The organism is Streptomyces flaveolus (assembly GCF_014648815.1).
In the GTDB taxonomy this organism is placed as follows: Bacteria; Actinomycetota; Actinomycetes; order Streptomycetales; family Streptomycetaceae; genus Streptomyces; species Streptomyces flaveolus.
Genome location: NZ_BMRV01000015.1, coordinates 113,417 through 171,087 on the forward strand (window position 1 = coordinate 113,417; position 57,671 = coordinate 171,087).

The 57,671-nt window shown below is 70.4% G+C and carries 44 protein-coding genes and 1 tRNA gene (2 of these 45 running past the window's edge); 22 read left to right on the forward strand and 23 right to left on the reverse strand.

The genetic code is table 11. The annotated features are described in order from the left end of the window. Together IEZ05_RS29200 and IEZ05_RS29205 are read left to right on the forward strand one after the other, a co-directional pair. Positions 1-860 carry the final stretch of an outer membrane protein assembly factor BamB family protein gene (locus tag IEZ05_RS29200; RefSeq protein WP_189233257.1) on the forward strand. The gene continues 1,009 nt to the left of window position 1, outside the view, so only the last 860 of its 1,869 coding nucleotides appear in the window; its start codon lies beyond the left edge, outside the window; its stop codon occupies positions 858-860. Positions 861-1,053: 193 nt separating this feature from the next. Continuing rightward, positions 1,054-1,728, forward strand: a complete 675-nt coding sequence (locus IEZ05_RS29205; protein WP_189233258.1) for a helix-turn-helix transcriptional regulator — start codon at positions 1,054-1,056, stop codon at positions 1,726-1,728. 412 nt (positions 1,729-2,140) lie between these two features. On the opposite strand, the gene IEZ05_RS29210 is transcribed toward IEZ05_RS29205, so the two are convergent. Together IEZ05_RS29210 and IEZ05_RS29215 are read right to left on the reverse strand one after the other, a co-directional pair. Then, positions 2,141-2,449 carry a hypothetical protein gene (locus IEZ05_RS29210; protein ID WP_189233259.1) on the reverse strand — a complete coding sequence of 103 codons (309 nt, stop codon included), beginning with the start codon at positions 2,447-2,449 and terminating at the stop codon, positions 2,141-2,143. Positions 2,450-2,470: 21 nt separating this feature from the next. Beyond that, positions 2,471-4,150, reverse strand: coding sequence for a sodium:solute symporter family protein (locus IEZ05_RS29215; protein WP_189233260.1), 1,680 nt, complete (start codon positions 4,148-4,150; stop codon positions 2,471-2,473). 178 nt (positions 4,151-4,328) lie between these two features. On the opposite strand from IEZ05_RS29215, the gene galT reads away from it, so the two are divergent. Genes galT through galK form a run of 3 tightly spaced genes read left to right on the forward strand, consistent with a single transcriptional unit; the run spans position 4,329 to position 7,566 of the window. Beyond that, the gene (gene galT / locus IEZ05_RS29220) at positions 4,329-5,390 is read left to right on the forward strand and encodes a galactose-1-phosphate uridylyltransferase (protein ID WP_189233261.1); all 1,062 of its coding nucleotides are present in this window, start codon (positions 4,329-4,331) and stop codon (positions 5,388-5,390) included. After that, positions 5,387-6,349, forward strand: a complete 963-nt coding sequence (galE, locus tag IEZ05_RS29225) for a UDP-glucose 4-epimerase GalE (RefSeq protein WP_189233262.1) — start codon at positions 5,387-5,389, stop codon at positions 6,347-6,349. Before galT ends, galE begins: the two co-directional genes overlap by 4 nt. Before the next feature lie 44 nt (positions 6,350-6,393). Further along, positions 6,394-7,566 carry a galactokinase gene (galK, locus tag IEZ05_RS29230; protein WP_189233263.1) on the forward strand — a complete coding sequence of 391 codons (1,173 nt, stop codon included), beginning with the start codon at positions 6,394-6,396 and terminating at the stop codon, positions 7,564-7,566. Here the strand turns inward: galK and IEZ05_RS29235 are convergent. Next, on the reverse strand, positions 7,550-8,005 hold the full coding sequence (locus IEZ05_RS29235; protein WP_189233264.1) for a GNAT family N-acetyltransferase: 456 nt from the start codon (positions 8,003-8,005) through the stop codon (positions 7,550-7,552). The two genes, galK and IEZ05_RS29235, sit on opposite strands and share 17 nt — an antisense overlap. A 289-nt stretch (positions 8,006-8,294) precedes the next feature. Here IEZ05_RS29235 and IEZ05_RS29240 point away from each other — a divergent pair, with 289 nt between their 5' ends. Then, positions 8,295-9,062 carry a response regulator transcription factor gene (locus IEZ05_RS29240; RefSeq protein WP_189233265.1) on the forward strand — a complete coding sequence of 256 codons (768 nt, stop codon included), beginning with the start codon at positions 8,295-8,297 and terminating at the stop codon, positions 9,060-9,062. Here the strand turns inward: IEZ05_RS29240 and tamR are convergent. Then, positions 9,021-9,518 carry a MarR family transcriptional regulator TamR gene (gene tamR / locus IEZ05_RS29245; protein ID WP_188181585.1) on the reverse strand — a complete coding sequence of 166 codons (498 nt, stop codon included), beginning with the start codon at positions 9,516-9,518 and terminating at the stop codon, positions 9,021-9,023. The genes IEZ05_RS29240 and tamR overlap by 42 nt on opposite strands. 118 nt (positions 9,519-9,636) lie before the next feature. Here tamR and IEZ05_RS29250 point away from each other — a divergent pair, with 118 nt between their 5' ends. Then, a complete protein-coding gene (locus IEZ05_RS29250; RefSeq protein ID WP_189233266.1) occupies positions 9,637-10,461 on the forward strand; it encodes a trans-aconitate 2-methyltransferase in 825 nt (274 codons plus the stop codon). Position 10,462: 1 nt separating this feature from the next. Here IEZ05_RS29250 and IEZ05_RS29255 read toward each other — a convergent pair whose 3' ends face one another. From IEZ05_RS29255 to IEZ05_RS29270, 4 genes are read right to left on the reverse strand one after another with little or no spacing between them, the layout of a single operon-like run. Next, positions 10,463-10,714 (reverse strand): type II toxin-antitoxin system RelE family toxin, encoded by a 252-nt coding sequence (locus IEZ05_RS29255; protein ID WP_189233267.1) that lies wholly within the window; start codon positions 10,712-10,714, stop codon positions 10,463-10,465. Next, complete coding sequence (locus IEZ05_RS29260) at positions 10,711-10,965, reverse strand: type II toxin-antitoxin system Phd/YefM family antitoxin (RefSeq protein WP_189233268.1); 255 nt, start codon at positions 10,963-10,965, stop codon at positions 10,711-10,713. Before IEZ05_RS29260 ends, IEZ05_RS29255 begins: the two co-directional genes overlap by 4 nt. Before the next feature lie 59 nt (positions 10,966-11,024). Then, entirely contained in the window at positions 11,025-11,699 is a 675-nt protein-coding gene (locus IEZ05_RS29265) for a TetR/AcrR family transcriptional regulator (RefSeq protein ID WP_161163718.1), read from the reverse strand. After that, entirely contained in the window at positions 11,696-12,706 is a 1,011-nt protein-coding gene (locus tag IEZ05_RS29270; RefSeq protein WP_189233269.1) for an acyl-CoA desaturase, read from the reverse strand. The genes IEZ05_RS29265 and IEZ05_RS29270 overlap by 4 nt, the downstream gene beginning before the upstream one ends. A 303-nt stretch (positions 12,707-13,009) precedes the next feature. Between IEZ05_RS29270 and ppc the strand changes: the two genes are divergently transcribed. Beyond that, positions 13,010-15,751, forward strand: coding sequence for a phosphoenolpyruvate carboxylase (gene ppc, locus IEZ05_RS29275; RefSeq protein ID WP_189233270.1), 2,742 nt, complete (start codon positions 13,010-13,012; stop codon positions 15,749-15,751). 69 nt (positions 15,752-15,820) lie between these two features. On the opposite strand, the gene IEZ05_RS29280 is transcribed toward ppc, so the two are convergent. From IEZ05_RS29280 to IEZ05_RS29290, 3 genes are all read right to left on the reverse strand, one after another. Further along, positions 15,821-16,351, reverse strand: coding sequence for a hypothetical protein (locus IEZ05_RS29280; RefSeq protein ID WP_189233271.1), 531 nt, complete (start codon positions 16,349-16,351; stop codon positions 15,821-15,823). Between the two features lie 139 nt (positions 16,352-16,490). Then, on the reverse strand, positions 16,491-17,150 hold the full coding sequence (locus tag IEZ05_RS29285; RefSeq protein WP_229869911.1) for a DUF4276 family protein: 660 nt from the start codon (positions 17,148-17,150) through the stop codon (positions 16,491-16,493). A 2-nt stretch (positions 17,151-17,152) separates the two neighbouring features. Beyond that, on the reverse strand, positions 17,153-18,277 hold the full coding sequence (locus tag IEZ05_RS29290) for an AAA family ATPase (protein ID WP_189233273.1): 1,125 nt from the start codon (positions 18,275-18,277) through the stop codon (positions 17,153-17,155). A gap of 198 nt (positions 18,278-18,475) precedes the next feature. Between IEZ05_RS29290 and pglW the strand changes: the two genes are divergently transcribed. Then, on the forward strand, positions 18,476-23,098 hold the full coding sequence (gene pglW, locus IEZ05_RS29295) for a BREX system serine/threonine kinase PglW (protein WP_189233274.1): 4,623 nt from the start codon (positions 18,476-18,478) through the stop codon (positions 23,096-23,098). 26 nt (positions 23,099-23,124) lie between these two features. Here pglW and IEZ05_RS29300 read toward each other — a convergent pair whose 3' ends face one another. After that, positions 23,125-23,415, reverse strand: coding sequence for a hypothetical protein (locus IEZ05_RS29300; protein ID WP_229869918.1), 291 nt, complete (start codon positions 23,413-23,415; stop codon positions 23,125-23,127). After that, positions 23,412-23,759, reverse strand: coding sequence for a hypothetical protein (locus tag IEZ05_RS29305; protein WP_189233336.1), 348 nt, complete (start codon positions 23,757-23,759; stop codon positions 23,412-23,414). Before IEZ05_RS29305 ends, IEZ05_RS29300 begins: the two co-directional genes overlap by 4 nt. A 132-nt stretch (positions 23,760-23,891) precedes the next feature. On the opposite strand from IEZ05_RS29305, the gene IEZ05_RS29310 reads away from it, so the two are divergent. The 7 genes from IEZ05_RS29310 to IEZ05_RS29340 all read left to right on the forward strand — a co-directional run bounded on the left by IEZ05_RS29310 (position 23,892) and on the right by IEZ05_RS29340 (position 39,384). Continuing rightward, complete coding sequence (locus IEZ05_RS29310) at positions 23,892-24,734, forward strand: helix-turn-helix domain-containing protein (RefSeq protein ID WP_189233275.1); 843 nt, start codon at positions 23,892-23,894, stop codon at positions 24,732-24,734. Then, positions 24,731-24,946: a DUF397 domain-containing protein gene (locus IEZ05_RS29315; protein WP_189233276.1), complete on the forward strand. Its 216-nt coding sequence runs from the start codon at positions 24,731-24,733 to the stop codon at positions 24,944-24,946. Before IEZ05_RS29310 ends, IEZ05_RS29315 begins: the two co-directional genes overlap by 4 nt. 128 nt (positions 24,947-25,074) lie before the next feature. After that, the gene (gene pglX / locus IEZ05_RS29320) at positions 25,075-28,743 is read left to right on the forward strand and encodes a BREX-2 system adenine-specific DNA-methyltransferase PglX (protein ID WP_189233277.1); all 3,669 of its coding nucleotides are present in this window, start codon (positions 25,075-25,077) and stop codon (positions 28,741-28,743) included. Between the two features lie 304 nt (positions 28,744-29,047). Continuing rightward, positions 29,048-32,956, forward strand: coding sequence for a phage resistance protein (locus IEZ05_RS29325; RefSeq protein WP_189233278.1), 3,909 nt, complete (start codon positions 29,048-29,050; stop codon positions 32,954-32,956). Next, positions 32,953-35,922, forward strand: coding sequence for a BREX-2 system phosphatase PglZ (gene pglZ / locus IEZ05_RS29330; protein ID WP_189233279.1), 2,970 nt, complete (start codon positions 32,953-32,955; stop codon positions 35,920-35,922). Before IEZ05_RS29325 ends, pglZ begins: the two co-directional genes overlap by 4 nt. Further along, positions 35,919-37,238, forward strand: a complete 1,320-nt coding sequence (gene brxD, locus IEZ05_RS29335) for a BREX system ATP-binding protein BrxD (RefSeq protein WP_189233280.1) — start codon at positions 35,919-35,921, stop codon at positions 37,236-37,238. The genes pglZ and brxD overlap by 4 nt, the downstream gene beginning before the upstream one ends. A 7-nt stretch (positions 37,239-37,245) precedes the next feature. Continuing rightward, positions 37,246-39,384, forward strand: coding sequence for a DEAD/DEAH box helicase (locus IEZ05_RS29340; RefSeq protein WP_189233281.1), 2,139 nt, complete (start codon positions 37,246-37,248; stop codon positions 39,382-39,384). A 26-nt stretch (positions 39,385-39,410) separates the two neighbouring features. Here the strand turns inward: IEZ05_RS29340 and pth are convergent, their stop codons facing one another. From pth to IEZ05_RS29365, 5 genes are all read right to left on the reverse strand, one after another. Continuing rightward, the gene (gene pth / locus IEZ05_RS29345) at positions 39,411-40,013 is read right to left on the reverse strand and encodes an aminoacyl-tRNA hydrolase (RefSeq protein ID WP_189233282.1); all 603 of its coding nucleotides are present in this window, start codon (positions 40,011-40,013) and stop codon (positions 39,411-39,413) included. A gap of 91 nt (positions 40,014-40,104) precedes the next feature. After that, positions 40,105-40,695 (reverse strand): 50S ribosomal protein L25/general stress protein Ctc, encoded by a 591-nt coding sequence (locus IEZ05_RS29350; RefSeq protein WP_189233283.1) that lies wholly within the window; start codon positions 40,693-40,695, stop codon positions 40,105-40,107. Between the two features lie 201 nt (positions 40,696-40,896). Continuing rightward, positions 40,897-41,871 (reverse strand): ribose-phosphate diphosphokinase, encoded by a 975-nt coding sequence (locus IEZ05_RS29355; protein ID WP_077799968.1) that lies wholly within the window; start codon positions 41,869-41,871, stop codon positions 40,897-40,899. A gap of 133 nt (positions 41,872-42,004) precedes the next feature. Next, positions 42,005-43,453, reverse strand: coding sequence for a bifunctional UDP-N-acetylglucosamine diphosphorylase/glucosamine-1-phosphate N-acetyltransferase GlmU (gene glmU / locus IEZ05_RS29360; protein ID WP_189233284.1), 1,449 nt, complete (start codon positions 43,451-43,453; stop codon positions 42,005-42,007). A gap of 122 nt (positions 43,454-43,575) precedes the next feature. After that, positions 43,576-43,651: transfer RNA gene (locus tag IEZ05_RS29365), tRNA-Gln, on the reverse strand. Positions 43,652-43,824: 173 nt separating this feature from the next. Between IEZ05_RS29365 and IEZ05_RS29370 the strand changes: the two genes are divergently transcribed. Beyond that, positions 43,825-45,144, forward strand: coding sequence for a sensor histidine kinase (locus tag IEZ05_RS29370; RefSeq protein ID WP_189233285.1), 1,320 nt, complete (start codon positions 43,825-43,827; stop codon positions 45,142-45,144). A gap of 12 nt (positions 45,145-45,156) precedes the next feature. On the opposite strand, the gene IEZ05_RS29375 is transcribed toward IEZ05_RS29370, so the two are convergent. After that, on the reverse strand, positions 45,157-45,657 hold the full coding sequence (locus IEZ05_RS29375; protein ID WP_189233286.1) for an SUKH-3 domain-containing protein: 501 nt from the start codon (positions 45,655-45,657) through the stop codon (positions 45,157-45,159). Positions 45,658-45,704: 47 nt separating this feature from the next. Further along, on the reverse strand, positions 45,705-46,232 hold the full coding sequence (locus tag IEZ05_RS29380) for a YwqJ-related putative deaminase (RefSeq protein ID WP_189233333.1): 528 nt from the start codon (positions 46,230-46,232) through the stop codon (positions 45,705-45,707). Positions 46,233-46,492: 260 nt separating this feature from the next. Here IEZ05_RS29380 and IEZ05_RS29385 point away from each other — a divergent pair, with 260 nt between their 5' ends. From IEZ05_RS29385 to IEZ05_RS29395, 3 genes are all read left to right on the forward strand, one after another. Further along, on the forward strand, positions 46,493-47,494 hold the full coding sequence (locus IEZ05_RS29385; RefSeq protein ID WP_189233287.1) for an SMI1/KNR4 family protein: 1,002 nt from the start codon (positions 46,493-46,495) through the stop codon (positions 47,492-47,494). Positions 47,495-47,501: 7 nt separating this feature from the next. Further along, on the forward strand, positions 47,502-50,276 hold the full coding sequence (locus IEZ05_RS29390) for an SUKH-4 family immunity protein (RefSeq protein WP_189233288.1): 2,775 nt from the start codon (positions 47,502-47,504) through the stop codon (positions 50,274-50,276). Between the two features lie 209 nt (positions 50,277-50,485). Further along, complete coding sequence (locus IEZ05_RS29395; RefSeq protein WP_189233289.1) at positions 50,486-51,370, forward strand: cellulose-binding protein; 885 nt, start codon at positions 50,486-50,488, stop codon at positions 51,368-51,370. A 27-nt stretch (positions 51,371-51,397) separates the two neighbouring features. Here IEZ05_RS29395 and IEZ05_RS29400 read toward each other — a convergent pair whose 3' ends face one another. The 3 genes from IEZ05_RS29400 to IEZ05_RS29410 form a co-directional block, all read right to left on the reverse strand. Beyond that, positions 51,398-52,978: a sodium/solute symporter gene (locus IEZ05_RS29400; RefSeq protein WP_189233334.1), complete on the reverse strand. Its 1,581-nt coding sequence runs from the start codon at positions 52,976-52,978 to the stop codon at positions 51,398-51,400. Positions 52,979-53,004: 26 nt separating this feature from the next. Then, the gene (locus IEZ05_RS29405; protein ID WP_189233290.1) at positions 53,005-53,490 is read right to left on the reverse strand and encodes a DUF485 domain-containing protein; all 486 of its coding nucleotides are present in this window, start codon (positions 53,488-53,490) and stop codon (positions 53,005-53,007) included. 196 nt (positions 53,491-53,686) lie between these two features. Further along, positions 53,687-55,183, reverse strand: a complete 1,497-nt coding sequence (locus tag IEZ05_RS29410) for an MFS transporter (protein WP_189233291.1) — start codon at positions 55,181-55,183, stop codon at positions 53,687-53,689. Between the two features lie 481 nt (positions 55,184-55,664). Between IEZ05_RS29410 and IEZ05_RS29415 the strand changes: the two genes are divergently transcribed. After that, a complete protein-coding gene (locus tag IEZ05_RS29415; protein ID WP_189233292.1) occupies positions 55,665-56,453 on the forward strand; it encodes an ABC transporter ATP-binding protein in 789 nt (262 codons plus the stop codon). Then, positions 56,450-57,671, forward strand: partial view of an ABC transporter permease gene (locus IEZ05_RS29420; RefSeq protein WP_189233293.1) — the beginning only. Its footprint extends 1,343 nt past the window's final position; 1,222 of the gene's 2,565 nt are visible here — the first part of the coding sequence; it begins with the start codon at positions 56,450-56,452; the stop codon falls past the right edge of the window. Before IEZ05_RS29415 ends, IEZ05_RS29420 begins: the two co-directional genes overlap by 4 nt.

Sequence of the window (57,671 nt, forward strand, 5' to 3'; positions counted from 1 at the left end):
TCGCCGCCGGCAGCACCAGCGGCGGCGTCGCCTGGGACATCGCCACCGGCAACGTCCTGTGGTCCCCGAAGGCGACCGACTCCTGCTACGACGCCGGCTACGGCGGCGGGGAGAAGCTGGTCGCGGTCCGCAAGTGTGGCACGTACGAGGCGCGGCAGCTGAACATCCAGACCCTCGACCCGAAGTCCGGCAAGGTGCTCTCGGAGTACAAGATGGCCAAGGGCATCGAGTACGCGGGCATCGTCTCCACCAACCCCCTGGTCGTGGCCGCCGACGTCGGCGACTCCGCCGGTGACGGCAGCGGCATCTCGGACTTCTTCTCCATCGACAACAAGACCGGCAAGCTGCGCACCCGCATCTCGGCGCCGGGCGAGCAGTTCGCCGCCCGCTGCGACACCATCAGCAAGATCGAGCAGTGCTCCGGGCTCGCGGTCGGCAACGACCGGATCTACATCCCGACCGAGGAGCACGAGGGCGGTGGCGAGGGGTACTCCCAGACCAACGAGATCGTCGCCCTCGACCTGGCCACCGGCAAGCAGACCGGGCAGCGCGCCGACGCCGGCGAGGGCTACAGGATCACCCCGCTGCGCATGGACGGCGGCAACGTGATCGCCTACAAGAGCACGTACTCCAAGGGCGGCCAGATCGTGAGCATCGACGGCGGCACGTTCAAGGAGACGAAGCTGCTGGAGAACCCGGCGGACGAGGCCGTGCAGGACGTGGAGCTGAGCATGTCGCCGGAGTACTCCGAGATCCTCTACTCGCAGGGCCACCTGTACATGTCGCAGGTGTACGCCAGTGAACAGACCAGTGCGGACGAGAAGGAGTACCTGGCCATCGGGTTCGGCACCAGCGGCTGAGCCGGCCCATCCCCCTCGGGCGTGCGTTCACGGCCCCGTCCCTGTCCAGGGGCGGGGCCGTATTGCGAGGGATTTCGGCGTTCCGGGGCAGTTCTTACCGGTAGGGGCAGCGCGACGTCGAACTTGCGTGTAGCTTCCGGGGGCATGAGGCGGGGCCGGGGGGCCGCGGGCCGGGGGGACTGGGGGTTGCTCTATGGGAGTGCGGCTCATGGTGGTCGACGATCACCGATTGCTCGCCGAGGCGTTGGCCTCGGCGTTGAAGCTGCGGGGGCACCGGGTGCTCGCCGCGGCGGCGCCCGCCGCGGGGGCGGCGGAGCTGGTGATCAGCCGGGCGCCGGAGGTGTGCCTGCTGGGCACGGCGACACCGGCCGAGCCGGGGATCTTCGACCCGGTGGTGCGGGTCAAGCGGGAGCGGCCGCAGGTGGCGGTGCTGGTGCTGGGGCCGGTGCCGAGTCCGCGCGGGATCGCTGCGGCGTTCGCGGCGGGGGCGTCGGGGTACGTCCGGCACGACGAGCGCATCGAGGGGGTCGAGCGGGCGATCATGAAGGCGCGGGCGGGGGAGGCGGCGGTGGCGCCGGCGCTGCTCCAGGGGGCGTTCGGGGAGCTGCTGAATCCGGCGGCCCAGCCGGACGACGAGGGGCAGCGGTTGCTGTCGATGCTCACCCCGAGGGAGGTCGAGGTCCTGGTCCGGGTCGCCGACGGCGAGGACACCCGGGGGATCGCGGCCGGCATGGGCATAGCGCCCTCGACCGCGCGTACGCATGTCCAACGGGTCCTGATGAAACTGGGCGTGGGCTCCCGACTGGAGGCAGCCGCGCTGGCGGCCCGGACGGGATTGCTGGACCGAGCGGGCGCCTCCGGCGGGTGAGCGGTATGCCTGCGGCGGCCTGTGCGGGTTCGGTGGGGGTGCGGGGTGCCTGCGGCGGCCCGTGCGGGGGGTGCGGGTAGCGCGGTGCGTTGTCCGTGGGTCGGGGCCGCGCCGGGGGGTGTCCGTCCTCGGAACGGCGCGAAATCGGTCCCTTTCCAGCAGACGGGGCGTTGACGCGCCAACCGCTGCGGGCGGACACCCCCCGACACGTCCCCTTCTCGCCGTACGCGTCTGACCGGCCGCCTGGCTGCCCTAGCTGCGGGCAGTCGTGCCGCTGGGGCGGCACGGGTGGGCGCAGCGGCACCCCGGCAACGCCGGGCCACGCGACCCACCCGCGGGCCACCTCAGCGCCGGGCCACGCGTCAGGCCCGCCCCGCACCCGCGCCGAGTGACCCGCGTCAGAACCTGGCCGTCACTTCTTGTCGGCCTCGTCCACCGGCGGTGCCGGCGGGGCGATGGGCCGCAGCTTCAGCCAGGCCAGGAAGAACAGACCCAGCACCAGCATCCCCACCCCCGTCCACAGATTGATGTTCACCCCCTGCGCCTTGTCGATGTCGTCGTCGGACGCCACGAAGCCCGCGATCGTCACGATGACGCCGTAGACCACGAACAGCCCGCCGATGATCCGCCGGATGTCGAACAGCCGCGCGGCGGTCGCGGACTTGCTCTCCAGCTCGGAGACCTCGTCCTGGACGTTCTTGTCGGAGTAGGAATCGGACATGTTCTCTCAATCCTCCCGCGATCAGAACGAGAACGGGATGTAGCAGGCGGCGGCCAGCACGACCGCACCCCAGCCCAGCAGCGCCGGCTTGCGGTACCACGCGTCGTCGCCCGCGGCGGGCGCCTCGGACATGCCGGGGGAGCGGGTGCCGTAGACCAGGCCCTGGAGCTCGGCGACCGGCTTGGGCTTGGTGAACAGGGAGACGGCGACCATGACGACCGCTCCGGCGACGAAGCCCGCGATCGCCGAGACGAAGTTGGCGCCCTGGTCGGAGGGGATGTCGATGATGCCCTGCTTGTAGATGACGAAGTAGTTGACCATCGCGGCGGTGGTGCCCGCGATCAGCCCCCAGAAGCCGGACTTCATCGACGCCCGCTTCCAGAACATGCCGATGATGAAGACCACGAACATCGGCACGTTGAAGAAGGAGAACAGCGTCTGGAGGTAGCTCATGATGTTCGAGAACGACGAGGCCAGGAACGCCGTGCCGATGGAGGCCAGCACACCGATCACCGTGATCAGGCGGCCGAAGCGCACGTAGTACGCGTCGTCGCGGTCCTTCACGACGTACTTCGCCCAGATGTCGGTGGTGAAGACGGTGTTGAAGGAGGAGACGTTCGCCGCCATGCCCGCCATGAAGGCCGCCAGCAGGCCGGTCACGGCGATGCCGAGCACGCCGTTGGGCAGCAGCTGCTGCATCAGGTACGGGATCGCGTCGTTGTACTGGAGGTCCGAGCCCGGCGTGCCGATCTTCGGGACGAGGACCGCGGCGACCAGGCCCGGGATCATCACCAGGAAGACGATGAAGATCTTCGGGAACGCGGCGATCAGCGGCGTGCGCTGGGCCGCCGAGAGGTTCTTCGCCGACAGGGCGCGCTGCACCTCGGCGAAGTTCGTCGTCCAGTAGCCGAAGGAGAGCACGAAGCCGAGGCCGAGGACGATGGTCAGCCAGTTGGCGCCCAGCGGGTTGGCGCTGCCGATGCCCGTGCCGCCCCACGAGGTCATGAAGTCGGCGCCGTGGGACTTGGTGAGGGAGTCGGACAGGCCGTCCCAGCCGCCGACCTTCTTCAGGCCCAGGATGCTGATCGGGATGAGCGCCGCCATGATCACGAAGAACTGGAGGACCTCGTTGTAGATCGCCGAGGAGAGTCCGCCGAGGGTGATGTACGCCAGGACGAAGAAGCCGGCGACCACGATGGCCACCCACTCAGGCCACCCGAGCAGCGCCTCCACGACGATCGCGAGGGCGTAGAGGTTCACGCCGGCGATCAGGATGGCCGCAAAGGCGAACAGGATCGAACTCAGCAGATGCGCCGCCTTGTCGAAGCGGAGAAGGAGGAACTCCGGGACCGAGCGGACCTTCGAGCCGTAGTAGAACGGCATCATCACCAGGCCGAGGAAGACCATCGCCGGAATGGCGCCGATCCAGTACCAGTGCGTCGTGTAGACGCCGTACTGCGCGCTGTTGGCGGCCATCCCCAGGATCTCGGTGGCACCGAGGTTGGCCGAGATGAAGGCGAGACCGGTGATCCAGGCGGCCAGCGACCGTCCGGACAGGAAGAAGTCCAGGCTGGTCTTGACCGAGCGGCGGGCGGCGAAGCCGATGCCGAGGACGACGACGAAGTAGATCCCGAGGATCGTGTAGTCGAGCCAGTTGGTGGGGAGTCGAAGCTCCGCGGCTAGATATGTGGGGGTATGCATACGAACTCGCTTCGTTGCGCGAACTGATCCGGAGCGGAACCTACGCCTCCGCGTTCAGTAATTGAACACTTCTGCTGATGTTCTTTGTTTGATTGTGATGATCGGGGTGCTGGTGGGTTGTGATGTGTTATGTTTGATTGTGTTGGGTGATTGGGTGTGGGTGTAGAGGAGTGCGGCAGTGAAGAAGACCTCGACCCGGCTGGCCGACGGTCGCGAGCTCGTCTACTACGACCTGCGCGACGACGCCGTGCGGGACGCCGTGGACCGCCGCCCGCTGGAGCGGACCGTCACCACCTCTCAGGTCCGTCGCGACCCGCTGCTCGGCGACTCGGTCGCCATCGCCTCGCACCGTCAGGGCCGCACCTACCACCCGCCCGCCGACCAGTGCCCCCTGTGCCCGTCCGCGGGCGAGCGGCTGAGCGAGATCCCCGACGCGTCGTACGACGTGGTGGTCTTCGAGAACCGTTTCCCCTCCCTGGCCGGCGACTCCGGCCGCTGCGAGGTCGTCTGCTTCACCTCCGACCACAACGCCTCGTTCGCCGACCTGAGCGAGGAACAGGCCCGGCTCGTGCTCGACGCCTGGACGGACCGCACCTCGGAGCTGTCGCATCTGCCCTCCGTCGAACAGGTCTTCTGCTTCGAGAACCGCGGCGCCGAGATCGGCGTGACGCTCGGTCACCCCCACGGGCAGATCTACGCCTACCCGTTCACCACCCCCCGCACCGCCCTGATGCTCCGTTCGCTCGCCGCGCACAAGGAGGCGACCGGCGGGGCGAACCTGTTCGACGCGGTGGTCGAGGAGGAACTGGCGGGCGAGCGGGTCGTCCTGGAGAGCGAGCACTGGGCCGCCTTCGTGCCGTACGCGGCGCACTGGCCGTACGAGGTGCACCTCTACCCCAAGCGGCGCGTGCCCGACCTGCTCGGCCTCGACGAGGCGGCGCGCACAGAGTTTCCCCAGGTCTACCTGGAACTGTTGAGGCGCTTCGACCGGATCTTCGGGGAGGGTGAGCCCCCGACGCCGTACATCGCGGCCTGGCACCAGGCCCCGTTCGGACAGCTGGAGGACTTCGAGGGCGTGACGCGGGACGACTTCGCGCTGCACCTGGAGCTTTTCACTATTCGCCGTACGTCCGGCAAGCTGAAGTTCCTCGCGGGCTCCGAGTCCGGCATGAACGTGTTCATCAACGACGTGCCCCCGGAGCGCGCGGCCGAGCGACTGCGAGAGGTAGCGAGTTCATGAGCGGGAAGTACCTGGTGACGGGTGGGGCCGGTTACGTCGGCAGTGTCGTCGCCCAGCATCTGCTGGAGGCCGGCCACGAGGTCGTCGTCCTCGACAACCTCTCGACGGGCTTCCGCGAGGGCGTGCCGGCGGGCGCCACGTTCATCGAGGGCGACATCCGCGACGCCGCCAAATGGCTGGACGCCTCGTTCGACGGCGTCCTGCACTTCGCCGCTTTCTCGCAGGTCGGCGAGTCGGTCGTGAAGCCCGAGAAGTACTGGGACAACAACGTCGGCGGCACCATGGCCCTGCTGGAGGCCATGCGCACGGCGGGCGTGCGCCGGCTCGTCTTCTCCTCCACGGCCGCCACCTACGGCGAGCCCGACGAGGTGCCGATCGTCGAGTCCGCGCCGACCAGGCCCACCAACCCGTACGGCGCCTCCAAGCTCGCCGTCGACCACATGATCACCGGCGAGGCGGCGGCCCACGGGCTGGGCGCGGTCTCGCTGCGCTACTTCAACGTCGCCGGCGCGTACGGCGCGTACGGCGAGCGGCACGACCCCGAGTCGCACCTGATCCCGCTGGTCCTCCAGGTCGCGCAGGGCAGGCGCGAGGCGATCTCCGTCTACGGCGACGACTACCCGACGCCGGACGGCACCTGTGTGCGCGACTACATCCACGTCGCCGACCTGGCGGAGGCCCACCTGCTCGCCCTGGACGCGGCCGTCCCCGGCGAGCACCTCATCTGCAACCTGGGCAACGGCAACGGCTTCTCGGTCCGCGAGGTCGTCGAGACCGTCCGCCGGGTGACGGGCCACCCGATCCCCGAGGTGGTGGCCCCCCGCCGGGGCGGCGACCCGGCCACCCTGGTGGCATCGGCCGGCACCGCCCGCGAGAAGCTGGGCTGGAACCCGTCCCGCGCGGACCTCGCGGGAATCGTCGCCGACGCGTGGGAGTTCGCGCAGCGGCACGCGAAGTAGACCTGCGGTACGTGGAGAAGCACGGAAGGGCGAGGGGTCAGGGCATGAGCGAGGCTGTCGCGCAGACGGTCGGGGAGCGGTTCCGCGAGCTGTACGGGGAGCGGCCGCAAGGGGTGTGGGCGGCGCCGGGCCGGGTCAACCTCATCGGCGAACACACCGACTACAACGACGGCTTCGTCATGCCGTTCGCCCTGCCCCACACCGCGGTCGCCGCGGTCTCCCGGCGCGACGACGGCGTCCTGCGCCTGCACTCGGCGGACATCGACGCCGGCCCCGTCGAACTGCGCGTCGCCGACCTGACCCCCGAGGCCGACAAGTCCTGGACGGCCTACCCCTCGGGCGTCGTCTGGGCCCTGCGCGAGGCCGGGCACGAGATCACCGGCGCCGACATCCACCTGGCCTCGACGGTCCCGTCGGGCGCGGGCCTGTCCTCGTCGGCGGCCCTGGAGATCGTCGTCGCCCTGGCCCTGAACGACCTGTACTCCCTCGGCCTGCGCGGCTGGCAGCTGGCCCGCCTGTGCCAGCGCGCCGAGAACGTCTACGTCGGCGCACCGGTCGGCATCATGGACCAGACGGCGTCCGCGTGCTGCGAGGCCGGGCACGCCTTGTTCCTGGACACCCGCGACCTCTCGCAGCGCCAGATCCCCTTCGACCTGGCCGCCGAGGGCATGCGCCTGCTCGTCGTCGACACGCAGGTCAAGCACTCCCACAGCGAGGGCGAGTACGGCAAGCGCCGCGCCGGCTGCGAGAAGGGCGCCGCCCTGCTGGGCGTCGACGCGCTGCGGGACGTGCCGTACGCGGAACTGGACGCGGCGCTCGAACGGCTGGGCGACGAGGAGGAGGTGCGCCGCCTGGTCCGCCATGTCGTCACGGAGGACGAGCGCGTGGAGCGGGTGGTGTCGCTGCTGGAGTCCGGCGACACCCGCGCCATCGGCCCGGTCCTCATCGAGGGCCACGTCTCCCTGCGGGACGACTTCCGCATCTCCTGCCCGGAGCTGGACCTGGTCGTCGACACGGCCCTGGAAGCCGGTGCCCTGGGCGCGCGGATGACCGGCGGCGGCTTCGGCGGCTCGGCGATCGTGCTGGTGGAGACGGCGGACGTGGACGGCGTCACCAAGGCGGTCGAGGAGGCGTTCGCCGCGGCCGGCTTCACCGCTCCCCGGGTGTTCGAGGCGGTGCCCTCGGCGGGCGCGCGGCGGCTCAGCCCAGCCGCTTGACCAGGGTGTACTCGGTGATCCCCGGCGGATAGTCGGGGATCACGCACACCACCTCGTAGCCCCGCCCGCGGTAGAAGCCCGGCGCCTGGAAGTCCCAGGTCTCCACGCGCGCCGCCGCGCAGCCCCGTTCGTCGCGGGCCGCCCGTTCCGCCTCGCCCAGCAGTGCGGCGCCCAGCCCCGCGCCCCGGCACCGGCCGTCCACCCACAGATAGGTCACGTGCAGCCAGGTCGCCCAGGTGTGCCCGACCAGACCGCCCGCGAGGCCGCCCCCGTCGTCCAGGGCCCAGACGTGCAGCGGGAATTCGCGTTCGTGAGGGGTGCCGCGCAGGGAACGCAGGATCGACGAGGCGGCCGTGTTCGTCTCCCGCAGGCGGGTGCGCAGCAGATCGCGCCGTGCTTTGTCTACTTCTGTCACTAGACGAAACATGCGGCTCACCATAAACGCGCCCGGCTGTCAGTTCTGCAAATAACCTTCCGCTCCCGGCGCCCGCCCGTACTCTGATGGACAGCACCGGTGGGGGCCGGTGCCGATCAGGGGGCGAGACAGCCGGGTACGGGGCCCGGGACGGGGGTAGCGGTTACGCACGGCGGCGGCCGTGCGGCTGCGGCGACCCGTCCCCGGTACCGAACGCGAGGACGGGCACGGGGCTTCGGGCTCCGTGCCCGCGCCGGTGTCGTCCTTTGGCGACGTATCCCCTGCTCCTCGGGAGCGTGGGGAAGGGGGTTCCGTGGTGCGCATCCGAGTCCTGGTCGTCGACGACCACCGCATCTTCGCCGAGTCGCTCGCCGCCGCCCTGGCCGCCGAGCCGGACGTCGAGGTCTCCGCGGCCGGCAGCGGTCCGGCCGCGCTGCGCTGCCTGGAGCGGGCCGCGGCCGAGGGGCGGCGGTTCGACGTGCTGCTCGTCGACGCCGACCTGGGCGGTCATGTGCCCGGCGCCCGGCCGGCCGTGCCCGTGCGGGACGGCAACGAGGACGGGCTGGTGGACGGCATCTCGCTGGTCACCGGGGTGCGGTCGGCGCAGCCGGGTGTGCGGATCGTCGTCCTCGCCGAGAAGGACGATCCCCGGCGGGCCGCCCTGGCGCTGGGTGCCGGTGCCTGCGGATGGGTCGCCAAGGACTGTTCCCTCTCGCGGCTGCTCAGCGTCATCCGGGGGGTGCTGCGCGACGAGACGCATCTGCCGCCCGCGCTGCTCACCGGCGTCCTGCGCGAGCTGACCGCCGCCCGCAAGCACCGGACCGAGAGCGAGCGGCTGGTGGAGTCGCTGACCCCGCGCGAGCGGGAGGTGCTGCGCTGCATGGTCGCCGGACTCGGCCGCAAGGCGGTCGCCGAGCGGCTGTACCTGTCCCCGCACACGGTGCGGACCCACATGCAGAACGTGCTGGGCAAGCTGGGTGTCCACTCCACCCTCGCCGCGGTCGCGCTGGCGCGCAGGGCCGGGGTGGGGCCGGTCGACCTAACCGGGGATGTTGTCGAACGGGGCGGTCAGCTGGCGTAGCAGCGCGGCCAGTTCGCTGCGCTGGGCCCGGGAGAGTTCGGCCAGGATGGCGCGCTCCTGGTCGAGGAGCCCGGCCAGTGCCTGGTCGGCGCGGTCCCGGCCCTCGTCCGTGAGCCGTACCAGCACGCCGCGCCGGTCGCTGGGGTCGGGCAGGCGCTCCACCAGGCCCTTCTTGGCGAGGCGGTCGATACGGTTGGTCATCGTGCCGGAGGTGACCAGGGTCTGCGTGAGCAACTGGCCCGGCGAGAGCTGGTACGGGGTGCCCGCCCGGCGCAGCGCCGTCAGGACGTCGAACTCCCACGGCTCCAGCTGATGTTCGGAGAAGGCCAGCCGACGTGCGCGGTCCAGGTGCCGCGCGAGCCTGCTCACCCGGCTCAGCACCTCGAGCGGTTCCACGTCGAGGTCCGGGCGCTCCCGGCGCCACGCTGCGACCAGCCGATCGACCTCGTCCTCCATGACGATCAGTGTAGTGGTTGTGTCGATGTGAAGTCTCTTGAGGTCAATCATCTTGACATCGAGATAAATTTCCGGTGACGCTGGGTATCCGACCCTTGTCCGGCTGCCTGGAGGCACCATGTCCGCCGCGCCCACCTGGGACCCCGCCCAGTACCTGCGCCACGCCGACCACCGCGCCCGCCCCTTCGCCGACCTCCTCGCCCGCGTCCCCGGCCTCCCCGCAGGACCGGGTGCCCGGCCGCCCCGCATCGCCGACCTGGGCTGCGGTCCCGGCAACGTCACCACGCTGCTCGCGCGCCGCTGGCCCACCGCCCGCGTCACCGGCTACGACAACTCCGCCGAGATGCTCGCGCGGGCCGAGGAGCACGCCGGCCCCACCCCGGGCGGCGGACGCCTCGACTTCGCCCACGCCGACGCCCGCACCTGGATCCCGGCCGAGCCGCACGACCTGATCATCAGCAACGCCACCCTCCAGTGGGTGCCCGGCCACGTCGAACGCTTCGCCGACTGGATCGCCGCCCTGCGGCCCGGCGGCACCTTCGCCTTCCAGGTCCCCGGCAACTTCGAGGCCCCCAGCCACCGCCTGATGCGCGACCTCGCCGGCTCCCCGCGGTGGGGGGACCGCCTCGCCGGCACCCTGCGACACGGGGACGCCGTCCTCGCGCCCGGGGCCTACCTGGAGCGGCTGACCGGCCTCGGCTGCACGGCGGACGTCTGGGAGACCACGTACCTCCACCTGCTGACCGGGGACGACCCCGTCCTCGACTGGGTCAAGGGCACGGGCCTGCGTCCCGTCCTGACCGCGCTCGACGACGACCCGGAGGCCCGGGACGCGTTCGTCGCGGAGTACCGGACCGCCCTTCGCGAGGCCTACCCGCCCGGCCCGCACGGCACCCCGTTCCCCTTCCGCCGCGTCTTCGCCGTCGCCCGGAAGGAAGGGTGAGTCAGGGGGTGCGGCCCAGGTGGGTCACGAGGATGCGGACCACGTCGTCTTCGATGATGTAGAGCACGCGGTAGTCGCCGACGTGCAGACGACGGATGTCCGGCGATCCGTAGGGGATCGATCCTGCTGGACGAGGGCTTTCTGCGAGCTTGTCGATCGCATCCAGGACGGTGGCGAGGCCGTCAGGATCCTCCTTCAGGAACCGGGCGGCAGAGTCGAGGGCCTGCGGTTCGAAGATGATCTCGTAGGTCACTTCTTTTCGAGCCCCAGCCGCTTGCGCACCTCGGCCATGGGGACGCCCGGGCCAAGCGTGCCCTCGGCCTTGCGTCGCTGGTAGTCGGCAACGGCCAGAGCGTCCTCGAGATCCTCTATGACGTGCGGCGACACGAGCAGGGCGGCCACGTGCCCGTGGTCGGTGAGGGCGATGGTCTCGCGGCTGTGGGCGGCGCGGCGGACCAGGTCGCCGAGCTGGGAACGGGCAGCGCTGATCGCGATCTCAGTCATACCGATAGGATGCCACAAGATGCATCTCGTGGGTCATTGGTTGCACTGCCTCGTGTGCGTCAACTCTTCCGGTGCCCGATCAGCCGTGGCTTCGGCTCCAGGCCGTCCAGGCCGTGCCACGCCAGGTTCACCAGGTGCGCCGCCACCTCGGCCTTCTTCGGGCGGCGCACGTCCAGCCACCACTGGCCGGTCAGCGCCACCATGCCGACCAGCGCCTGCGCGTACAGCGGGGCCAGCTTGGCGTCGAAGCCGCGGTTCTTGAACTCGCGGCCCAGGATGTCCTCCACCTGGGTGGCGATGTCGGAGATCAGCGAGGCGAAGGAGCCCGTCGACTGCGGGATGGGGGAGTCGCGGACCAGGATGCGGAAGCCGTCCGTGTACTCCTCGATGTAGTCCAGGAGCGCGAACGCGGCCTGCTCGCACAGCTCACGCGGGTGGCCGGCGGTCAGGGAGCTGGTCACCATGTCCAGCAGCCGCCGCATCTCGCGGTCCACCACCACCGCGTACAGGCCCTCCTTGCCGCCGAAGTGCTCGTACACCACCGGCTTGGACACCCCGGCCTTCGCCGCGATCTCCTCCACCGACGTGCCCTCGAAGCCCTTCTCGGCGAAGAGGGTGCGACCGATCTCCAGCAGTTGCTGGCGACGCTCGGCACCGGTCATCCGGGTACGGCGCGCACGCCGCGGCTTGTCATTGCTGGGAGTGCTGGAGTCGGTCGCCACAGCGACCATCATGCCGCCTCGACGGTTTCCTTCCGGCGGCGGGAGCCGCCTTGGTCCGTGTTGCGGCGCGAATCGATACGCGAGCGTGACGGCCACCGCACGTCGTACGCCCATCCCAGCTGCTCGAACCAGCGGATCAGACGGGCGCTCGAATCGAGCTGGCCGCGCATCACGCCGTGCCGCGCGGACGTCGGATCGGCATGGTGCAGGTTGTGCCAGGACTCACCGCAGGACAGGACCGCCAGCCACCACACGTTGCCCGAACGGTCCCGCGACTTGAACGGGCGCTTGCCGACCGCGTGGCAGATCGAGTTGATCGACCACGTGACGTGATGCAGCAGCGCCACCCGGACGAGCGACCCCCAGAAGAACCCGGTGAACGCACCCCACCAGGACATCGTGACCAGTCCGCCGATCAGCGCCGGAAGGGCCAGGGACAACGCGGTCCACAGGACGAACTGGCGCGAGATCGCACGCAGCGCCGGGTCCTTGATCAGATCCGGTGCGTACTTGTCCTGCGGGGTCTGCTCCTCGTCGAACATCCATGCGATGTGTGCCCACCACAGGCCCTTGATCAGCGCCGGGACCGTCTCGCCGTACCGCCACGGCGAATGCGGGTCGCCCTCGGCGTCGGAGAACTTGTGGTGCTTGCGGTGGTCGGCGACCCAGCGGACCAGCGGTCCCTCGACCGCCATCGAGCCCGCGATCGCCAGCGCGATCTTCAGCGGCCGCTTCGCCTTGAACGAACCATGGGTGAAGTGGCGGTGGAAACCGATCGTGATGCCGTGGCAGCCCAGGTAGTAGAAGAAGACCAGCAGGCCCAGGTCCAGCCAGCTCACGCCCCACCCCCACGCCAGCGGCACCGCCGCCACGAGCGCGAGGAAGGGGACGATGATGAACAGCAGCAGGGTGATCTGCTCGATCGTGCGCTTCTGCTCACCGCCCAGCGTGGCGGGCTGCGCGGAATCGTCGTCGGGGGCTTTCGGAGCGTCCGGGATCACATCGGAACTCGTGGTCATGCGCGTCCTTGGGGGGTTGAGGGTCGTGGCCGGTGCCGGGCTGCGGAAACACACCGCGGAAACCACGCACAGTTTCCTACGGTTCCGTAACCTACGGCGACGTAAGTATGGCAGTGCGTCGCCCCGCGGCAAGAGCCCGAGAGCCTGCGCGTCCCGGTCGACACCTATCCTGGAGAGCGGTCGGACAGCGCGGTCCGCTCAGATTTCTTCCCGGACGTCCAGCCCCGTAAGCGGCGCCCGCCGCGCGAGACGCCGTCCGGGTTCCCTCCCAGACGAGCTTCAACACTGCAAGGAGCCGCACCTGTGAGCAGTGCCGACGACCAGACTGTGTCCCAGGCGACCACCAGCACCGAACTGCGGGCCGACATCCGCCGACTGGGCGACCTCCTCGGCGAGACCCTCGTCCGGCAGGAAGGCCCCGAACTGCTGGACCTCGTCGAGAAGGTACGCCGCCTCACCCGAGAGGACGGCGAGGCCGCCGCGGAGCTGCTGCGCGGTACCGAACTGCAGACCGCGGCCAAGCTGGTCCGCGCCTTCTCCACCTACTTCCACCTCGCCAACGTCACCGAGCAGGTCCACCGCGGCCGCGAGCTGCGCGCCCGCCGTTCCGCCGAAGGCGGACTGCTCGCCCGGACGGCCGACCGCCTCAAGGACGCCGACCCCGAGCACCTGCGCGAAACGGTCCGCAACCTGAACGTGCGCCCCGTCTTCACCGCGCACCCCACCGAGGCCGCCCGGCGTTCCGTCCTCAACAAGCTGCGCCGCATCGCCGCCCTGCTCGACACCCCCGTCATCGAGTCCGACCGGCGCCGCCTCGACACCCGCCTCGCCGAGAACATCGACCTCGTCTGGCAGACCGACGAACTCCGCGTCGTGCGCCCCGAACCCGCCGACGAGGCCCGCAACGCCATCTACTACCTCGACGAACTCCACGCCGGCGCCGTCGGCGACGTCCTCGAGGACCTGACGGCCGAACTCGAGCGCGCCGGGGTCAAGCTCCCCGACGACACCCGCCCCCTCACGTTCGGCACCTGGATCGGCGGCGACCGCGACGGCAACCCCAACGTCACCCCCCAGGTCACCTGGGACGTCCTCATCCTCCAGCACGAGCACGGCATCAACGACGCCCTGGAGATGATCGACGAGCTGCGCGGCTTCCTGTCCAACTCCATCCGCTACACCGGAGCGACGGAAGAACTCCTCACCTCCCTCCAGGCCGACCTCGACCGGCTCCCCGAGATCAGCCCCCGCTACAAGCGCCTCAACGCCGAAGAGCCCTACCGGCTCAAGGCCACCTGCATCCGGCAGAAGCTGGAGAACACCAAGGAGCGCCTCGCCAGGGGCATCCCCCACGAGGACGGCCACGACTACCTCGGCACCGCCGAACTCCTCGCCGACCTGCGCATCCTCCAGACCTCCCTGCGCGAACACCGCGGCGGCCTCTTCGCCGACGGCCGGCTCGCCCGCACCATCCGCACCCTGGCCGCCTTCGGCCTCCAGCTCGCCACCATGGACGTCCGCGAACACGCCGACGCCCACCACCACGCCCTCGGCCAGCTCTTCGACCGCCTCGGCGAGGAGTCCTGGCGCTACGCCGACATGCCCCGCGAGTACCGCACCAAGCTCCTCGCCAAGGAGCTGCGCTCCCGCAGGCCGCTGGCCCCGACCCCCGCCCCGGTGGACGCGGCCGGCGAGAAGACCCTCGGCGTCTTCCAGACCGTCCGGCGCGCCCTGGAGGTCTTCGGCCCCGAGGTCATCGAGTCCTACATCATCTCCATGTGCCAGGGCGCCGACGACGTCTTCGCCGCGGCGGTGCTGGCCCGCGAGGCCGGCCTCATCGACCTGCACGCCGGCTGGGCCAAGATCGGCATCGTGCCGCTCCTGGAGACCACCGACGAGCTCAAGGCCGCCGACACCATCCTCGAGGACCTCCTCGCCGACCCCTCCTACCGGCGCCTCGTCGCCCTGCGCGGAGACGTCCAGGAGGTCATGCTCGGGTACTCGGACTCCTCCAAGTTCGGCGGCATCACCACCTCCCAGTGGGAGATCCACCGCGCCCAGCGCCGCCTGCGCGACGTCGCCCACCGGTACGGAGTGCGGCTCAGGCTGTTCCACGGCCGCGGCGGCACCGTCGGCCGCGGCGGCGGCCCCACCCACGACGCCATCCTCGCCCAGCCCTGGGGCACCCTGGAGGGCGAGATCAAGGTGACCGAACAGGGCGAGGTCATCTCCGACAAGTACCTCATCCCGTCCCTGGCCCGCGAGAACCTGGAACTGACGGTCGCCGCCACCCTCCAGGCCTCCGCCCTGCACACCGCACCCCGCCAGTCCGACGAGGCCCTCGCCCGCTGGGACGCCGCCATGGACGTCGTCTCCGAGGCCGCCCACCAGGCCTACCGCAAGCTGGTCGAGGACCCCGACCTGCCGACGTACTTCCTGGCCTCCACGCCGGTCGACCAGCTCGCCGACCTGCACCTGGGCTCGCGGCCCTCCCGCCGCCCCGGCTCGGGCGTCTCGCTCGACGGACTGCGCGCCATCCCGTGGGTGTTCGGCTGGACCCAGTCCCGGCAGATCGTCCCCGGCTGGTACGGCGTCGGCTCCGGCCTCAAGGCCCTGCGCGAGGCCGGCCTGGACAGCGTCCTGGACGAGATGCACCAGCAGTGGCACTTCTTCCGGAACTTCATCTCCAACGTCGAGATGACCCTCGCCAAGACGGATCTGCGCATCGCCCAGCACTACGTCGACACCCTCGTCCCGGACGAGCTCAAGCACGTCTTCGACGCCATCAAGGCCGAGCACGAGCTGACCGTCGCCGAGGTGCTGCGGGTCACCGGCGAGGACGAACTCCTCGACGCCGACCCCGTCCTCAAGCAGACGTTCGCCATCCGCGACGCCTACCTGGACCCGATCTCCTACCTCCAGGTCGCGCTCCTCGGCCGCCAGCGCGAAGCGGCCGCCGCCGGCGAGGAAGTCGACCCGTTGCTCGCCCGGGCTCTGCTGCTCACCGTCAACGGCGTGGCCGCCGGCCTCCGCAACACCGGCTGACACCCCGCCACCCGCACACGACGGTGCCCCCGTGCTCACCACGAGCACGGGGGCACCGCCGTATCCGCGTCACACCGCGACGAACGCCGCCGTCAGCAACCCCACCCCGGAGCCGGCCAGCACCCACGCCGCCCGGGTCCGCCGCAGCCCGCCGGCCACCACCACCGACGCCAGCAGCAGCGCACCACCGAGCGGCACCCACGCGTAGAGCACCCCGGCCGGACCCGAACGCACCACGTCGTCGCTGCCCGGCTTCACCACGACCGTGTACGTCCGCCCCTTCGACACGGCCACCGAATCCTCGATCACGACGCTCTCCCGCGCCCGCGACCCCGCCGACACCGGCGCGTACGGACCGCTGCACGAACCGCCCCCGCACCGCGTCACCTCGACCGTGCCCTGCTCACGCCCCTTGGTCAGCATCACGTGCTGCGCCGTCCCCCACGACGCCCACACCCCGGCGATCAGGATCACCGCGGCGACCGCCCCCATCGCCGCGACCCGGCCGAACCGCAGCGCGGCACGCGAGGCGCGCGAGGCCTGACGGGAGCGGGCAGCGGCAACGGCCGGGGCAGCTGAGGCAGGCATGGCCGGGATCATTGGCCATACCTGTGCGGTCGGTCAACTCGGATGGGCCCAGACAGGCGAGTTAACCGATGCGCTTGTCGGTAGGGCGTCAGGAGTTGTGCGTCCTCTGCGCCGCAGTAGACCGCTCCCTATGGCTAACAACTCAAGCGAGTCAGCGTGGTGTGAGGGCCAGCAGCTTCACAATCCACTCATCGAAATGGGGACAGGTGGCTCGTAGGGCGGCCAGACCCAGCTCCATGACCGCCACCGGGCCGTCCTGCGTCTTCACGTACCTTGGGTACAGCTTGAGGATCCGCTTGGAGGGCGCGGTCTCAGGCCTGTCGTTCACATTCTCGGGCCCTCCGGCCAGATCGGCCTGACGTTTGAGCTCATGGGCCAGGGCGGGATCGTCGGCCCAGTCCCCGAGCTGCTCCGCCGCGGCGAAGACCCAGGTTTCCGTCTCGTGCAGGACGACATGGGGAAGGAAACGGGGATGACCCATGTGGTCTGCGAGGCGCCGCTCGACATGGGTCACCTTGTCCACGGCGGAGCCCGCCGGCCGGTCCGACATTCCCGGACTGTCCTGAGGGAGGCCGTAATAGTCAAGGAGAGTGGTGACCGCTGCCCAGTGAGTGGCGGCCAGCAGCTTGTGCAGGTCCTTCTCGATCTTCGCCCACTTGCTGACCCCGCCCTTGCCCGCGGGACCGCCCGCCGGCATCCGGGTCATCAGGATGGTCGGCACCAGGCAGATACCATACTCCGCCAGTTCGGGCGCGAGGAAGTCGTTGACCATGTTCTCCTCGGTCTGCCCCTCGCACAGCACCCCCACCATGATCATTCCGGGCGGCCCCGCAACGGCAGCTCTGGCGACGGCCTGCCGCCCAGCACGTTCTTCTCCCACAGTTCCCCGAGGGAGTAGTCGTCCAGCCACCCTTGAAGTTCTTCGGGAGCCGGACGTGTCAGCTCCGTCGCCCCTTCCACGCGCTCCACCACCACGATGTCGTTGAGCGAGAACTGGTTCAGAAGCGTCACGGACTGCGTGGCGATCACGATCTGACTGCGCACGGCGGCCGACCGGAGCATGTCCGACAGCTGGACGATCGCGTACGGGTGCAACCCGAGCTCCGGCTCGTCGAGTGTGAAGAGGGCCGGAGGGTCGGGTTGAAGAAGCAGGACGCACAGGCAGATGTACCGCAAGGTGCCGTCCGAAAGTGCCTCAGCGGGAAACACCGCGTCGACCCCCTCCTGCATCCAGCGCAGGCGGATCCTTCCCCCCGGCTCCTCGTTCAGTAGGAAGTCCCGGAAGAACGGCGCCACGGACTTGATGGCCCGCACGATGCGCCGGTAGGACTTCGGCTCGCCATCGCGCAACCGCAACAGGAAGGCTGCGAGGTTCGCCGCATCCGGCCGCAGCGCCTCGTTGTCCGCCGCGTACCCGAACTGCTTGACCGGCGCCTCACGGCTGGTGTCCTGGAAATGGAAGACACGGCAGCCGGCGAGGATACGCCTCACCGGGCCTGCCAGGCGGGAGAGCTGCTCCTCCTCCTTCTGCCGCAGCAGTGATTCGCGGTGTCCGCGGCCGAAGCTCTCCTCCATCGGAAGGCCGGGGCCCGGCTCGTGGAAGTGCCCCTTTTCCTCGGCGAAGACGAAGCTGTCGTTCGTCGCGGGAACGAGATGCGCCTCATAGCGGTAGGGAGGGGCGCTGACTTTCAGCCGAATGCCTTTGTCGGTGCCGCGCCCAGCGAACTGCAGGGCCTGGGCGCCGCCGTGGATGCCCACCTGGAGCGCCAGGTCGCCGTCCGCCATCCACCCCAGCAGTTCGAGCGCGCCGACGACGTTGCTCTTGCCCGCCCCGTTGGCGCCCACCAGCACGGTCACGCCATCGCCCAGCTCCAACGTGCTGGACCGGATGGAGGCATACCCCTCGAAGGTCACCTCTGAGAGCTTGTACGACGGCATGGCCCCAACCCTAGGTCAGGGACCCGGGCTGATGCGGAGCAGCCGGCCAACAGATGATCTGTTGCGCTTGTTGTCCACAGCCTGCCGTACACGCTTCTGGCCCGTCGGCAGCGGCCGATAGGCTGGACCACCTGCTGTGATCCGGCCACCGGCAGGAAACAGGCGAGACGACGAGATACGGAAAGGGGCGTCGCGGTCATGCGAGACGGCAGGTGGACGACTGTCACCGAGTCGCAGTTCCAGCACGAGCGCAGCGGACTGCTGTATCTCAAGGAGAGGCTCCCGGACACCGAGCCCTACCGTGCCTGGTCGAACTTCACCTTCACCGCGCACAGCGGCCATGTCCGTGAGGTCGACCTGCTGGTCGCCGCCCCGGCCGGTCTCTTCCTGGTGGAACTGAAGAACTGGCAGGGCACGGTCACCTCCTCGGGAGCGAGCTGGGTGCAGACCCTCCCCGGCGACCGCACCCGCATCCACCGTAACCCCCGCCACCTCGCCAACCAGAAGGCGAAGGAGCTCAAGGGCCTGCTCAAGGACGCCCTGCGAAAGACGGACCCTCGGCGCCATGTCCCGTACATCCAGGAACTGATCTTCTTCACCGACCCCGGCCTGCGCATCCGTCTCGCGCCGAACGACCTGGCGGGCGTCTTCGGCAAGGCCGGGCACAGCGGGCTCGACGACGTCCTCGCAGAGCTCCAGCGCCCCGCGCGCGACATCACGTCGGGCATCGACCGCGAGTTCTCCCGCGGGCTCGGCAAGCTCCTGGCGGAGGTGGGCGTCGGCCGTTCCGACGCCGAGTTCCACGTCGGTACCTACCGTCTGGACCGCACTCCTTTCGACACCGGGCCGAACTGGGCCGACTACCTCGGCCGCCACGACTCCCTGAGCAAGACCCGCCGCGTACGCATCTACCTGCGCGAACGCGGAGCGGACCGGCAGGCCCGCGAGTCCATCAGCCACACCGCCGAGCGCGAGGCGCGAGCGCTGGAGGGCCTCAGGCACCCGGGCCTGGTCGCCCTGGAGAACTTCGACGAGAACGGCCACAGCGCCGGCCCCGCCCTCCTGTACGCCTACGACCCGCGCACGCTCCGCCTGGACGACTACCTCCTCCAGTACGGTGCGAAGCTGGACGCCCGGGCACGGGCCGCCCTCCTGCGCCGACTGGCCGAAACGGTCCACTACGCGCACCGGCACCTCCTCTTCCACCGCGCCCTGCACGCCCGCGCCGTTCACGTCCTGCCTGGCCCGCGCACCGATTCCGGCAACGAGGAGGACCGCTGGCTCAACCCGGTCCTCCAGATCGCCGAATGGCAGACGGCGGTCCGCCGTCCCCGCACCAAGGGCGCCGCGGGAGGCTCCGGCTCCAGCCTGAGCAGCGGACACGAGATAATCCCGTCGAACAACCTCGCCGCGTACGTCTCCGAGGTCGCCGACCCCTATCTGGCCCCCGAGGTGACCGCCAAGTCCCCGGACCCTACGGCCCTCGACGTGTTCGGGCTCGGAGTGCTGGGCTACCTGATCTTCACCGGCAGGCCGCCCGCGAGCAGCCAGGCCGAGCTGGGCGCCAGGCTGGAACAGGGCCGCGGGCTCGTGCCCTCCGCCGTGGCCGACGGCCTGACCAAGGACGTCGACCAGATCATCCTGGACGCCACGGCCTTCGACCCGCACCGCCGCATCCGCACCGCCGCGGAGTTCCTGGAGTGGCTCGACGTCGTCGAACAGGGACTCAGGCCCACGAGGCCCGAGCCGCAACCGGCCCTTGACACCCAGGGCGAGGAGGGCGACCCACTGGAGGCCACCCCGGGCGACGTCGTCGGCCGCCGCTTCCGCATCAAGCGCAGCCTGGGCCAGGGCTCCACCTCCCGCGCCCTGCTCGCCGAGGACCTCGAACGCGACAAGGCGCCGGTCGTCCTCAAGATCGCCCGCAAGGACAAGTACGCCGAGGCGCTGCGCCGCGAGGCCGACGTCCTGTCCAGGCTGCGCAACGACTCCAAGGTCATCCACCCCGCCCTGCCCGAGCCGATCCGCATCGGCCCGCGCACCGTCCTCGTCCTCGACCACGCGGGCGACCGCACCGTCGCCCGCCAGCTGCGCGAGCGGGGCCCGCTCCTCACCGACCAGCTGGAGACCTACTCCACCTACCTCTTCGCCGCCGTCGACTTCCTCGACGGCGAAGGCGTGTGGCACCGCGACCTCAAGCCCGACAACATCGCCATCCGGGTCCGCCCCAACGGCACCCGGCAACTGGTCCTCTTCGACTTCTCCCTCGCCGGCCTCGACGTCGACGCCGTCCGGGCCGGCACCGAGGGCTACCTCGACCCGTTCGTCGAGAACATCACCCGCGGCCGCTACGACGCCCACGCCGAGTGGTACGCCCTGGCCGTCACCCTCCACGAGATGGCCTCCGGGGAACTGCCCCAGTGGGGTGACGGCTCCGTCCTCCCACGCCAGACCGATCCCAAGGAGTGGCCGCACCCCAGGATCGCCTCCGAGGCCTTCGACTCGGCCCTCCGCGACGGCCTCACCGAGTTCTTCCAGCGTGCCCTGCACCGCGACCACCGCAAGCGGTTCCCCGACCTGAAGGAGATGCAGCGCGCCTGGCAGCGCGTCTTCGCCCTCGCCGACCTGCCCGTCCAGGGCCGCTCCGGCGGCCACCCCGAGGACACCACCTCCGCGGCCGCTGCCCTGCCCGTCGGCGAGCTACCGCCCCTCGACCACGCGGCGGACGACGACGCCCGGGAGGAAGCCGCGGCCAAGGCGGGCCGCGACACCGCCCTCCTCGTGGCGGGACTGTCCCTCCGCGCGGTCTCCTTCCTCAACGGCCTGGACGTCCACACCGTCGGTGACCTCCTGGACTACTCGACCCGGCGTCTCGTCAACCGCCCCGGCCTCGGCGCCCGCACCCGCGACGAGATCAACCGCCGCATCAAGCAGTGGCGCCTCGCCCTCGACGTCCGCCAGCCCTCCCCGCTCTCCCCGGCCGAGCGCGGAGACTCCGCGGAGGAGATCGCCGAGGCACGCTCCGAGCAGCGCGAGGAGGGCAGCGACCTCCCCCTGCGCCGCCTCTCCCTCGATGCCCTGGTCACCCTCATGGTGCCCAAACCGGCACCCCGAGGGCGCAACGCCACCGAGGTCGAGACGGTACGGCTGCTGCTGCGCCTCCCCGACGAGGAGGGCCGGCTGCCCGAGGGACTGCCCAGCTGGCCCCTGAACAAGTCGGTCGCCCCGCTCACCACCGACCAGGTCACCGAGGGCCGCATCGCCCAGATCCTCGGCGCCCAGCGCAAACGCTGGGCCAAGGACCCGGCACTCGTTGCCCTGCGCGACGAGGTCGTCGAGATACTCACCACCCTGGGCCGGGTCGCTTCGGCGACCGAACTCGCCGAAGCCCTGATCGGCCGCCGCGGCACCTCCCAGTCCGACCCCGCGGTGCGGCGCGCCCTCGGCACGGCCGCCGTACGGGCCGCGTGGGAGGTCGACTGGGGGATGACCCCGCGCCGCATGCGCAGCCGCCGCCACGGCGAGACCGGCGACAACCGGATGATGCTGGCCCTGGAGGTCGACGAGGACAGGGACGCCCCGGATACGCCCTCGGCCCCCGCCCTCCTCAACTACGCCGACCGACTCGGCCAGGCGGCCGACATCCTGGCCGCACGCGACACCCTCGCCGGCCCCGGCACCGTGCTGGAAGTGATCGTCGCCGCCGACGCCGCCTTCCGGACCCGCTGGCCCGAGGCACAGATCACCATGGACGAGGCCCGCATGGTCACCCTGGCGGCCGCGGCCTCCCAGGACGCGGCCGCCAACGCCCGGCTGGAGATCTACGCCCGGTCCCTGGAACCGGTGCGCGCCCTCCGCCTCGCCCAGGCCGGCCTGCTGCTGCCGCTCGCGGGCAAGCCGGACGACGAGCAGGACGGCCTGACCGTCGAGCAGATCCACGACCGTGTCCGCGCCCGCTTCCCCGACCTGTCCAGCCGCCTCCCGGACGACCGGGTCCTGCTCGGCCGCCTGCTGCGGCAGGCCGGCTTCGAGCTGGAGTGGCGGACGAACCGGAAGCGCCCGCGCGGATGGTTCGTTCCCAGGCGAGAGACCGCCGGCGGCGGTGACGTCACCTCGGTCGTCACCCAGCGCCGCCCGAGCCGGGTCAGCCGTACCGACCACTGGACCGCGCGCGACCCGGATCAGCGCGCCCGGCTCAAGGCCAGGGCCCAGCTGCTGGAGTCCGGAGGCCGCCCCGGCTTCCGGGTCCTCACCGTCCGCTTCGACGACCAGCGCCTCGCCCTGCGGACCCTCACCGAGCAGGGACGCGAGTGGCAGGCCGAGCCCGTCGACGTCAGCGCCCTCTTCCTGGCCTCTCTGCGCCGACTGGTCGAGGCCCGTCCCCGGCCCACCTGGGAGACCATCCTGGAGGCGGACAACGCGGAACCGGGCTCGCGGGACGCGATGAAGTTCGATGAGTACACGGCCGCTGCGTGGCGCGATGTGGAGAAGGACATCCTGGCTTCCCTGAAGGCTCCGGCGGGCCCCGGCACGGCGAGGGCGGGGGAGGACGGCGCAGCGGCGGGCCGGCGCCCACTGCTCCTGCACGACGCCTATGTCATGGCCCGCTACGGCGGCATGGGCGTCCTCCAGCGGCTCGCCGACCTGGCACGTCGGGGCGGCCCGGACGGGCGTGGCCTCTGGCTGCTCAGCCCGCTCACGGACCCGACCCTCGGGCCACGGCTGGACGCCGTGACCGTGTCGATCGAGGATCGCGAGGAGTGGATCAGCCTCAACCACGCATGGGTCGTCAACGACCCGGGGGGAGAGCAGGCGGCGTAACCGCCTGCTCCTGCCCGTGCCCTGTGTCAGCCCCGTCCCGCAGGGTCGGGCGGAAGAGCCCGGCTCCGGGCGTTGGCGGCGGCCACGGAGGCGCGCAGCCGCTCGGCGGAGGAGGCGGCGCGGACCCGTGCCGGGACCGCGTCCCACTCCCGGCCGCCGCCGACCGGCCGTAGCTGGAGGTAGGGGCCGACGTGGTCCATGAGCACCCCGGTCCGGCCCGTGCGCTCGTCGACCACGACCGTTCCGGCGGGCGGCGGCGGCGGAGGCGGGGCGGCCGTGTCCGGGCCGGGGAAGGGGCCGGGTGGGGGTGCGGTCACCGGTCCGTGCCGCCGCCGGTTCCGTTGCCGTCGCCCGTGCTCGGGCGGGTCGCTGCCTTACGCGCGTCCGCCGCGTCGGTGAGTACGACGGTCAGGCGGTGGGCCGTGGACAGGTTCACCCGGCCCAGCTCCAGGAGCGGGCGGTGCACGGTGGACGTCGTGCAGGACGCCAGTTCCGGCCCGAGGGACGGCAGGGTGATGCCGTGCAGGGCGAGGGCGGCACTGAGCTCGTCGGAGACGGCGAGCGCGGAGGCCAGAGGGTTGTCCGGGAACGGATAGGCGAAGGGGACGGTCGGGAGGGGGTGTTCGGTCTGGGTGGGGAAGGGGTGATTGTTGCTGTTCATGCCTACAGCGTGCTGATCTGGGGCTACTCTCGGTAGGGGTCGCGTGCCAGCAACGGAGTTGCGGGCAGTGAGCGGCATTGGCCCCGCGGAGTTGGCGGGTGCGCACACGGACACCGCAAGGGGGCACAGCCGATGGCCGGCCGACAGAACCGCAACCAGGACATGGACCCGTTCACCTCGCCGAGGACCTTCTTCGGCAGTGAACTCCGCCGAGCCCGCGAGGCCGCCGGCTTTTCCCAGGACCAGCTCGGCGAGCGGGTCTTCTGCTCGGGCACGTACATCGGCCAGTTCGAGTCGGCGACCAGGCGTCCGCAGCCGGACCTGTCCCGGCTCCTGGACGAGGTCCTCGGCACGGACGAGCACTTCCAGCGCCTGTGCGAACTGGCCCGCAAGTCCCAGCACGCCGACTACTTCGCGGACGCGGCGGAGCTCGAGACGCGGGCCAAGACGATCAGCGAGTACGCGCCGATGCTGGTGCCGGGGTTGTTGCAGACGGAGGGGTATGCGCGGGCGTTGACGCGGGCCACGCTGCCTTACGCGTCAACGGATGAGGTGGAGGGGTACGTACGCGCCCGAGTCGAGCGTCAACGGATCCTGGACGATTCCGCAGGACCTCTACTGTGGGAGATCGTTCACGAGGCAGCCCTGCGTGTGCCAGTTGGAGGAGCGGATGTCATGGCTGAGCAGTTGGCCTGGCTTGCGGAGCTCGCCGGCACCCGTGGAGTGTTGATCCAGGTCCATCCATACGAAGCAGGGCCTCACACCTTCATGATGGGGGTGGTGTCTCTCATGACCTTCAGGGACGCACCACCCGTTGCCTACGTAGAGGGGCCACACAGTGGCCAACTCATCGATGATCCGGCACTGGTTGAGCGATACCAAACGTCATACGATCTGGCCAGGGCCGCCGCATTGCCACCGGAGGCGTCCCTCACTCTGATCGAATCGGTGGCGGAGGACTTGCCGAAACCATGACCACCCCGCTCGACCTGAGTAACGCGGTATGGCGCAAGTCGTCATACACCAATGGTGAAGGGGGAAACTGCGTCGAGATCGCAGAAGGCTTCCCTGGCTTGATTCCTGTCCGTGACAGCAAGCGTCCTCAGGGACCAGCCATCCTCTTCGAGGTCGAGGGCTGGGCGTCCTTCGTGTCAGCCGTCAGGAAGGGGATGGTGGGTCCCTACTGACTCGTGCCTCAGATCCCGCACCAGCCCCGTCACTTTCCTGAGAGGCGGGGCTGGGTCGTGGTCCAATGAATGCTTGTGCGCCACAGGGCGCCTTCCGTGATCGAACACTTCAACTGTTGGTGGGCTCAGTGATTGACAGCGCGCGTCTGCTCAAGGACCTGCAGAAGCAGGTGGCCGAGGCCGAGAAGGACCTTCACTCGCAGCTTGAGACGCTCCCCGAGACCGAGCAACGGCTCCTTGCGGAGCATAATAGGGCTTTCAAGGCGCGTAGGACATCGGCTGCCGCCTCCCAGTGGATCAGCGAGCGTGTGACCCAGGCTGCCGTTGCGTGGATCCTCGGCACAGTTTTCGTCCGTTTCTGTGAAGACAACGACCTTCTTAGAAACCCGTTCCTGGCTGGTCCGGTACCTGGCCGCCAGACATACGCAGAGGAACGACATGACCAATTCATGGCACATGATCCGTCCCGCACTCACCGTGACTGGCTCCTGTCGGCCTTTGATGAAATCGGATCATCGCCGGCAGGGCAGATGCTTTTCGATGAAGATCATAATCCGCTTTACCAGATCCCTCTCTCTAACGAAGGCGCAAAGAGGCTGATCGACTTTTGGCGCCTCCATGAGGAAGTTCCCGAATCGGGGACTCGAATCGTGCATCACTTCAATGATCCGGATTGGAGCACTCGTTTCCTTGGTGATCTTTATCAGGATCTTTCGCAGGAGGCGAAAGATAAATATGCACTTCTCCAGACGCCCGAGTTTGTAGAAGAATTCATCCTCGAACGTACGCTCGGTAGGGCAGTCAAGCGGGTCGGGTATGACGTAGTCAAAATGATTGATCCGACCTGTGGATCGGGTCACTTCATTCTAGGGGCGTTTCATCGAATCCTTGCGGAATGGGAAAATCGAGCACCTAGTGATGATGTTCATGTCCGAGTGGCCGGAGCGCTTGATGCAGTACATGGCGTCGATATAAATCCGTTTGCTGTGGCGATTGCTCGCTTCCGGCTTCTCATTGCCGCTTTCAAAGCAGCAGGCGTTTTGAATTTGCCCGAAGCGGCTAGCTATGATTGGCCGCTCCACATTGCAACGGGCGATGCTCTTCTTAAGACTGAGCAGGGAAAGCTTTTTGAGGCGGACGATGCCTCTAATGTGCAGGGAGACCGTGAATTCTGGTTTGACACGGAGGATTTGGCCGAGCACCTTGACATCCTCAAGCCGGGTCGTTATCACGTGGTGGTTGGAAACCCACCGTATATCGCCGTGAAAGATTCCAGGCTTAGGGATACGTACCGTCGTCTCTACAGGAATGTCTGTCACGGTAAGTACGTTCTGTCCGTCCCGTTCATGCAGCGATTCTTCGAACTTGCGGTCCGTGACGAGGAAGGGAATGTCGAGTCTGGCTATGTTGGGCAAATCACTTCCAATTCCTTCATGAAACGCGAGTTCGGCGAGAAAATGGTGCAGGGGTACCTCAAGAGTTACGTGGATCTGATTGAGGTTATCGACTCTTCTGGTGCATATATTCCTGGTCACGGAACCCCAACGGTGATCCTTGTTGGAAGAAACCGCCCGGCTTCCCTTGGTGCTAAGACCGTACGGGCCGTCCGCGGAGTGCAAGGGGAGCCTACGTCTCCGAGGGATCCAAGGCTTGGCCTAGTGTGGAGGGATATCGTGGAGCGGATCGATACCCCGGGAAAGAGCGCGGGTGCGTGGGTCTCTGCCGATAACCTTGATCGCGGCGATTACTTCGGCAAGCATCCGTGGGTGCTTGCCGACGGTGGCGTGGAAACACTTCTAGAGATTAAGAAAAAATCAGTAGGTGAGCTGAAAAAACACTCCAAGGCCGTAGTTGGAATCGCTGCGGTTACTGGCGAAGACGATCTCTATCTATTGCCGCGAAATGGTACCTCAAGGCGATTGGGTGTGCGGCAATCGAAGCCGCTGATCACTGGCGAGTCCGTTCGTGATCACCTGGCGATTCCGGCATTCGATGCGATTTGGACGTATAGGGAAGACTTCAAAGTTCTACCGCTATCAGATTTGGGGGCAACTGCTCGAATTTTGAACGAGGGGAAAAGTGTAATCAGGCGCAGGAAACGCTTCGGTACGCCCATGGTGGATCGCGATCTTGCCTGGTATGAGTGGCAGGAGGTTTATTCAGGGAAGCTCAAGTCACCGCTAACGGTTACCTTCGCAGAAGTAGCCACTCATAATCATTTTGCGCTCGATCGGGGCGGCAAAATTTTCAATCGAACTGCCCCTGTTATTAAACTTCCCGAGAATTCCACTGAAGGTGATTACCTTCAGCTTCTAGGGCTGCTGAACTCATCCATGGCGTGCTTTTGGCTGAAGCAGATGTGTCACAGTAAAGGAAGTACTGTCGATGTAAAGGGGGCTAGGCAGTCGAGGGTCCCATTTGATGATTTCTATCAATTCAACGGAACTAACGTCCAGGAATTCCCTCTCCCTGCTGAGTACCCTCTCACCCGCGCAACAGAACTGGACACCCTCGCCCAACATCTCGCTGCCGTAACCCCTTCCGTCATCGCAGCCGACCCGGAGAATCCACCCACGTCCGAATCCTTGGCGCAGGCAAAATCGGAATGGCACCGCATCCGTGCCCGGATGATCGCCGTCCAGGAGGAATTGGACTGGGAGGTCTACGGCATCTACGGCCTGTGCGACGACCTCACCGCACCCGAAGACTCACTTCCCGCCGAAGGTCTCGCCCTCGGGCAGCGAGCCTTCGAGATCCACCTCGGCAAACGTGTCAAGGAGCAGGGCGTCAAGACGGAATGGTTCCGGCGTCACAACTCCACCATGATCACAGAGATTCCGGCCGAATGGCCTGGCGCCTACAAGGAGACGGTCCGCCGTCGGCTCGACGCCATGAAGAACTCCTCCGTGATCGGGCTCATCGAGCGCCCCGAATACAAGCGGCGCTGGCTCACCGACAGCTGGGAAGATCAGCAGCAGGCCGCACTCAAGGAGTGGCTGCTCGCACGTATGGAGCGACGGGAGCTCTGGTACGAGACGGACTACGACGGGACGGAGCGCCCCCGTACCCGCTCCCTCCCCGAGCTGGTCGACGACCTCACCGGCGACCACGACTTCGTGGCCGTCGCTGAGCTCTACGCGCCCGGTGAGGAACTGTCCGTGATCGTGCCCAAGCTGGTCGAGGACCAGCACGTGCCGTTCCTGGCCGCCCTGCGCTACACGGAGGCGGCGCACAAGAAGAAGCGCGAGGTGTGGGAGCAGGTCTGGGAGCGGCAGCGGGAGGAGGACGCGGCCACCGCCGCCGGGGATCACCGGAAGGCGCTGGAGATCAGGGACGGTACTCCGGTGCCGCCGAAGTACACGACGGCCGACTTCCGCAAGGCCTCCTACGCCGCCCAGCGCGGGGGTCTCGACGTGCCCAAGGAGCGGTTCATCTCCTACAGCCGTACTCTCAACCCGGCGATCGAGGTCCTGGGCTGGGGCGGCTGGGACCACCTGGAGCAGGCCGCGGCCCTCACCGAGACCATCGATAACCGCGCGAACTCCGGAAACTGGGAGCGAGAGGACTTCATCCCGTACCTCGCCGGCCTGCTGGAGCTGCTGCCGTGGCTGAGGCAGTGGCACCCCGAGGACGCCGGCATGTTCGAGGAGGCGCTGCTGGACTGGCAGCGGGAGGAGGAGTTCGCGGTCACCGACGAGGAGCTGCGCGCCTGGCGCCCGGCCCGTAAGGCGGCGAAGAAGGCCGCGGCCAAGCCCGCCGGCGGGAAGAACGCGAAGAATGCGAAGGCGAAGGAGTAGCCACCCCTTCGCAGGGCCCCGCCAGACCCACCACCCTGCCCGGACCCCGCCCACCCCCGCAAACCCGGCAGATCCGTGCTCCCCGCACGTTACGCTGAGGCGTTCGGGTGACGCGGGCCGGGCGGGTCCGGGGTCCGGTGTGCCGTGCGCAGACCGTGCGGCAGACAAGGACGCCGGTCCAGTGGGCCGGGGCGCGCGGAATCCGAGGCAGGGGGCGGACGGCCCGGCGAGAGCGGCGGCAGCGCCGCTCGGACCGGCGCCCGGACGGCCGAGCGGGCGACAACGGGACCACGAGGAGTACGCGATGGCACACCCCACCCAGCCACTGCTGCGTGAGGTCATCGACATCCCCACCGTCAGTCACGAGAGCTTCGTCCTGAAGCTCACCGAGGCGCTGGGCAGCGACGAGGAGCTTTCGAAGGCGCTGGACGCGTACGTCCTCACCGACAGCCTCGTGGAGCGGTTCGGGGAGGCCCTGTCGCTCATCGAGGCCGGGCTGACCAGCGGCAGCTCGAAGGCCGCCTACCTCCACGGTTCCTTCGGTTCCGGCAAGTCGCACTTCATGGCGGTGCTGGCCGCGCTGCTCGGCATCCAGGAGCGGGCGGCGCTCAGGGTGCGCGGTCTCGAGAAGTTCGCCGGGGCCATGCGCGAGCACGCCTGGCTGCACAGTACGAAGTTCCTACTGCTGCCCTTCCACATGCTCGACGGCAAGTCGCTGGAGCAGAAGGTGCTCGGCGGGTACGTCGAGCACATCCGCCGCCTCCACCCCGACGCCTCGATCCCGCAGGTCTACCGCACGGACGCACTCTTCGAGAACATCCGCAGTCACCGGGAGCGGATGGGCGACGAGGCGTTCATCGACGGACTGCCGGGCGGTGACGCCCAGGACAAGTGGGGCGACTCGGTCTTCTGGACCACCGAGAAGCTGGACACCGCGCTCGCCGCCGAGCAGATGGACGCGAAGATCCTCAACGAGGTGGATCCCCAGTGGCACCAGGAGCCCGTCACCGCCGGCGGGCTGCGCGCCAAGCTGATCTCCGACGCCCTCTCCACCTGGTTCAAGGGGCTTTTCCAGGACGCCGCCGAGGACCGGCAGGCGTTCGTCTCCCTCGACCGTGGCCTCGGCATCATCGCCGCGCACGCGAAGTCCCTCGGGTACGACGCGCTCGTCCTCTTCCTCGACGAGCTGATCCTGTGGCTCGCCAACCACATCCGGGACGAGAAGTTCGTCTCCGAGCAGGCCGCGAAGATCACCAACTTCGTGGAGGGCAGCGACGCCCGCCGGGCCATCCCGGTGGTCTCCTTCATCGCTCGTCAGCGTGATCTGCGGGACCTGGTCGGCGACGAGGCCGTGCTCGGCTCGGCCGAGGTGTCCATCCAGGACACCCTCTCCCTGGCCGACGACCGATTCCGCACGATCCCGCTGCCCGACAGCGACCTGCCGGCGATCGCGCACGCGCGGCTGCTGAAGCCCCGCGAGGACGTGCCCGACGCGCAGGCCCGCATCGACCAGGCCTTCGCGAACATCAAGCGCGTCAAGCCCGACGTGTGGGACGCGCTGCTGGGTGACAGCAAGGACATCACGACCGCGGACGAGGAGGCCTTCCGCCGGGCCTTCCCGTTCTCGCCAGCCTTCATGGACACCCTGGTACGGGTCGCCGAGGCGCTGTCCCGTTCCCGTACCGGCCTGAAGCTCATGGGACAGATGCTGTTCGACCAGCGCGACACCCTCCGTCTGGGCCAGCTCGTCCCCCTCGGCGACCTCTACGAGGTGCTGTACCGGGGCGGCAGCGACCCCTTCACCCAGACCCTGCGGGAGCAGTTCCGGTCCGCGCAGGAGCTGTACAAGAACAAGCTCCAGCCCTACCTGCTGGGCCGGTACGAGCTCACCCTGGACGACACCGAGGCGTACCGGCGCGACCCGGACGGACTCGACCCCGCCGTACGCGGCCGGATGGAGTCGTTCATCGTCGACAACCGGCTCATGGGCACCCTGCTGCTGTCCGCCCTCGTGCCGTCCGTGCCCGCCTTCCAGAACCTCACCGTCAAGCGGCTCACCGCCCTCAACCACGGCATCGTCACCTCCCGGGTGCGCGGCTTCGAGGCCAAGGAGGTCGCGAAGAAGGCCAAGGAGTGGGCCGACGAGTTCGGCGAGATCAAGTACACCGAGGGACCCGACGCGGGGATCTCGCTGGAGCTCGTCGGGGTCGACTACGAGTCGATCGTCACCCGCGCCCAGACCAACAACAACCCGGCCAACCGCCGAGGTCTCCTCAAGCGCATGCTGTGGGAAGAGCTGGGGGTGAGCCAGGGCCAGCTCGACGAGCAGCTCAACCTGTCCTGGCGCGGCTCCCGGCGGTCCGCAGAAATCCTCTTCGGCAACCTCGCCGACGCCAACACCCTGGACGACGACAAGGTCAAGCCGCGCCAGCCGGGCAGCTGGCGGCTCATCGTCGACATGCCCTTCGACGACGTCTACGGCGAGGCCGAGGACCGCGACCGCATCATGCGGCTCAAGAACCTCCCCGACCACGACGAGATCCGCACCATCGGCTGGATTCCCGCGCACTTCACGCACGCCACCTACCTGAAGTTCCAGCGGTTGGTCATCATCGACTACGTCCTCAACGGCCAGCGCTTCGATTCCTACGCCGGACACCTCAGCCCCAACGACCGGGAACGCGCCAAGGACGCCCTGCGCAACCAGCACCGCCGCCTGTCCAGCACCGTACGGAACGCCCTCAAGCAGGCCTACGGCCTCCTGCCGAAGGACCCGGCGGTCGTCGGCGGCTACGACGAGCACATCCTGCCCGTCCCCGACATGCAGGCGATCGTCCTGGAGTACAACCAGTCGCTGTACGACGCGGCGCGGCGCATCATCTCCGGCGCCCTCGCCCACCAGTACCCGGCCCACCCCGACTTCGACCCGCAGGGCGAGCAGCTGTCGGTGCGCACGGCCGACGTCAAGACCGTCTTCGGCTATCTGCGCACCGCCTCCGACGAAGGCACTGACGTCGTCGAGATCCGCCCGAAGGACCGCCCGCTGATGGCCCGCATCGCCGGTCAGAAGGGCCTGAAGCTGGGCACCATGTTCGAGGCACGCTTCCAGCTCGGCCGGCACTGGGAGGAACACTTCGGGCAGAAGGCCGGAACCGCCTACGACGACCAGGACATCCCCGTCCGCACCCTCCTCGAGTGGATCGACGAGCCCCTCCCGTACGGCCTCGACCCGGTCCTCGCCCACCTGGTGCTGTGCGCCTACGCCGAGCGCACCGACCGCGTGTGGACCTACCACGACGGGCCCGTCGAGGTCGCCGACCCCACCGCCCTCAAGACCGTCTACAGCCTGCGGGCCCAGGAACGCCCCACCGAGGAGGCGTGGAACGAGGCCGTCGAACGCGCGGCACTCATCTTCGGCGAAGCCCCGCTGTCGCCGATGCGCCGGGCCCGCATCATCGCCGAGTTCAGCGACCGCGTCCGGGCACGCGCCGCGCAGCTGCGCACCGCGGCCCGGAAGCTCGTCGACGAGCTGGAGACGCACGCCGGCTACCTCGGTCTGGACACCGACGACGACGAGGGCCGCCTCGGCACCGCGCGCCGGGCAGCCGTCCTCGTGGACGACCTCGCCGACGCCGACCGGCACGACCCGCTCGCCGTCGTCACCCTCCTCGCCGGTGCCGACACCGGCGACCGGGCCGGACAGGAGCGGATCGGCAAGTCCCTGTCCAGCGCGCCCGCCGTCATCAGCGCACTGGCCGGCGTGCCCTGGTCCAGCGTCTACGACATGGCCCGCGACGTGCGTGAACCGTACGCAACCGAGACCCGCGCCGTACTCGACTCCCTGCACGGCACCGCACGGGCGGACGAGAACACGGCCGTCCTCGGTACCGCGCTGGAGAAGACGACCAGGGAACTCACCGCGATCCTGCGCCGCGCCAATGCCGCACGGACCCCGCCGCCCGCGCCCCCCGCCACCCCGCAGCCCGGCCCGGCGCCGGTCCCCTCCCCGAACCGGTTCCCCTTGGACGACCACGGCACCCCGGGCCGCAACGGCAACGGCGTGTCCGCCACCGTCCCCGAGCAGCCGTACGGACAGTACGAAGCGGAGGCCGCGGACGCCGTCGACCGGCTGCGGACGGAACTCACCGACGTGGCCGAGGCCCACCCGCACGCCCGTATCCAGGTCACGTGGCAGGTGATCGACCAGCCGTGAGCACGCACAGCACCACCGCTCCGCCGCCCGGGCACGGCACCGGGCGGTCCCGGCCCCGGCCCGCGCACCCCGCCGCGGTCGTCCAGGTCCTGGAGGCCCGCTCCTTCACGGAGGGCGAGCCCCGCATCGTCCTCATCCGCGCCGAGCCGCACTGGAACGGGCCCCGCCTGCTGCCGCTCGGCGGCGGCCGGACCGCGCACATCGCCACCGCCGTCTCACCGCTCGCCGTGCTGGACACGCTCACCGGATGGGAGCGGACCGACACCGGCGAGCGGGACGTGCTCGCCGTCCTCACCGACGTCGAGGAAGCCGACCTCGGCCCCGGCCTCCTCGCCCGGGTCTACCGCAACCGCGTCTACCCCATAGAGTCCTGGGCCGTCGTCCGCCGCCTCTTCGGCGCCGTGGACCTCGACCCCCGCCTGACCGCCGAGAGCTGGGCCGCCGAAGCCCTCATCGACGCCGCCGGCCAGGAGAGCTGGCCCAAGACCCCGGGTACGGTCCTCTCCCGCGACACCGCCCTGTCCCGGCTCGCCGCCGGGCGGCTGTCCACCGCCGCCCACCGGCTCGACCCCGACCGGCTCGACCTGCACGCCCTGATGGCCTGGTCCCTCGCCCCTGGCGCGGTCGAACGTGTCGCCTCGCTGCGTGACCAGGAGCGTCGCGGACTCGCGTCCTGGCTCGCCGACCCCGACCGGGTGGGCCTTCGGGCACACCAGGCGCTCACCGCCCTGTTCGCCCTCTTCGAGGCAGGCAACGGCGCCGACGCGGTGCCCATGGGACTAGTGTGCGCCGCTCTCTGGGGCGAGAAGGCGCCGGCGGGCGTGGACCGTGCCCGTGGCCGCGCGGAACTGAAGTTCGGCGGCCGGCGACTCGACGACGACAGTTTCGCCGCCTTCGGTGCCGAGACCGAGGACTACGTCCGGGTCCTGCTGACCGCCCGCTCCGCGGACGTGACCGAAGACGAGCCGGTGCTTCCGGGTCCCGACCCCCGCGCCCTCATGGCCCGCGCCGACGCCCTCATCCGCGAGATGGGGGCAGAAGACGCGGCCGCCGCCAGCGACCTGCTCGAAACCGGGCAACGGGCGCGCTACGGAGCCGTCGCCCGCGCCCTCACCGCCTGCGTCCCCTCCCGTCCGGACAAGGCGCCGGCCGAGCGGCGTATCCGCGACCTGAAGCGCGCCGTCGACCACCTGGCCGAGCACGAGCTGTCCCGGCTCGCGAGCCACCGCGCGACGATGACCCGGGTCCGCATGGCACAACGGCTCGTGCACTGGCTCGGCCGGCCTCCGGTCACCGCATTCACCACCGCGGCCGAGGCGGTGCAGCAGCACATCACCACCTACGGATGGGTCGACCTCGCCCACGGCTGGATCACCGACGGCGACCACACCCACCCGGAACTGCCCGGCGCTCTCGCCGCACTGAGCACCGCCGTGCGGGCCCGACGGCACACCCTCGACGAGGCGTTCGCCGCCCGCCTCGCCGAGGAGACCCGCAGCGGCGCCGCACCGCGCGACGCCCTCGTCGTGGAGGACTTCGCCCGCCGCGTCCTCGCCCCGGTCGTCAAACCCGCCCGCCCATCGAGCGCCGGAAACCCGCCGCTCCTCCTCGTCGTCCTCGACGGGGCGAGCGCCGCCGTGGCCGCGGCCCTCGCCGAACAACTGCGCACCCGGTCCTGGGCGGAATACGACCCCGTGGCCGACACCGCGGGAGACCGGCGACGGCGCGGCATGCTCGCCGCACTGCCCACGATCACCCGCACCTCCCGCGGCTCCCTCTTCGCCGGCGAACTCACCGAGATCGACCAGCAGGAGGAACGCAGGCGCTTCGCGGCACACCGCTTCTGGGGCGGGGCCGACGTCCGGCTCTTCCACAAGGCGGACCTGCGAGGAGACGCGGGACACGCCCTCGGCAGCGAACTGGCCGAGGCACTCGACGACCCCGACACCCACGTCGCCGTCGTCGTCAACACCATCGACGACCGCCTCGGCGAGGACCGGGCCATGTCCCACTGGCAGCTGAACGAACTCCTCGGCATGGAACAACTGCTGGCCCAGGCCCGCACCACCGGCCGCGCCCTGGTGATCACCGCCGACCACGGACACGTCATCGACCACGGCACCGACAAGGAGAACGTCCCCGACGCCCTCTCCGCACGGCACCGCCGAGGTACCACACCCGCCGGCCGCGGCGAAACCGTCCTCACCGGACGGCGTGTCGTCGCCGAAGGACAACGCATCACCGCCCTGTGGGACACCGGACTGCGCTACGGAAACCGGCAGGCCGGATACCACGGCGGCGTCGCCCTCGCCGAAGCCGCCATCCCCGTATTGGCCTTCGCCCCCTACGGCGCACCCGTACCCAAGGGCTGGCGCGAGCTCGGCCCCCAGCGGCCCTCCTGGTGGTCCCTTAAAGAGGACGCCGTCACCGGCACCGAGGTCCCGGCCACACAGGCTCCGGGCGTCACGCCGCCGGCCAGGCGCACCCCCTCGGCCGCCGAACTGCGGAAGAAGGCGGAAGAACAGCAGGCCGCCGAGCACGAGACCGGCCAGGGAGCGCTGCTGTCCCTCGACGAGGTCAGCACGGCCGAGCCGACCGAGACGGCCGCACCCCCACAGCCCGCCCCCGCCTCGGCAGCCGAACAGCTCACCGAGGCGCTGCGAGCATCCGACATCATGAGCGCCCAGCTCGGCGCACTGCCGCGCCCCGAGGACTTCGACACCGTCGCGAAGGCCGTCCAGGCCCTCGTCGACGCGCACGGAATCCTGCCGGTCACCGTCGTCGCCGAACGCGCCGGGAAACGCGCCACACGCGCCGCGGGTTTCGCCGCCACACTGCAACGCGTACTCAACTACGACCAGGCGGAGGTCCTCACCCTCACCGACAACGGGCGCTCCCTCCGGCTCGACGTACCACTGCTGCGACGGCAGTTCCGCCTCGACACGACAGGCGGAGCACGGACGTGACACTCCAGGGCATCAGTCCCGAACGCCGCCTGCGACTGATCGACGCGTTGCGCCGGGGCGCCGTACCCGAGACCGGGCTCGGAGTCCTCGCGGTCGGCCTCGGCCGGTTCGAAACCGCGGTCGACGCGGAACTCGACGCGGTCGCCACCGGGTCGGCCGTGTTCAAGGCCGTACGGGGCGAATACGGCTCAGGTAAGACCTTCTTCACCCGCTGGCTCGCCGAACGCGCCAAGCAGCGCAACTTCGCCGTCGCCGAAGTGCAGGTCTCCGAGAACGAGACACCCCTGCACAAACTGGAGACGGTCTACCGGCGGCTCACCGAACGCCTCGCCACCAGCACCTTCCCGCCCAGCGCCTTCCGACCGGTCGTCGACGCCTGGTTCTACGCCCTGGAAGAGGACGCCCTCGCCGCCGGCGCCACCGACGACGAACTGCCACAAGCCGTGGACGGCCTCCTCACCGCACGCCTCGCCGAGGTCTCCCGCGTCGCACCGGCGTTCGCAACGGCCCTGCGCGGCTACCGGCGCGCCCAGGAGGCGGGTGACGACGCCACCGCCGACTCCGTTCTCGCATGGCTCGGCGGACAGCCCCACGTCGCCGCGGCGGCCCGCCGAAGCGCAGGCGTCCGCGGCGACCTGGACCACTTCGGAGCCCTCGGCTTCCTCCAGGGCCTGCTGACCGTCCTCAAGGACTCCGGCCACCCCGGGCTGCTCCTCGTCCTCGACGAGGTCGAGACCCTGCAGCGAGTTCGCTCGGACGCCCGGGACAAGGCACTCAACGCACTGCGCCAGCTCATCGACGAGGTGCACTCCGGGCGCTTCCCCGGCCTCTACCTCCTCATCACCGGCACACCCGCCTTCTTCGAAGGACCACAGGGCGTCCAGCGGCTGGCACCGCTCGCACAACGCCTGGCCACCGACTTCACCACCGACGCCCGCTTCGACAACCCGCGCGCCGTACAGCTCAGGCTTCCCGGCTTCACCGTGGAATCCCTGACCGAACTCGGCGGCAGGGTCCGGGACATCTACGCCTCAGGCACCGAACGAGAAGCCGCAGAACGCGTACGCGGAGTCGTCGACGACTCCTACGTGACCGACCTCGCGCGCGCCGTGGCGGGAAGTCTCGGAGGCAAGGTCGGCATCGCACCACGGCTCTTCCTCAAGAAACTCGTGGGCGACGTCCTCGACCGCGTGGAACAGTTCGAGGACTTCGATCCGCGCAAGCACTACGCACTCACGGTCACGGAATCCGAGCTCACCGGCATCGAGAGGAACGCCGCGGCAGGCTCGGCCGACGACGTCGAACTCCCTCTGTGAAGCGCCCGTGAACACCGACGACACCCCGGACGCGGTCGACCGGCTCCACCCCATCGTCCTGCACCACATCGCCAACACCCTCAGCTGGCCCGATCTGCGGCCCCTCCAGAAGGCCGCCGTCCATCCGCTCATGGACGGCACGGACGCGCTGCTCCTCGCCCCCACCGCCGGCGGCAAGACCGAAGCCGCAATCTTCCCGCTGCTGTCGAAAATGGCCCAAGCACGGTGGACGGGAACCTCGATCCTCTACGTCTGTCCCCTCAAGGCACTGCTCAACAACCTGCTGCCTCGCCTGGAGAGCTACACCTCGTGGCTCGGACGCTCAGCGGCTCTCTGGCACGGTGACGTCTCACAGACTCGACGCAAACGCATCCTGTGGGAACGCCCCGACATCCTGCTGACCACGCCGGAATCACTGGAAGCGATGCTGGTCAGCGCCAACGTCGACCACCGTGCCTTCTTCTCGGGACTGCGGACGGTTATTGTGGACGAGATCCACGCCTTCGCAGGCGACGACCGCGGCTGGCACCTTCTCGCCGTGCTGGAGCGCCTGGAACGGGTCGCCGGCCGTCCGGTGCAGCGGATCGGTCTCTCCGCGACCGTGGGCAATCCGCCGCAACTCCTGGCCTGGCTGCAAGGATCCGGCGCCGGGGAACGACCCGCGCACGTGGTTTCCGCCGGCGGCCCCGCGCCGACGGCCGACACCCCGCCGCCCGGAGACATCCAGCTCGACTACGTGGGCTCCCTGGAGAACGCTGCCACTGTCATCGCCGCACTCCACCGGGGAGAGAAACGGCTGGTCTTCTGCGAGACCCGGCGGCACGTCGAGAAGCTCGGCGAGTGCCTGCGAGCCAAGGGCGTGACCACGTTCCTCTCGCACGCCTCCCTCGCGGCCGACGAGCGCCGACGTGCCGAGGCGGCGTTCAGCGAGGCGCGCGACTGCGTCATCGTTTCCACCAGCACCCTCGAACTCGGCATCGACGTGGGCGACCTCGACCGCGTCATCCAAATCGACGCTCCGCCCACCGTGGCGTCCTTCCTTCAACGCCTGGGCCGAACCGGCAGACGGCCCGGATCCTCGCGCAACTGCCTCTTCCTCACCCTCGAGGAGGACGGCCTGCTCGCCGCCGCGGCCCTGCTCCTTCAGTGGTCACGCGGCTGGGTCGAACCGGTGGAGGCCCCACCTGAGCCCCGGCACATCGTCGCCCAGCAGGTGCTCGCCCTCTGCCTGCAGGAGAACACCGTCGGGGAACACCTCTGGCAGGAATGGTGGGGCGGGCTGGGCCCCTTCGGACCCCAGGCCGAACCGATCGTGAAACACCTGATCAACGAGGGCTACCTCGAACGGGACAGCGGCATGCTGTTCATCGGCCCCGAAGCAGAGCAGCGCTTCGGCTACCGCCACTTTATGGACCTGACGGCGGTGTTTACTGCCGCGCCGGAGTTCACCGTTCTCTTCGGCCGCAAGGAGATCGGATCGACCGACCCGGCCCTGCTGACCGAGAGAGTGGCCGGACCACGACGGCTCCTGCTGGCAGGCCGCAGCTGGCAGGTCACCTACATCGACTGGTCCAGACGCCGCTGCTTCGTCGAACCTGTGGAAAGCGGAGGCAAGGCACGGTGGGCCGGAGCAGGCTTCGCCCGGGGAGCCTCGTACGAACTCACACGCGGCGTACGCGAGGTCCTGCTGGGCACCGATCCGCCCGTGACACTGACACGGCGCGCACTCGATGCCATGGCCGCTGCCCGTGAACGTGCGGTGGAGCATGTGCACCCGGGCGGAACTGTCGTCGTTCGTGGCGGTCGCGACACCGGCGTGCGCTGGTGGACCTGGGCAGGGCAACGGGCGAACGCCACACTCGCGGCCACTCTTAGCGAGATCGCCGACCCTCTCCAATACCCCACGGACGCCTGCATCCGCCTCCGTGAGGACCTGACCGCCACCGAATGGCAGCAGGCGAGGGGCCGGGCGGCAGAGCAGCTCAGCCTGCCCTACGTGGATCCGCGTGCACTGAGGGGCCTGAAATTCAGCGCTGCCCTGCCGGAACGCCTCGCCACTGCCACGCTGGCCGCTCGCCTGGCGAATCTGGAGAAGGCCACCTCGGTCCTCAGAGAACCGGCACGGTTCTCGGCGATGGCCCACTGATTCACTGGCCTGTGAAGACGGCTACCTCACGAGTTGTACGTGCTCTGCGCCCGCTCCAGACCCTCGATCACCAGAGCCTCCACCGCGTCCGCCGCGCGGTCCACGAAGTAGTCCAGCTCCTTGCGCTCCGCCGACGAGAAGTCCTTCAGCACGAAATCCGCCACCGGCATCCGGCCCGGCGGCCGGCCGATGCCGAACCGCACCCGGTGATAGTCCGCACCCAGCGACTTCGTGATCGACTTCAGCCCGTTGTGCCCGTTGTCCCCGCCACCCAGCTTCAACCGCAGCACGCCGTAGTCGATGTCCAGCTCGTCGTGGACCGCCACGATGTTGCCCACCGGCACCTTGTAGAAGTCCCGCAACACCGTCACCGGACCGCCCGACACGTTCATGAACGACATCGGCTTCGCCAGGATCACCCGCCGGTTCGCCGGCCCCACGGGACCGATCCGGCCCTCCACCACCTGTGCCTGCGCCTTGCCGTGCCGCTTGAACCGCGCCCCGATCCGCTCCGCCAGCAGATCCACCACCATGAAACCGACGTTGTGCCGGTTCGCGGCGTACTCGGGGCCCGGATTGCCGAGACCGGCCACCAGCCAGGGCGCACTCGCGTCCGTCGTCACGTCCATGTCTCCTTGTCCGCCGTCCGTCCACACATACACGTCGGCCGCTGCCCCGCACGGGAACAGCGGCCGACCACACGATGACCGTGCGAGAGGATCAGGCCTCGGCGGCCTCTTCGCCCTCACCCTCGGCGGCGGGCTCCTCGGCCTGCGCGGCCAGGACCTGCAGGACGACCGTGTCCCCGTCGACGGCCAGCTTGGTGCCGGACGGGAGCGGGATGTCCTTCGCGAGGATGGAGGCGCCGGCCTCCAGGCCCTCGACGGAGACGGTGACCGACTCGGGGATGTGCGTGGCCTCGGCCTCGACCGGCAGCGCGTTCAGGACGTGCTCCAGCAGGTTGCCGCCCGGGGCCAGTTCGCCCTCGGTCTGCACGAAGATCTCGACGCTGACCGTCTCGCCGCGCTGCACCAGCTGCAGGTCGACGTGCTCCAGGAAGCCCTTGATCGGGTCACGCTGGACCGACTTCGGGATCGCCAGCTCGTTCGTCTTGCCGTCGATGTCCAGCGCGATCAGCACGTTCGGCGTACGCAGCGCCAGCAGCAGCTCGTGGCCCGGAAGCGTCAGGTGGATCGGGTCGGAACCGTGACCGTACAGAACACCCGGAACCTTGTTGTCACGGCGGATACGACGCGCGGCACCCTTGCCGAACTCGCTGCGCGTCTCGGCGGTGAGCTTCACCTCGGACATGATTACTCCTCGTAGAGCTAGGAACGGACGTGGTCACCCGGCCACGAACGGCCTGCTACGAAGAGCGCGTCGATAACGGACAGCCACACCCGCGAACACGAGTACGGCCTCCCTCGCCGAGCAACTTCAGCAGTCTACTCGGAGAGGAAGGCCGTACCCAAAACGATCTCGGGAACCCCCGGGGGGATCCCAGAGGAACCCTTACTGCTCGTCGAACAGGCTCGTCACGGAGCCGTCCTCGAACACCTCACGCACCGCACGCGCGATCGTCGGCGCGATCGACAGCACCGTGATCTTGTCCAGCTCCAGCTCGCTCGGCGTCGGCAGCGTGTTCGTGAACACGAACTCGCTCACCTTCGAGTTCTTCAGCCGGTCCGCCGCCGGACCCGACAGCACACCGTGCGTCGCCGTCACGATGACGTCCTCCGCACCGTGCGCGAACAGCGCGTCCGCCGCCGCGCAGATCGTGCCGCCGGTGTCGATCATGTCGTCGACCAGGACACAGATCCGGCCCTTCACATCACCGACGACCTCGTGCACCGTGACCTGGTTCGCCACGTCCTTGTCACGACGCTTGTGCACGATCGCCAGCGGCGCGCCCAGACGGTCGCACCAGCGGTCCGCCACCCGCACCCGGCCCGCGTCCGGAGACACCACCGTCAGCTTCGAACGGTCCACCTTCGCGCCCACGTAGTCCGCGAGCAGCGGCAGCGCGAACAGGTGGTCCACCGGACCGTCGAAGAAGCCCTGGATCTGGTCCGTGTGCAGGTCCACCGCCAGGATCCGGTCCGCACCCGCGGTCTTCATCAGGTCCGCGATCAGACGCGCCGAGATCGGTTCACGTCCCCGGTGCTTCTTGTCCTGCCGCGCGTAACCGTAGAACGGCACGATGACCGTGATGGAGCGGGCCGACGCACGCTTCAACGCGTCGATCATGATCAGCTGCTCCATGACCCACTTGTTGATCGGAGCCGTGTGGCTCTGGATCAGAAAGCAGTCCGCACCACGCGCCGACTCCTGATAACGGACGTAGATCTCACCGTTCGCGAAGTCGAAGGCCTTCGTCGGGACGACCCCGACACCCAGCTCGTGGGCGATCTCCTCGGCAAGCTCGGGGTGGGCGCGGCCGGAGAAGAACATCATCTTCTTCACGCCGGTCGTCTTGATCCCGGTCACAGCACTTTCTCCTCAGAGGTTTCGCAGCTGAGCCTCTTCAGGCTCGTCCGGCTGGGTGCCGGAGGCGTCTCAGCTGGTGGGGTGCGGATGTGCACTTATCACGGTACGCCGTGTTCGACGCGCCGGTTTCCGGTCAGCCTTCGCCACCGGTCTCCCGGGACACCGCCTCGGCCGCCTTCGCCGCCGCGCTCCCCGGACGCTTACGAGCCACCCAACCCTCGATATTCCGCTGCTGGCCACGGGCCACGGCCAGCGAACCGGGCGGCACATCCTTCGTGATCACCGAGCCGGCGGCGGTGTAGGCACCGTCCCCGACCGTGACAGGAGCCACAAACATGTTGTCCGAACCCGTCTTGCAGTGAGAGCCCACGGTCGTGTGGTGCTTGCTCTCCCCGTCGTAGTTCACGAACACGCTCGCCGCACCGATGTTGGTGTACTCACCGATCGTCGCGTCACCCACGTAGGACAGGTGCGGGACCTTCGTCCCCTCGCCGATCGAGGAGTTCTTCGTCTCGACGTACGTGCCGATCTTCGCCTTGAGCCCGAGCCGGGTACCCGGACGCAGATACGCGTACGGGCCCACGGTCGCCTCCGGACCGATGTCGGCGCCCTGGGACACGGTGTTGTCCACCCGCGCGCCCGCGCCGACCCTGGTGTCCGTGAGGCGGGAGTTCGGACCGACCTCCGCACCCTCGGCGAGATGCGTGGTGCCGTGCAGCTGCGTACCCGGGTGGACGACGACGTCCTGCTCGAAGGTCACCGTCACGTCGACCCACGTGGTCGCCGGGTCGACGACCGTCACGCCGGCCAGCATGGCGCGCGTCAGCAGCCGGTCGTTGAGGATCCGGCGGGCCTCGGCGAGCTGCACGCGGTTGTTGATCCCCGCGATCTCCCGGTGGTCCCCGGCCACGGAGGCACCGACGCGGTGCCCGGCCTCGCGCAGGATGCCGAGGACGTCGGTGAGGTACTCCTCACCCTGGCTGTTGTCCGTCCGCACCTTCCCCAGCGCGTCCGCGAGCAGCTGCCCGTCGAAGGCGAAGACACCCGAGTTGATCTCGCGGATCGCCCGCTGCGACTCGGAGGCGTCCTTGTGCTCCACGATCGCGGTGACGGCACCGGAGGCCCCGTCCCGCACGATCCGGCCGTACCCCGTCGCGTCCGGCACCTCGGCCGTCAGCACGGTGACCGCGTTGCCGTCGGCGGAGTGGGTGGCGGCGAGGGCCTGCAGCGTCTCGCCGGTCAGCAGCGGAGTGTCACCGCAGACGACCACGACCGTGCCGTCCACGGCACCGCCGAGGGCCTCCAGTCCCATCCGGACGGCGTGCCCGGTGCCGTTCTGCTGCTCCTGCACGGCGGTACGCACGTCGGGGGCGACCTCGGTGAGGTGCGCGGTGACCTTCTCACGGGCGTGACCCACGACGACCACCAGGTTCTCGGGCTCCAACTCACCGGCGGCGGCGAGCACGTGGCCGACGAGGGAACGTCCGCACAGCTCGTGCAGGACCTTGGGTGTGGCCGACTTCATACGGGTGCCCTCACCCGCTGCGAGAACGACGACGGCTGCCGGGCGAATGGCGCTCACGGGATGCCCTTCGGCTTTGAGGGGGTGGGGGTGGACATCCGCAGGATACCGGGGCGGTTTGCGGCGGACATGAGTGCGGGCCCCGACAGGGTGGTCAGGGCCCGCTCGGCGTTCTCGCGCAGTGGCTCCCCCGCAAGGATTCGAACCTTGTCCTGCTGGTACCAAAAACCAGTGTGCTGCCAGTTACACCACGGGGGACGGCGCCTCAGACCTTACCGGAGACGCGCTCGCGCGTAACTCACGATGCCCGTGCCGCGATACACGCCCCCGGTACGGGACGCCGAGCACCTCGCCGGGTCGAGGGATATCGCGTCGTATCGCTTGGCGAAAGTCGCCGGAAACGGGGCGGGGGGCGCCCGTAGGCTGGAGGCATGACCACGACGGGGGAAGACCACGTACCGGCCCGGGGTGGGCCTTGGTGGTGGGACAGGCGACGCGGCGCGGTGCTCGATGTGAGCCTCGGTGTCGTGTCCGCGCTGGAGTGCGCGGCGGAGGGGATTCCGTTCGCGAGGGATGCCGGGATTCCGTGGGCGGCGGGGGTCGTCTTCGGGTTGCTGGCCGGTTCGGTGCTGGTGGTGCGGCGGAAGTGGCCCATCGCGGTGGTGCTGGTGGCGATCGCCATCACGCCGGCGCAGATGGGCTTCCTGATGGGCGTCGTCGGCCTGTACACGCTGGCCGCGTCCGAGCTGCCGCGGCGGATCATCGGGTCGCTGGCCGGGATGTCGCTGCTCGGCACGTTGATCGTCACGTTCGTGCGGGTGCGCCAGGACATGGCGTCCGAGGACCTGGACATCGGCGACTGGTTCATCCCGTTCGCGGCGATCGCCACGTCCTTGGGGGTGACCGCTCCGCCGGTGCTGCTGGGCCTGTACGTGGGGGCGCGGCGGCGCTTGATGGAGAGCCTGCGGGAGCGTGCGGACAGCCTGGAGCGGGAGCTGCAGCTGCTCGCGGAGCGGGCGGAGGAGCGCGCGGAGTGGGCGCGGGGCGAGGAGCGGACGCGGATCGCGCGGGAGATGCACGACGTGGTCGCGCACCGGGTGAGTCTGATGGTCGTGCATGCCGCCGCGCTGCAGGCCGTCGCGCGCAAGGACCCGGAGAAGGCGGTGAAGAACGCCGCGCTGGTGGGGGACATGGGGCGGCAGGCGCTGACGGAGTTGCGGGAGATGCTCGGGGTGTTGCGCGCCGGTGCGGACGGCGGGCGTGCCGCGCGGGCGGCGGTGCCGTTGGCGGCGGTGGGGGTGGCCGCGGCGGCGGCTGCGTCGCGGGCCGCGGAGGACGGTGAGCGTCCTGCGGAGGGTCCGTGTCTGTCGGATCTGGAGGAGCTGATCGGGCAGTCGACGGCGGCGGGGATGGTCGTGGCGTTGTCGGTGGAGGGGGAGGAGCGGTCGTACGCGCCGGAGGTGGAGTCGACGGCGTTCCGGGTGGTGCAGGAGGCGCTGACGAACGTCCACAAGCACGCGGCGGGTGCGAAGACGTACGTGCGGCTCGCGCATCGGGTGTCGGAGATCGCGATGCAGGTGGAGAACGAGCCGCCGCCGGAGGCGTCGTCGGCGTCGTCGGCCCGGTTGCCGTCGGGGGGCAACGGGCTGGTGGGGATGAAGGAGCGGGTGTCCGCCCTGGGGGGTGTGTTCGTGTCGGGGCCGACGGACGCGGGGGGGTTCCGGGTGTCGGCGGTGATCCCGGCGTCGTAGCCGCGGGGCGGGTCAGCCGGCGGTGACGGTGAGGCGGGTCGGCTGGGTGCCGCCGATGAGGGCGGCGAGGGCCTGGTCGATGTCGGGGCCGAGGTACCAGTCGCCGGTGTGGTCGAGGGCGTAGACGCGGCCTTCGGCGTCGACGGCGATGAGGGCCTGGGTGTCGGTCTCGGCGCCGAGGGGGCAGGTCTGGGTGCCGAGGGCGCGGCCGAGGTCGCCGAGGGTGCGGGCCATGTGGAGGCCGTGCAGGGGGTCGAGGTGGAGGCCGGCGGGGGCGATCTGGCGGCCGGGGCCGGTGGGGGTGATGTGGAGGCCGCCGAACTCGGCCCAGGCTTCCACGGCGGCGGGGAAGACGCTGTGGCGGTGCCCGGCGGGTGAGGTGTGCTCGCGCAGGGTGTCGGCCCAGATCTCGGCCTGCTTGATGTCCCAGCGTCCGGGTTGCCAGCCGGCGTCGCGCAGGGCGGCGTCGACGGGGACGGGGAAGCGGGTGGTGGAGGTGCGGTCGGCGTGCATCTGCCCTTGGTTCGTGTCGGTGGTGGCGTTCGGCGTGGGGCGGTCGGTCAGTCGTCGGCGGTGGGGTCGACGATGCGGACGCCGAAGTGGGCGCTGAGGGCGGTGCAGGCGCGGCAGGGGGTGGCGAAGCTGCCGTGGAGGGGGTCGCCGTCCTCGCGGATGCGGCGGGTGGTGAGTTTGGCGTGCTTGAGGGCTTTGCGGGCCTCGCCGTTGGTCATGGGTTTGCGTGCGGCGCGTTTGCTGCGGGCGGAGTCGGCGGTGGTGAGGTGCCGGGAGATGAGGATGGTCTCGGCGCAGCGGCCGGTGAAGCGGTCGCGCTGCCCGCTGGTGAGGGTGTCGAGGAAGTCCTGGACGAGGTGGTGCAGGACGGGGGGTGTGTCGGCGCGGGTGGCGGTGCCGGTGAGGGTGGTGCCGCGGACGGAGAGGGCGGCGGCGACGGTGGGGAGTATGCCGTCGCGGCGGTGGCGCAGGGTGGGGGCGTGGGGGCCCTCGGTGGCACTCCAGCCGATGCGGGGGTCGCCGGTCCGGTGGTCGTCGGACCTGCCGGTGTGTGGTCCCGTCTGCGTCGCACTCATGGTCATGTTCCCCTCCTGAGCATCCCCCCGAAGGTCACAGGGTGCCAAATCCCGCGGCGTGTGCGGAAGCTGGGGCGGGGTGACACGCCCGGGTATGGGCGGTCCGTCACGAGGGGGTGACGGCTGGTCACGGGTGGGGCGGGGGTGGTTGTGCGGGGCCGGTGACCGGTGTCGGCGTACCGCATAGGCTGTCGGCACCGCGTTCGCGTGCGGTGACGGAAGACAGTGCAGACAGACAGACGCCGCAGGGGGCTACCGCCATGACGACAGGTCGGCTCGGGCAGATCGCGCCGCCGAACGCGGCCTACGCCGGGCAGGTCGTGCATTTCCCGGATCCGGTGCGGGCGGCCCGTCACCCGAGAGGGGTACGGGTGGACGAGGGTGGTTACCCCGTTTTCTCGCCGTACGCCCGTGCGGTGGCGGAGATCGCGGAGCCGCCGGTGGGGTTCGGGGTCGACGAGCTGCGGCTGACGGACTACGTGTCGGCGAACGCGGCGTTGTCGGCGTCGGGGCACGAGTTGTGGGACACGGTGCCGGCGGTGGCGACGCCGCACGGCTGGACGTGGCATCACGCGGTCGGGTCGCGGCGCATGGAGCTGGTGCCGGTCGAGGTGAAGGCGCTGCTGCGGCATCACGGCGGTATCGCGACGGCGGCGGTGGACCAGGGCAAGCGGGGGACGCGGCCGTTGCAGGAGACGCGTCCGGCGCATTTCGGTCTGCCGAAGTCGGGTGTGGCGGTGACGGAGCAGCAGGTGCAGGGGGTCGAGGAGGACCTCGGGTACCGGCTGCCGGGTGCGTACCGGTCGTTCCTGAAGGCGGCGGGCGGCTGCGCGCCGGTGGGCACGGCGCTGGACGCGGAGCTGGGGCTGCTGGTGGACCAGCCGTTCTTCACGGTGCGTGAGGAGGCGGCGGTCAACGACCTGGTCTACGTCAACAAGTGTCTGCGGGACCATCTGACGAAGGACTATCTGGGCGTCGCGTTCGTCCAGGGGGGTCTGCTCGCGGTGAAGGTGAAGGGCGAGCGGCTCGGTTCGGTGTGGTTCTGCTCGTACGACGACGCGCGGGACGTGGATCCGGCGTGGGCGCCGGCGGAGCGGGTGGAGCGCCTGCTGCTGCCGTGCGGTGAGGACTTCGACGCGTTCCTGTCGCGGCTGGCGGGATCGCCGCCGGAGTTGGAGACGGTGGCGAACCTGATGGTGGACGGTGGTTTCGCGCGTGCGGTGCCCGTGGCGTCGGCGTCTTCGGCGCCGGTAGGGGAGTGAGCTGGCGATGGTGACGTTCGCGCAGGCGCAGGAGCGCGCGGAAGAGTGGATCAACGGTGACCTGCCGGCGTACCAGCACCGTGAGGTGCGGGTGCGGGAGTTCGGTCTCGGGTTCGTGGTGTGGGCCGAGGACCGTGCGGACGGGCCGCGTTCGGACGGGGGCGCGCAGCGGCTGGTGATCGCCCGGGACAGTGGTGAGGCGACGCTGTGGCCGGCGCTGGCGGTGGGCGAGGTGATCCGCCGCTACGAGGAGGAGTACGGCCGTCCGGAGGCGGTGGAGGAGCCGGCGCCCGCTCCGGCGGCGCGGGTGGATCTGAATCAGACGTCGTTCCTGCTGAGTCCGCCGGAGTGGTTGCAGGAGGCGGCGGACAAGCTGGGCATCCCGGACCGTCGGGGGGAGCGGGACGCCGGTGACGGCGCCGCGCAGGGTGACTCCGGGGGTGATGCGGGGGCGCTTCCCGAGACGCAGGCGGGAGTGCCGTCGGCCGGACCCGCTGCGCCGTCTTCGCCTTCTGTTCCTGCTGCCGGGGCGGTTGCGGACGCCCGGGACAGTGGCGCGGCGTGGCCCGCTGCCGGGGCGGGGAGCGGTGACGCCTCCGGGGCGGGTGCCGGCGCGTCCGGTGCGCCGGGTGCGCCTGACGGGGCGACTCCCTGGGCGGGGACGGACACCAACGCGGACGCCGGTGAGGACCGTTCCGTGCCGCTGCCCGAGACGGTGTTCGCGCCGCCGCTGGGCGGTGTCGACGACACGCCGCCGCCCTCGGTGACGCCGGACGCCAAGACGGCGCTGATGTCGGGCGGCAGCCAGCTTCCGCCGACGGCGTTCGCGCCGGCGATCGGCGACCCGAACACACCGGTGACTCCCGCGGGTACGGGGACGCCGCCGCCTCCCGCGCCGCACACTCCGGCGCCGGGCACGCCTCCCGCGCCGCACACTCCGCCGCCGGCCGCGCCTCCCGCGCCCGCGCCCGTGCCGCAGGCCGGCCCGAGCACGCCGGCCCGGCCGCTCCCGCCGAACGCCGGGGACATCGCCGACGCCGCGACCAGCAAGGCGGCGCCTCCGCGGCGCGGCGGGGGTTCGACCACGCCGCCCCCGCCGGGCGCTCCGGGCGTACCGGGCGTACGGCCGGGGAGTACGCCGCCGCCGGCCGCGCCCGCGGGTGGTTACGTGCCGACGCAGCTGGTGTCGTCGCTCGGTCCCGAGGGGCCGGGCGCTCCGGGTGCGCAGGGAGGTCCGGGCGGAGCGGCGGGTGGACCGGCCGGTCCCGGTACGCCGCCCCCGCCGAGCGCCCCCGGCGGGACGCCCCCCGGCGGGGTGCACCATGCCGCCACGATGCTGGCCGACCCGGGCCGGACGGGCGGCGGGGCGCCTCAGCCTCCCGCGCCGCCCGGTGCGCCGGGCGTCCCGGGTGCGCCGGGCGTCCCCGGTGCCGCCGGTGGTCCCGGTACGCCGCCGCCTCCCGCGGCTCCCGGTGCGCCCGGCGGCGCGGGTGCCTCCGGTACGCAGGGTTCCTCGGGCGGGCCGCGTGGTGCCGTGCACCATGCGGAGACGATGCTGGCCGCGCCTCCGGTGGGCGGCCCCGGCGTGCCTCCGCCGCCGTCCGCGCCGGGCGTGCCCGGCCCGCCGCAGCCTCCGGGGGTCCCGGGTGCGCCGGGCGTCCCCGGTGCCGCGCAGCCCATGCCGCCGGGCGCCGCGCCGCCGGGCGCGATGCCGCCCGGTGCGGTCCCCCCCGGTGCCATGCCGCCGCCCGGTCAGCCGGTGCCGGGGCAGCCGCCGGCGTACGGCTATCCGCAGCCGCCCGCCGGTCAGCCGACCGTCGGCCCCGGCTACCAGGCCGTGCTGCGCTACCGCGCGCAGGACGGCTCCGAGCAGCAGCTGATCCGGCGTTCGGCGCCGGGCACGCCGCACCCGGAGTGGCAGATCTTCCACGAGCTGCGGGCCATGAACGTGCCGCCGGACCAGGTGCTGGAGCTGCACACCGAGCTGGAGTCGTGCGAGCTGCCGGGCGCCTACTGCGCGCGGATGATCCGGGAGCAGTGGCCGCAGGCGCGGATCACGTCCATCGCGCCGTACGGCACCGATCACGCGAGCCGGCAGCAGGGCATGCAGCAACTGCTCGCGCACCAGGGCGAGCTGCACCAGGTGGCCGACGGGCCGGCGCGTCCGGCGCCGGTGCGGGCACCGCTGCCACCGGTGCAGCCGGTGCCGCCGATCCCGCCGGAGGCCATCGGGCAGGAACTCGCGGCGGCGTTCGGGCCGGGCGTCTTCCGGTTCGAGCAGGCCGCCGTGTCCCGGCAGGGGGTGCCGCCGGTCGTGGCGCACACGCTGGTGGCGGCGGGGCTGCCGATGGACATGGGCCCGTTCTTCTGGGCGCAGGCCCAGCCGGGCCGCCCGGTGCCGACGCTGGCGGAGCTGGCGGCCGAACGGGGGGTGCAGCCGGCCTCGGACGCGGGCTCCTACCTCGTCGTGGGCAGCGACTTCGGCCGGGCGGTCTGCGTGCAGTACGGCACGGCGAACATCGTGGCGGTGCCGGTCGAGGCGGGTCCGGGCGGTGCGCCCGTGCCGCCGCAGTTCGTGAACACGGGGCTGCCGGAGTTCGCGCGCTGCCTGGCGCTGCTGGGCCGGATGTGGCGGCTCAGGTTCGGATTGAACCAGGAGCAGGCGGGCCGCTGGACGGTGGACTTCCAGGCGCAGCTGGCCTCGATCGACCCGGCGGCGCTCGGGTCGGCGGAGAGCTGGTGGTCGGTGCTGCTGGAGCAGATGTGGGACGGGCTGCTGTGAGGCGGCACCGCTGACGCGGACCGACGGGCCGGGCCGGTCACCCTCACGGGGGCCGGCCCGGCCCGTCGGCGTTTCCGGGGCGGTCCCGGGCCGCCGTGGTCGTGTGCTGTGCGCGGAGTGTCGCGTTATGCGTGTTTACGTCTGATCCGTAAAGATGTCCGGACATCGCGGAAGTCTGTCAGTGGATCGGGCGAAACAGGGGTTCCGGCATGAGCAGCGCATCGGCGTCGCCGCACGGTTTCGTGACCGTACGGGGACGCGGCTACCGTCCCGAACAGGTCGACGCGTGTGCCGAGGCCCTCTCGCGGGAGCGTGACGCCGCCTGGGAGCGGGCCGCCCGGCTCACCGTGCTGGCCCGCGAGATGGGGACGGAGCTGGACCGGCTGCGGGAGACGGTGGCCGGGCTCGCACCGCAGGACTACGCGTCGCTCGGGGAACGGGCGCGTCGCCTCTTCCGGCTCGGGCGGGAGGAGGCCGACGCCGTACGGGAGGGCGGGCGGCGCGGGGCGGAGGAACTGGTGGACCGGGCGCGGGCCCGTGCGGCCGAGGCCCGGGAGTCCGCGCGGGCGCATGCCGACGCAGTCCGTGCCGAGGCCGACGAGTGGGCCCGGCAGCGGCTGCTCGCGGCGCGTGCGCAGGCCGACGAGGTGCGGATCACGGCCCGGCGCGAGGTGCGGGCCGGGCGCGGCCGGGCGCTGGCCGCGGTGCGGGAGGCGCGACGGCGCACCTCCTCGCTGCTCGCCGGACAGACGGCCGAGCAGGCCGCGCGGTGGGCGGAGGCCGAGCGGGAGGAGGCCGGCCGGGCGGCAGCCCTGGACGCCCACCACGCGGAGCGGATCGCGCGCGCCGAGCAGGCGCTGGCCGAGGCGGAGCGTGCCCTGGCCGAGGCGCAGGAGTCGGCCGGACGCCGGCAGGAGGAGGCCCGGGCCCAGGCCGCGGAGGCCGTCGCGGCGGCGCGGGCGCGGGCGGAGCGGATCGCCCGGGAGACGGAGCGGGTGCTGCGCGAACACGGGGAGCGCTGGGACGAGGTGCAGGACCAGATCAGCTCCTCCCGCGGCCGCCTGGGCACGCTGACGGGCCGCGGCGTGGAGTGACGCCCCGCCGGCCGGGCGGATGCCCCGTCACCCGCCCCTGCGCACCGCCCCCGCGAGGAGCCCCGCCTCCAGGGCCTCGTACTGGCGACGCTGCTCGTCCGTCTTCCGGCGCCCGGAGGCCACCGTGCCGAGCCAGCCGAAGGCGAAGCCGGCCGGGATGGAGACCAGCCCGGTGGTGGTGAACGGGAACCAGTTGAAGTCGGCGTCCGGGAAGGCCGCCACCGGCGTGCCGGAGACCAGGCTGGTGCCCGGCATCAGCACCAGGACCGCGACGGTGCCCCCGATCAGCGTCCACAGCAGGCCCGTGCGGGTGAAGCGGCGCCAGAAGAGGCTGTAGACCAGGGCGGGGCACAGGGCGGACGCGCCCAGGCAGAAGGACAGGGTGGCCAGCGGTTGCAGGCTGCGGTGCTGCACCAGCGTCGCCAGCAGGATCGCGGGCACGCCCACCGCCAGGGCGGACAGCCGGGCCAGCGTCATCTCGCGGCGCGGCGACAGCTCCCGCAGCCGGGTGGCGAACACGTCGTGGGCCAGGGAGTTGGCGCAGGCGAGGATCATGCCGGCGACGGAGGCGAGCAGGGTGAGGAACAGGGCGGTGCTGACGGTGGTGAAGAGCAGGGTCTCCGCCATGGTCACGTCCGTGCCGAAGGCGGCCCGCGAGCCCAGCAGGTAGGCGGTGTTGCCGGCCGAGTCGATCCGCGCGACCGTCTCGCGGCCGACCAGGGCCGTGGCGCCGAGGCCGACGACGGTGACGACCAGCACGAACAGGGCCACCAGCGACACCGCCCAGGACATCGACCGGCGCACCTGGCGTGCGCTGGAGGCGGTGTACATGCGCATCGTCACGTGCGGCAGGCAGGCGCCCCCGAGGACCACGGCCAGCTGGGAGGAGACCATGTCGAGGCCGGGGTGGGGTCCGGCGGCGTACTCCAGGCCGGGGTGCAGGAAGGCCGGGCCCGCGCCGCTGCCCCGGGCGGCGGCGTCGAACAGGGCGCCCGGGTTCCAGTCGAACCGGTTCAGGAGCAGGACGGTGACCACCGCGCCCGACCCGAGCAGCATCACGATCTTCAGGATCTGGATGAGGGCGGTGCCCTTCATCCCGCCGATCGCCGCGTAGCTGATCATCAGCGCGCCCACGCCGACGATGCAGCCCGTCTGCACCGACTCGCTGGTGAACCCCAGCAGGAACGACAGCAGTTGCCCGGTGCCGGCCAGTTGCACCAGCATCATCGGCAGCAGTGCGGCGATGGTCACCACGCAGGCCGCGACGCGCACACTGCGCGCCGGGGTGCGGCGGGACAGCACGTCGCCCATGGTGAACCGGCCCGCGTTGCGCAGCGGTTCGGCCATCAGGAACATGAGCAGCAGCAGGGACAGCGCGGTGCTCAGGGCGAGGACGACCCCGTCGTAGCCGAACAGGGCGATCACGCCGCACGTGCCGAGGACGGTCGCCGCGGAGATGTAGTCGCCCGCGATGGCCAGGCCGTTGCGCATCGGCGACAGGGAGCCGTAGCCGGTGTAGAACTCGTCCAGGTCGTCCCGGTCCGGCCCGGTCATCACGCACAGCAGCAGCGTGACCGTGGCGATGGCGGTGAAGGCGACCAGGGCCATCGCCTGCGCGTTGTCGTCGAATCCGGTCACCGTGCCGCCCCCCGCCTGGCGTCCACTTCGCTGTCGTGGCGGATGCGGTCGGCGAGCGGGTCCACGGTGCGGCGCGCGGTGTGTTCGTAGAGGGCGATCGCCAGCCAGGTGACGGGGAGTTGGAGCAGGGCGAGCAGCAGGCCCAGCGGCAGTCCGTCGGTGACGTCGCCGGTGAGCGACGAGGGGGCGAACGCCGACAGGCCGAGGAACAGCAGGAAGTAGCCGAGCGCGGTGAAGGTGGCCGTGCGCCGCTGCCGGCGGTACGCGCCGCGCAGGACGCGCAGGTCGCTGTGGTGCCCGACCGGCTGCCAGGACCGGACGGCGTACGTCGGGGTGGCGTCGTACGGCGAGGTCGTGTCGTACGCCGGGGTGGCGTCGTACGGCGGGGTCGTGCCGTACGGCGAGGTGGTGTCGTACGGCGGAGAGGGTTCGTACGACGGTGGCGCGCCGTGCCGTGGTGGTGGGTACGGGTCGAAGGACATCCCGGTGCTCCTTGCGCGGCTGGGGTCCGCAGGCGGACCGCAGGGAGGTGGGGGGTGGAGGGCCACGCACGTTACTCGCCGGTTCACAGCCGCGGGGTCTTTTCGGCGAACTGAGTGGTCGGTTTGCCGTGACCTCGGGTGCGGGGCCCACCGTCGCGCCGTTCCCGCAGGGCACCGGCACAACCGTCCCGCGCGATCAGTCCTTCAGCACCGGGAACGTGCGCGGCGCGACCACCAGCAGCACCACGAACGCCAGGGCCGCCGCCCCCGCCGCGCCCAGATACACCGCGTGGACGGCCTCGGCGATCGCGTGCCGTACGGGTTCGGCGGGGGCGCCCGTGTCCAACGCCCGGGTCACCGAGTCGAGGTCGCTCGCCCCGCCGAGGCGCGCGGCCAGCACGCCGTTGGCGATCGCGCCGAAGACGGCCGCGCCGACGGTCTGCCCGGTCTGACGGCAGAAGAGGACGGACGCGGTCGCCGTGCCGCGCTCCGACCAGCCCACCGTCGACTGGACGCCGACGATGAGCGGGAGCTGGAACAGACCGAGCGCGGCACCGAGCAGCAGCATCAGCAGCATCGGCTGCCAGGGCTCGCCCGGGTAGGGCAGGAAGGGGAAGGCGAGCAGGATCAGGGACGCGGTGACGATGCCCAGCATCGCCGTGTTGCGGAAGCCGATCCTGCGGTACACGTGCTGGCTCAGCGCCGCCGACACGGGCCAGGTCAGCGTCCACACGGACAGCACGAAACCGGCGGCCACGGGGGCCAGGCCCAGCACCGACTGGGCGTAGGTGGGCAGGAACACGGTCGGGGCGACCATCAGCAGGCCCAGCGCGCCGAGCGCGAGGTTCACCGCGGCGATCGTCCGGCGCCGCCACACCCAGCCGGGGATGATCGGCTCCGCCGCCCGGCGTTCGATCACCACCACGGCCGCCAGCAGCGCGAGTCCCGTCCCGAACAGGGCCAGGGAGGGCGCCGACAGCCACGGCCAGGCCACACCGCCCTGCACCAGCGCGGTGAGCAGCACCCCGCCGCAGGCGAACACGGCCAGCGCACCCGCCCAGTCGACCCGGGGGCGCGCGCCGGACGTCTCCCGCTGCGGCTCGTGCAGGTGACGCACGATCAGCCACAGGGCCAGGGCGCCGATCGGCAGGTTGACGAGGAAGATCCAGCGCCAGTCGGCATAGGCGGCCAGCACGCCGCCCAGGCCGGGTCCCGCGACCGCCGACACCGCCCACACGGTGGACAGCCGGGCCTGGATCCTGGGCCGGTCCGCCAGCGGGTACAGGTCGGCGGCGAGGGTCTGCACCGTGCCCTGCAGGGCGCCGCCGCCCAGGCCCTGGACGACCCGGAAGGCGATCAGGGCGGCCATGTTCCACGCGAGCGCGCACAGCAGGGAGCCGAGCAGGAAGAGGGCGGCGCCCGCGACCAGCACCGGTTTGCGGCCGAAGGTGTCGGAGAGCTTGCCGTAGACGGGGAGGGTGACGGTGACGGCCAGCAGGTAGCCGGAGAAGAGCCACGAGAAGAGGGAGAAGCCGCCGAGGTCGCCGACGATCTGCGGGACGGCGGTGGAGACGATGGTCGAGTCGAGGGCCGCCAGTGCCATCGCGAGCATCAACGCGGCGACGACGGCACCGCGCCGGTTCGTGCCGCCGCCCGGTGCGGCCTCGCGTACCGCGGGTCTGGTGCCGCCCACCCCGGATCTCCCCCTCGTCCTCGCCGGGGACCCCTTATGTGTGCCCCGTGCATCCATCTGCCGGGATCAGCTTGCCACTTGAGCCTCACGTCGCGGGAGGGTGGAGGCTCGGTGCGTCCAAGGGCGGAGACCTACCCCTAGGAGAAGTCCACCGACGGGTGGACAGCCCCTAGGGGTACCTCCGTACTACGGCCCGGGGAGGGTTCGTACCGACGGAGGACGAGAGGGGCCCGGGCGGGTCCTTAATCTGGCTTTACGCCGCTGGGGGGCGGCGAACCGGACCAGCGGGGGTGGGGTTTTCCCCCGCGAAAGAGTGCGCTGAGCACCAGCGCGCCCGACCCCTGGTTCCGGCCAGACTCTTCGACGTAGGACGCGGCGGCCCGGCACCACCGACGCGGCGGCACAGGCACACGGGACTTTCAGCGGTACGCGTACCGCCGGCACCGACGGCTCACTCGATGACCGACATAGGAGACTTGACATGACATCGGCCGTAACCATTCCCCGGCACGGGAGCACTGGAGGGCGTACGGCCGTTGCCGCGCGGGCACGGCAGGTCGTCAAGGCCTACGGCAGCGGGGAGACCCGGGTGGTCGCCCTCGACCACGTGGACGTGGACATCGCCCGCGGCCAGTTCACCGCGATCATGGGTCCGTCGGGCTCCGGCAAGTCGACGCTGATGCACTGCCTGGCCGGCCTCGACACCGTCACCGGCGGACAGATCTACCTGGACGACACCGAGATCACCGGCCTGAAGGACAAGAAGCTCACGCAGCTGCGCCGGGACCGGATCGGCTTCATCTTCCAGGCGTTCAACCTGCTGCCGACGCTGAACGCCATCGAGAACATCACGCTGCCCATGGACATCGCCGGCCGCAAGCCCGACAAGGCCTGGCTGGACCGGGTCGTGGAGACCGTGGGCCTGGCCGGCCGGCTCAAGCACCGGCCGACCCAGCTCTCCGGCGGCCAGCAGCAGCGCGTCGCCGTGGCGCGGGCGCTCGCCGCGCGACCGGAGATCATCTTCGGGGACGAGCCGACCGGAAACCTCGACTCGCGGGCCGGCGCCGAGGTGCTGGGCTTCCTGCGCCGGTCGGTGGACGAGCTGGGCCAGACCATCGTGATGGTCACCCACGACCCGGTGGCCGCCAGTTACGCGGACCGGGTGCTGTACCTCGCCGACGGCCGGATCGTCGACGAGATGCACCGGCCGACCGCGGAAGCCGTCCTGGACCGCATGAAGGACTTCGACGCCCGGGGGCGTACGTCATGACCGTCGTGAAGACCTCGCTGCGCAACTTCTTCGCGCACAAGGGCCGGATGGCGCTCTCGGCGGTGGCGGTGCTGCTGTCGGTGGCGTTCGTGTGCGGCACGCTGGTGTTCACGGACACCATGAACACGACGTTCGACAAGCTGTTCGCGGTCACCTCGTCGGACGTGACGGTCGGGCCGAAGGACGCGAAGGCCGAGGACGCGCCGCAGAGCGGGGTGCCCGAGTCGCTGCCCGCGTCCACGCTGGAGCGGGTCCGCTCGGTCGAGGGCGTCGCGTCCGCCGAGGGCGCGGTCGCCTCGATGAACGTGACCGTCGTCAACAGCGACAACGACAACGTGGGCGCCACCAGCGGCGCCCCGACGATCGCCGGCAACTGGACGAAGAACGACCTCGAGTCGATGGAGATCACCTCCGGGCACGCCCCGCGCGGCCCGACCGAGGCGATGATCGACTCCGACACCGCCGACAAGCACGACCTGAAGATCGGCGACGAGCTGCGCACCATCGCGCAGACCGGCGACTTCAAGGCGAGGATCGTCGGCATCGCCTCCTTCACCGTCACCAACCCCGGCGCGGCCGTCGTCTACTTCGACACCCCGACCGCCCAGCGCGAACTGCTCGGCGCCGAGGGCCGGTTCACCCAGTTCAACCTGACCGCCGCGTCCGGCGTCTCGGACGCCCAGCTCAAGCAGAACGTCACCAAGGCCCTGGACGGCACCTACAAGGTGCAGACGGCCAAGGAGACCGCCGACGAGAACCGCAAGGACGTCGGCGAGTTCATGGACGTCATCAAGTACGCCATGCTCGGCTTCGCCGGGATCGCGTTCCTGGTCGGCATCTTCCTGATCATCAACACCTTCTCGATGCTGGTCGCCCAGCGCACCCGCGAGATCGGCCTGATGCGGGCCATCGGCTCCTCCCGCCGGCAGGTCAACCGCTCGGTGCTGGTCGAGGCGCTGTTCCTCGGCGTCGTCGGCTCGGTCCTCGGTGTCGCCGCCGGTGTGGGGATCGCCGTCGGCCTGATGAAGCTGATGTCGTCGGCGGGCATGAACCTGTCCACCGACGACCTGACCGTCAAGACGGCCACTCCCGTGATCGGCCTGGTCCTGGGCGTCGTGGTCACCGTCCTGGCCGCCTACCTGCCGGCCCGCCGCGCCGGCAAGGTCTCCCCGATGGCCGCCCTGCGCGACGCCGGTACGCCGGCCGACGGCAAGGCGG

Excerpts from the sequence above, each read along its gene's own strand:
- IEZ05_RS29250 (WP_189233266.1), top strand. The coding sequence starts at position 9,637 with ATGTCCGCCGCGCCCACCTGGGACCCCGCCCAGTACCTGCGCCACGCC.
- pth (WP_189233282.1), bottom strand. The coding sequence starts at position 40,013 with ATGGACGTGACGACGGACGCGAGTGCGCCCTGGCTGGTGGCCGGTCTC.
- pglW (WP_189233274.1), top strand. The coding sequence starts at position 18,476 with ATGCGAGACGGCAGGTGGACGACTGTCACCGAGTCGCAGTTCCAGCAC.
- IEZ05_RS29265 (WP_161163718.1), bottom strand. The coding sequence starts at position 11,699 with ATGATGGTCGCTGTGGCGACCGACTCCAGCACTCCCAGCAATGACAAG.
- tamR (WP_188181585.1), bottom strand. The coding sequence starts at position 9,518 with ATGGAGGACGAGGTCGATCGGCTGGTCGCAGCGTGGCGCCGGGAGCGC.
- IEZ05_RS29205 (WP_189233258.1), top strand. The coding sequence starts at position 1,054 with ATGGGAGTGCGGCTCATGGTGGTCGACGATCACCGATTGCTCGCCGAG.
- IEZ05_RS29310 (WP_189233275.1), top strand. The coding sequence starts at position 23,892 with ATGGCCGGCCGACAGAACCGCAACCAGGACATGGACCCGTTCACCTCG.
- IEZ05_RS29315 (WP_189233276.1), top strand. The coding sequence starts at position 24,731 with ATGACCACCCCGCTCGACCTGAGTAACGCGGTATGGCGCAAGTCGTCA.
- IEZ05_RS29235 (WP_189233264.1), bottom strand. The coding sequence starts at position 8,005 with ATGGTGAGCCGCATGTTTCGTCTAGTGACAGAAGTAGACAAAGCACGG.
- galE (WP_189233262.1), top strand. The coding sequence starts at position 5,387 with ATGAGCGGGAAGTACCTGGTGACGGGTGGGGCCGGTTACGTCGGCAGT.
- IEZ05_RS29350 (WP_189233283.1), bottom strand. The coding sequence starts at position 40,695 with ATGTCCGAGGTGAAGCTCACCGCCGAGACGCGCAGCGAGTTCGGCAAG.
- IEZ05_RS29215 (WP_189233260.1), bottom strand. The coding sequence starts at position 4,150 with ATGCATACCCCCACATATCTAGCCGCGGAGCTTCGACTCCCCACCAAC.
- IEZ05_RS29325 (WP_189233278.1), top strand. The coding sequence starts at position 29,048 with ATGGCACACCCCACCCAGCCACTGCTGCGTGAGGTCATCGACATCCCC.
- IEZ05_RS29305 (WP_189233336.1), bottom strand. The coding sequence starts at position 23,759 with ATGAACAGCAACAATCACCCCTTCCCCACCCAGACCGAACACCCCCTC.
- IEZ05_RS29415 (WP_189233292.1), top strand. The coding sequence starts at position 55,665 with ATGACATCGGCCGTAACCATTCCCCGGCACGGGAGCACTGGAGGGCGT.
- IEZ05_RS29395 (WP_189233289.1), top strand. The coding sequence starts at position 50,486 with ATGAGCAGCGCATCGGCGTCGCCGCACGGTTTCGTGACCGTACGGGGA.
- IEZ05_RS29400 (WP_189233334.1), bottom strand. The coding sequence starts at position 52,978 with ATGGCCCTGGTCGCCTTCACCGCCATCGCCACGGTCACGCTGCTGCTG.
- IEZ05_RS29405 (WP_189233290.1), bottom strand. The coding sequence starts at position 53,490 with ATGTCCTTCGACCCGTACCCACCACCACGGCACGGCGCGCCACCGTCG.
- IEZ05_RS29390 (WP_189233288.1), top strand. The coding sequence starts at position 47,502 with ATGGTGACGTTCGCGCAGGCGCAGGAGCGCGCGGAAGAGTGGATCAAC.
- IEZ05_RS29285 (WP_229869911.1), bottom strand. The coding sequence starts at position 17,150 with ATGGTGGGGGTGCTGTGCGAGGGGCAGACCGAGGAGAACATGGTCAAC.
- IEZ05_RS29375 (WP_189233286.1), bottom strand. The coding sequence starts at position 45,657 with ATGCACGCCGACCGCACCTCCACCACCCGCTTCCCCGTCCCCGTCGAC.
- IEZ05_RS29280 (WP_189233271.1), bottom strand. The coding sequence starts at position 16,351 with ATGATCCCGGCCATGCCTGCCTCAGCTGCCCCGGCCGTTGCCGCTGCC.
- IEZ05_RS29210 (WP_189233259.1), bottom strand. The coding sequence starts at position 2,449 with ATGTCCGATTCCTACTCCGACAAGAACGTCCAGGACGAGGTCTCCGAG.
- IEZ05_RS29260 (WP_189233268.1), bottom strand. The coding sequence starts at position 10,965 with ATGACTGAGATCGCGATCAGCGCTGCCCGTTCCCAGCTCGGCGACCTG.
- IEZ05_RS29385 (WP_189233287.1), top strand. The coding sequence starts at position 46,493 with ATGACGACAGGTCGGCTCGGGCAGATCGCGCCGCCGAACGCGGCCTAC.
- galK (WP_189233263.1), top strand. The coding sequence starts at position 6,394 with ATGAGCGAGGCTGTCGCGCAGACGGTCGGGGAGCGGTTCCGCGAGCTG.
- IEZ05_RS29370 (WP_189233285.1), top strand. The coding sequence starts at position 43,825 with ATGACCACGACGGGGGAAGACCACGTACCGGCCCGGGGTGGGCCTTGG.
- IEZ05_RS29270 (WP_189233269.1), bottom strand. The coding sequence starts at position 12,706 with ATGACCACGAGTTCCGATGTGATCCCGGACGCTCCGAAAGCCCCCGAC.
- IEZ05_RS29380 (WP_189233333.1), bottom strand. The coding sequence starts at position 46,232 with ATGAGTGCGACGCAGACGGGACCACACACCGGCAGGTCCGACGACCAC.
- IEZ05_RS29290 (WP_189233273.1), bottom strand. The coding sequence starts at position 18,277 with ATGCCGTCGTACAAGCTCTCAGAGGTGACCTTCGAGGGGTATGCCTCC.